Source organism: Rhizobium sp. FG96 (genome assembly GCF_057808655.1).
In genome coordinates this window covers 57,672-114,847 of the sequence record NZ_JBMDIL010000012.1, presented here as the reverse complement: position 1 = coordinate 114,847, position 57,176 = coordinate 57,672, and the positions used below count along the sequence as shown (strand labels likewise).

Sequence of the window (57,176 nt, the reverse complement as noted above, 5' to 3'; positions counted from 1 at the left end):
TTGATGACGGACGAAAACAGCAGACGCTTGAGACGCGCATGGCCTCGGACGCCATGGCTGTACAAGTCGTGAAGCAGGGCGCGAATTTCGAACCATTCATCCTCTGATGAGATCGGCAGATCCTCCTCCAGCTCGCGCAGTATCTGGAGACAGGTTTCGCTCAACGGAGATTCTGTGCTTTCTTCCACCATGTTACAGGGACGATCCGCGCTCCAAGCTGGTAAGACACTTAAATTCGGTCAGACGTTTAAACGAAAATTGCAATTACGAAAAGCCCGCCGTACTTAAGGAGGCACCCCACAATGTCGGTTCTGCTGCTCAAGCCTCGCCGGCGAGGGTCTTGATCAATTCGAACAGGCTTTGTGATCATGACGAATGCTTATTCAGCGGGCCTGCCTCTTGGGGAGGCGGCGGGTCTTTGACTGCAAGAAGTGCAGCGTCGTGATCGTCAGTGTGGATATTTCTTCACCGAAAGGCACTACCGGAGTGGTCCCGGGTATGCCCGCAACTGCTGCAATCGGCCAACCCAATCCGGTCCGACCTAGTTCGTATTGTTGCACGTCCTGAAACACAATGGCCAGCTTCTCAGGCAGAGCGGCTGAGATATTTTCAGCATTCTTCTCCGGCTTTGCAAACGCGCGCCCACATCAACGTCGACCTGCGACGGGATGGAAGGCGGACGTCGTGACATGACGGATCGTTTCCGATGTGTGGTCTCGGTAGAGGACGCGTGGGATGCGAAGAGGCAATCCGACCGATCGGCGCGAATGTTCCTGCAAGCGCCGTAAGCGAAGAATGACACGAATGAAGGTGGTGAGCATTCTGTCGGTCTAGCCCGTCAAGCAGCGCCCCGGTATGCCGTCACTCGCTGCCGGGGTGTTGCGACGCAGTCTGAAAGCGGCAGGTGGGCTAGGCACTACCGCAATGGCCGCAACTGCCCCCGGCGGTCAAAGTCCTGCAAGTTGAGGACGTCGACCATCCGGTCGGCTTCTGGTCCGTCCAAGCAGTCGAGCGTGACGCCATGAAACTCTGCCGGCCATCCCGTAAATATGTCGATGACGGAATAATTCCGATCAAACGGGTTCTTCGAGATTTGGTAGCGTAAATGATCCATTGTGAAGACAAAATAACGTCGGTGCCACCGCGATCAAGAGGCTTGAGGGTCAGCTGCCACTCCTATCAGAACGGCTTTGTAAGGCGAGCCCGATTCGCTCGCGCATCAAGTTGGAGGCAACCTAGACATAAGGACTCTGGGCCCTAACTAACTGATTGCAGTGCCGTAATGGCAAAACTATCAATGACGAAGGATGCTCATATGACAACACTCATAATCATCATTGTTCTTATACTCCTCCTCGGCGGCGGCGGCGGCTACTACGCCCATGGCAGATATGGCGGGCGCGGCTTGGGGGGCGTGCTTGGCCTTGTCGTTGTCATCCTGTTGGTACTTTGGCTGCTTGGTGCGCTGCATGGAGGCGCTGCCCCGCCAGTGTGATCTGCCAGGTTGGGTGGCGGCAGAGGTCGCCACCCGCCCCATGCCTTGGACAATTCGATCGAGCAGAGGCGGCGCGCATGGCCCTAATGAGACCCGGCCGATGGCGATCGCGTTGAACTTCGATGTCATGACGGCTACGGCGGCGAGACCTCCAGAGCACGATAGTCGATCGTTGCCAATGCCGTTTGCACCCGACGCAAGTCAGCCGCGTCGAAAGCACCTTGTGCGCCGGCGCGCCCCTTCGTCATTCCAGGTCGAGTGAGCGGCGTAGGTCCTCGATCCGCTTGGAGGCCTTTGCTTTTGTCAGGTCTTCCGAGAAGGCGTCAGAGCGGTGGGCCTGCTCCGACAAGGTCTTGAGGTAGGAGCTTTGCGCCCCGGTCATTGGCTCGTCGCCACTCACCCAGTCGTCCGGGTCCTTCTGTGTGTTCGACGAACTGTCCGGTTTTGAATTTTCACGCATGCCGATCTCCTGAAAACTGAAGTCGTTCCCCAAACGTTCCGGAAGCGCGGTGGTTCCAATCTATGTTGGTTGGCGTGGAACCAGGCCCAGGTCTGCTCCGTTTCGCCTTGATGATTGTCAGCTGCGAGGACATCGATTTGCCGACCATCGCTACGGCAGGCTGGTCCATTCCAAAGAAAAACGCCGATCGGTTCGCTGAAGAAGGAAGCGCCCTGACACGATATGCTTCCATCTTCGACGGCGTAGAGATCAATTCGACCTTCTACCGCCGACACCGGCCGTCCACCTTCGCGCGATGGGTCGACGCAGTACCGGATGCATTCCTGTTCTCGGTAAAGCTTCCGAAGGAGGTCACTCACGAGCGAGCGATGAGAGACATCGCTGCGCCGTTCCAGACGTTCCTTGGCGATATCGCACCATTGGACAAAAAGCGCGGACCTCTTCTTTGCCAGCTGCCGCCGTCGCTTGCCTTTAATGCTGAGGTGCTCGCACCGGCCTTCAGGATAATGCGCGACGCCGATGATGGACCGGTTGTTGTTGAGGCACGACACGCGAGCTTTTCGTGCAGCGAGGCATTGGATCTATTAAAGACATATGCGATGGACCGTGTTCTTGCAGATCCTGCGCCGGTCTGGCCAGCAAACGATTTTGACAGGCGACCAAGATACATTCGTCTGCATGGCACGCCAAAAATTTACTGTTCAAGCTACAGCAAGGAGGAAATCCGTTCATTCTGCGATCTGCTGGCGTCGGACAGCTGGTGCGTTTTCGACAATACAGCTTCGGGCGCTGCAATCGAAAACGCAATGACGATGCGCCAGCTCCGCGAGCCATCCTAACAGAAGCCGCTGCCTTTGAGGATTCTATAGGCATTGATCGTGGCCCTAAGGCGATCCTCCGACTGCCGATCCCCGCTATTGGCGTCCGGATGGTCGAGTTTAAGCCGCTCTTTATATCGACGTCTTATGTCGTCTGCGGTGGCATCACGCGGGAGCGCGAGCGTGTCAAAGGCCTGGGCTTCAAGTGGCCTCAGCTTTCGCAACGAAATAGTGCCGGTCGGCTGGACGGCTTTTCCGCGCGCTTTCAGTGACTTTGCCGAACCCGAGGGTATCGACGAGGGCAGTGGCGTCTCCAAAGCCTGGTGATTTGTTCTGACGCCACGCGCCGGAATTCTGCCAGCGGCGGCGTCGAGCTGATATCTCGCGACGACGGGGTCTGATTTGCCTGGCGAGTAGTCGTAGCCCTTGCTGTACTGTCTCGAGTGTCCAGCGCAAAACATCAGGTAGAGCCCATCGGCGGCGCCCCCAACCGGTGCGCGGTGAGTGCCGGCGCTTTCGCACCCTTCCCACTGACACTTAGGGCCAGTCTGCTCCTGAGTTGCGCTGCGCCGTCCACTGCGTGTTGGCCGGATGCCAACGAAGATCTTATTATCGCTCATTGGACTGCTATATGGCGAACACTTTGTGCAGGGCAAGCGTGCGATCGATCATCGTATCCTGACGGCAACCTCGCGAGCCCTCAAGGCATAGTGTGACGGCGGTTCGGCCGGCAGTTACGACCTCGTCTCCCCCTTTGACCTCCGCTCTCGCGGCCGGCGGTGACGTTCTTGAACGCAAACGAGATTGCACCGGTCTGTTCGGGTGAAGGACCAGGTTCGAGCTCTCTTCACATCCCTGGCGTCCTCTCGTCGTGGATCATTGTGCTATGGACACTGAAAGACGGCGGGCTCGGCCGGAGAATGGATAAAAGAAAAGGCTCGTCGCATTCCGGTACGACGAGCCTTTGACATGCAGGGGTCTCGATCATCTTACTCTACTACCCCAGCTGACATAAAGTAACAGCTCTAAGCTGTAGGGCAATTCATCCGAAAGACGTAGTTCACCAACCGGTAGGTTGTAGCGGACCGGCCCTCCGAAGAGATCTCGCCCTTTGAACTGTAGGCCATCCTCAGCAACGCTCGGAGCAATTCTTGTCGTTCTCGCTGAGCAGCGGGCGCAGTCTGTGCTGACCGGTGTCCCATTCCCTGCTTCCAGAGCCTCCCGGCACTCGGTCTCCAATGCTCTTTTGCCGCAGTAATCTTTGATGAGGCCATGAACCATGGAGATTTCGTCAGGTTCAATCGGCTGCTTGCCGCGCCTGCCGAATGCTTGAAACATCCCATCGCCTAACCATGCCTATCAAGCGCGCAGACCATCGGCTGAGGAGACGCAGACGCAACGACATATCAAATGCGCGCGCCAGGAGGCGCGACGGTGATGAAGGCCCAGCTCTCCTGTCGAACAAGTGCCGTCAGGATTGGCGATATGGTAACACGTCGATGCGACCGTTGGACCCACTGCTGCACCGCAGCCGAGGCTTTGCGCGGTCGACAGCTGGCCGCCACGGTTCAATTCTTGTCAGCGGACGGCCAGTCGTTTGCAGGTTCCTCGACCACCGCACTGCCATCTTCCGCAGGGTCGGGGTCACGATCAAGCGCCATCCGCAGCTCATCGACCTCTTCGACGATCGCCCGCAAGACATCCTCATGCCTCGCTCCGGCAACCACGAAGGTGTCGACAAAATCTTCCAGCCGGTCGCGCAACCGCGCTCTCCATGTCTCGGTCATGATTTCCTCCTCTTCTTTACGATCTTGTCGCTGAGCTCGATCCATACGGGCGCGTGATCGCTTGTGTGGTCCCAACCGCGCACGTCTCTATCGACTTGCGCCGCCGACAGACGGTCCGCCGCCCCAGGGCTCAGGAGGACGTGGTCGATCCGAAGACCCGCATCACGGGCAAAAGCGTTTCGGAAGTAGTCCCAGAATGTATAGATGCGCTCGCCCGGGTAGAGATGGCGCAGGGCATCTGTCCAGCCCTGATCAACAAGATCCTCATAGGCCTGCCGCACTTCGATCCTGAACAACGCGTCATTCGTCCAGCGCTCCGGCTTATAGACATCCAACTCCGTTGGCATGACGTTATAATCGCCGGCAAGCACGACTGGAACATCCAGCTCCGGCAGTTCCCTGGCATAGTCCTGCAAACGCTTGAACCAACGTAGCTTGTAGTCGAATTTCGGTCCTGGATAGGGGTTGCCGTTGGGAAGATAGAGACCGCCGATCACCATTCCGTCGACGATGGCCTCGATATACCGGCTGTGTTCGTCAGCCGGCTCCCCTGGAAGCCCTCTCCTCGTAAGATGCGGGTGCTGTCCTTTGGCAAGGATCGCCACACCGTTCCAGGACTTTTGGCCATGCCAGACGGCGCCATAGCCAGCTGCCTCGATGGCTTTGACGGGAAACTTATCCTGCGGCGCCTTGAGCTCTTGCAGGCAAACGATATCGGGATCCGCCTCCTGCAGCCACCGTAGGAGGACTTCCAGCCGGCCGTTGACGCCGTTGACATTATACGTCGCGATCTTCACGGCTCAGCGGCGACTGATGTCTGCTTCCACGTTCTTGCGACAGTTTCCAGCGCTCTTGATGGCCTTCTTAACCGCGTCTGCAGAAACGCCCTGCTTCTTTGCTTCATATCGAACCTCGTAATCCTGACCGCCCGCTACTCTTTCTCGGTCCTGAGCACGTCCCCTCGAAGTGGTTGCCATGGACAGTCTCCAGATTTATTGCCTCGGTATGCAGAAACGATCAAAGAATCAGTAAGTTCCATGGGCCGGGAGCATGATGGTTTGAAGGATGGAGCAGCCATCATCGTCGAACAACCTGGGGCGGGACAGACACAGCCATCGCGTCAGTTGTTGCTGCAGATGCGGATGCAGGATACTAAGGCTCCGGCTGCAAGCAACCCCCGGCCGTGGAACCGATTTGCCGGGTAGGCCATTTCTGACGCATGCAAACGCGAAGCCTTTTCCTCATTATTTCGCAACCCGTCGCCTGGCTGACGGGACATCGATTGGTCTTGGCGGGGGCATTAGGCGCTGTGACGGTCTGGTCAGTTGGTGGATGGATTGGCGGCCTGCCGAAGGAATGGTGCATGTTGTCCAACATGATCGGAAGCCTCGTCACCCTTTTATCCTGCTCATCATACAGCACTCGCAGAACCGCGGTATAGCGGCGCTTCAAGTGAAAGTGGGCGAGCTGGATCCGATCAAGCGATGCCGGTAACCATATGATCGGCATCGAGCGAGCCGAGGCAGACGAGCTGTCGCGGCTTGCGAGCGTTCTTCGGGCAGGCCCGTGACTGCCCCGGCGATCCTGCTCCCGTTCCACGGCCTCCTCGACGCACTCTGTCGGCTAACCGCTTGCTTATCTCGCGCAGTTTAGAGACGGACCGATCACGCGTGAATGCGGGACGTTGCGATGGGCGTATGGCAGGAACGGTGCCGGCTGCTGCGCCTTGTCGCTCGGATGGCCAAAACCTCTTCCTTAGATGGCTCACCTGCCGAGATCTTTTTCGCCACCGGATACCAACCCTCGCAAGCCCAATACGCCAAGTCCACTCGCGGCATTTCCCAGCGGGACTGTGATCAGCACGACGACACATTCTCCGAGTTTCATGTTCGAGCCGATGCCCGTCATCGATTGTTCGCCATCATGAGATTTCTCGCATCGACATCGCTGCTGCCGTACAATGGAGCGCTTGGATGGCGTGTCTGTTGGTCCGCATCGGCGTTAAGCCGCTCTCTTACGGTTGCCCGCCGCCGCCTGCTGCGCCATAAATTTGTCCGGTGGCGTAACTGGCCTCAGGATCTGCGAGCTGAACGTAGATGGACGCCAGTTCTGCCGGCTGTCCCGGGCGCCCCATCGGTGTGTCGCCTCCGAACTTTTCCAGCTTTTCCATCGTGGCGCCCCCGCTGACCTGCAGCGGAGTCCAGATTGGGCCGGGCGCGACACCATTGACGCGGATGCCTTTGGGGCCGAGCTGCTTGGCCATCGATTTGGTGAAATTCATCATCGCGGCCTTGGTCATGGCGTAGTCGACGAGGTTCTCTGAAGGATCATATGCTTGCTCCGAGGTTGTCTGGATAATCACGGAACCTGGCTGCATGTGCTTGAGCGCTGCACTTGTCAGGAGGAAGGTTGCGTAGATATTGGTTTTCATAGTCGCGTCGAACGCCTCGTAGGTGATCTCTTCGATCGACTTTGCTTGCTGTTGGCGGCCGGCATTGTTGACCAGTATCTCGAGGCCGCCGAGTGCACCCACCGCATCTTCTACCAGTTTTTCACAGAAGGCCGCATCCCGCAGGTCGCCGGGAAGCGATATGCCTCTACGGCCTTCCTTCTGGATCAGCGCGATCACCTCCCGTGCATCGGGCTCCTCATCCGGAAGATAGTTGATGGCGACATCAGCGCCTTCGCGGGCGTAAGCGATGGCTGCCGCGCGACCCATGCCGGAATCGCCCCCGGTGATCAGCGCCCTGCGTCCCGCAAGACGGCCAGAACCCTTATAGGAAGCCTCCCCGTGATCGGGCTTGGGCACCATCCTGCCGGCAAGGCCTGGAAATGGCTGACTCTGCTTCTGGAATGGCGGTTTCGGGTACTTTGTCGTAGGATCGTCCATCTGTGCATTCTCCTGCGTGTTCGAGGCCGACCAGGCGAAGCCTTGGAAAGCCGAGGCTGCGAGCGTTACGCTTGCCGCAGCAATCACCGATCGCCGGGTCATGGGGACGGAGTGTTTGGGTGTGATGACAGCTCTTTCAGCGTTCGCGGCTTCGGTCGCCCACCAACTTAGGTAACGCTGCGAGGTTCCCTGCTTCGGAACCAAGAGTGCTCTTATGGTGTTGCGTCCTTCAATCGGGAGTACCATCATGCCGCACCTTGAAACGGACAGCCTGCGAATAGTCTTCGACGAAACTGGAGTGCGTCATGGCCAGCCGGTTCTCTTTCTTCACGGATGGCCCGACGACGCTTCCACATGGTCGTCTGTCACGTCGCTGCTGGGGAACCGGGATCTTCGACTGATTGCGCCATACTTGCGGGGGTTCGGTCCGACCGTATTTCGCAACGACAGTGCATTGCGCAGCGCGAACGGTGGCGCCCTTGCGATGGACGCCATAGCCCTCATGGACGGCCTGGGCATTGAGCGGTTTTCCGTCGTTGGCCACGACTGGGGCTCAAACATCGCCGAAGCCCTCGCCATTGGCTGGCCCGAGCGCGTCGACCGGATGGCGCTGCTTTCGTCGCTGCCGCGCATGGGCGGTTTGAAGACCCCTTCATTTCGGCAGGCCGAGCGATACTGGTACCATTGGTTCATGGCGACGAAGCGCGGAGCTGAGGCGATCCATGACGATCCGCATGGCTTTGCCCGCATCCAGTGGGAAAACTGGGGGCCTGACGGCTGGTTTGACGAGGCAACTTTTGCCTCGGTATCGAAGTCCTTCGATAATCCGGACTGGGTCGCTGTCACGCTGCACAGCTATAGGGTTCGTTGGGGGGAAGCCGAGCCCGATCCGCAAAGCGCATGGCTTGAAGACCGCGTCAGGCAGACACAGTCGCTCTCGCTGCCGACGGTCTACTTCCAGGGGCTGGAAGATGGCGTCAATCCGCCTGAGCTCTCCGAACACTTGCACGAAAAGTTCTCGGGCCCCTTTGAAAGGATCATTCTTCAGAATGTCGGACATTTTCCGCAACGCGAGGATCCGCAAACCGTAGCGCGAGAACTTGCCATATTCCTTGAGCAATAGGGCCCTAGGAACAGGTAGGCTGCAGTCGACGTTTATCTTGTTGGCCGAAGGGACCATGTTCATGTTCAAAACTTCCGACGCCGATCTCGAACCGCGCAGTGGCAGCCCGAGCGCCCGGCGACCTGAGGGGAAGATCAAGCGCCGCTTCATGAGCCAGTGTAGGGACGCAGCGCATCAAAAGCTGTCGTTGGAGCTCGCAAAGGTCTTCGATGCAGCCCGGGATGCAGACAAGCACGTCGCGGCTGGATCCGCCATCATACCCGCGTGGGAGAGATGACCGGAGTGAACACCTACGTCGTTACGCTCCTGATCTTCGGCGCCGTGGTTTTGTTGACCGCCTGGCTGCCCATGGCGCTGAGGCGGGTCCCTCTTTCTTTGCCCATCTGCTGCATTGCCATCGGAATGGCACTCGCCTGGTCTCCATTCACGCCTCTGCCGCAGTTCAACCCGCTGGAGAATGTAAAATGGGCCGAGCACTTGACGGAGTTCGTGGTCGTCGTTGCCTTGATGGGGGCTGGCCTGAAGATCGACCGGCCGCTCGGTTGGGCACGATGGATGATCACCTGGAGATTGCTGGGGATCGCCATGCCTATCTCGATTGCCGCGATCGCGCTTCTTGGGTGGAGCGTCCTCGGTCTTGGAGCAGCGTCTGCTCTTTTACTCGGTGCAGCACTCGCACCCACCGATCCTGTTCTTGCAGCAGATGTTCAGGTGGGGCCGCCGCAGACAGGTGAGGAAGACGACATCCGTTTCGCGTTGACGTCGGAGGCCGGCCTGAATGACGGGCTGAGCTTTCCTTTTGTAATGGCGGCGATGGCAATCGCCGGCAGCACGGCCGGTCATTCGGACTGGGTCTTGCCCTGGCTGGCTGTCGACGTTGTCTGGAAGCTCGCCGTGGGCGCCGGAACGGGATGGATTGTCGGCCGCGCGCTTGGATACCTCACCTTTAAGGTTCCGGAACGAAGCCGGATCGCACGAACTGGCGACGGGCTTGCAGCGCTCGGTTTCACCTGCGTGGCCTATGCGATCGCCGAACTCGTCCATGGATATGGGTTCGTGGCGGTGTTTGTTGCTGCGCTGGCGTTGCGCAGTGTCGAACGACACAGCAGCTTTCATGGCGAGCTTCACGATTTCGGCGAACAAATAGAGCGAATGCTGATGATGGTGCTGCTCGTCTGCTTCGGATCAATCGTCGCTGAAGGATCGCTTCTGCAAAAGGTGGATTGGCGAGTGGCAGTGGTCGCTGTTGTGACCCTTTCGCTTGTGCGACCGCTGGCGGGTTGGATCAGCCTGATGGGCTGCCGGCATTCCGTTGCGGAGAAGGCGATTGTTTCAGTGTTCGGCATCCGTGGATTAGGATCGATCTACTATCTCGCCTACGCATCCGGGAAAGTGCAGTTCGAAGGAATAGAGACAATATGGGCAACAGTTCTCGTCATTATCCTTGCGTCAATTGTGCTGCACGGCATTGCGGTGACGCCGGTGATGCGGTGGATCGACCGGCGACGCGGCGTCCACAAGATGAAGCCGGCGCCAACGCCTGGCGCGACCGATTGATTACCTGTTTGCCGGGCTGCCAGCTGGGCGCAACCCCGATCACCGGAAATCTACGCGCCCGGCGGGCGGGATCCAAAGATCTCGTCGAGGGCTCGCAGCAAACTGAGGATCCGTTGGTCGTCGGTCCGGTAAAAGACCGTTTGAGCGCTCCGCCTCGTTTTTACCAGCTTGTCCGCGCGCAGTTTGGACAGGTGCTGTGAGAGCGCCGACTGTGAGAGGTCCACATGAAGCATCAGGTCACCGACCGATATCTCCTTGTGGGCCAGAACGAGCAGTATCTTCAAGCGATTTTCGTTAGCAATCGCGGACAGCAAGGCGGCTTTGTCCTCAAGGGCGTCGTCCGGTTCTAAGGTCATCGAGGGATCCGAGAATGCTGGTCACGATGCGTGGCGCCGCCAGTGTAGATCGGCTCTCAGGCAATGCAATTAAATATTCTAACAACGCTATGTTTTTCGTGCCGCACGATAAGCTAGAATCAAATGGCGCAGGGTGTTTGGCGAGATCTCCAAGAATACCGACATCGGCGTTTCGCCCTTAATTGGCGCGCGCGGGTGCGTTGACGTCGAGACAAACCCGTTGCGGCGACTTCACTCATGATCGAATCGATCTCTGCGAAGGCGCGCATCGAAACAATGCCTGCGGTAGGCAGAGGTCGGACCTTGGTCCGATGCGACGACGCGGACGGAACAAAACCTGACTGGTGCGGTTTGAGGGAGACCAAACGCCTCGCGTCGTGGGGCTGCGGACAACCAAGGAAACTCGTCATGTTCAAAAACCTATCACTTGTTTTGGCTTTCACCGCGACCTTGCCGATGTTGACGGCTTGCACAGCCACCGAGAAGGGGACCGCAATTGGCGCGGGAACGGGTGCCGTCATCGGCGGAGCCGTCACGAATAGCTGGGGAGGAGCCGCGGTTGGTGCAGTTGCCGGTGGCGTCGCAGGCGCTTTGATCGGCCGTTCGACCGAACATAGAGGCTATTGCATCTATCGTGATCAGTATGGCCGCAAGTACGAGGCGCGGTGCCGCTAGGCCGTCGGGTCGTTCGGTATCCGCTCCAGCTTGTACGGGGACCGTTGCTCGCTCGCGAGAAATTGGTTCCCGAACAACTGCGCAGAAAACCAGGACCGCTAGATTCGCAGGTCAAAAGCTGAAGCCACTCTGGAGCCGCCTAGCTGCTGGATCGCGAGCAGGGTGGGCAGGACTAATGTCGACGCGTCGGAAATTGCGAGAGGTGAGCAGGTGGCCGAGGCAGCGAGAGTTCGGGTCATTGACCTGGAGACCGCGGGAAACGGCCCCAACGATGTATGCGAGATCGGCTGGCAGGACGTCGTCCAGGCGCCAGACGGACGCTGGGGGCTGGATGCCGAACGCGGCTCGTTCCTGGTTGACCCAGGTCGTCCCATATCGCCGGAAACAATGGCGATCCATCACATCCTCGACCGAGACGTGATCGGCGCGCCTCTGTGGAAGCAGGCCGCAGCTTCCGTCCTTCAGCCGCGCCAACCAGTCGCGGCACTTGCTGCACATCGCGCCGCCTTCGAACGACGCTATTGCACGCCCCGGCTTTGCGCAGGGGCGCCGTGGATCTGCACATGGAAGTGCGCCCTGAGGCTATGGCCGCATCTGCCGCGGTTCTCGAACCAGATGCTGCGTTACCAGCGCATGCCGGTTGGGCTTGTGCACGAGATCGGTCTGCCCGCCCACCGCGCGATGCCAGATGCATATGTGACAGCTCATCATCTGCGTGACATGCTGAATGAAGCTTCACTCGAGCAGTTGCTGGCATGGAGCGCTCAACCGGGCCTGTTGCCCCGCGTCCCCGCAGGATCCGAACGCGGCAAGGCTTGGAGCCAAGTCGATTTGCAACTCCTTCAGGGATTCCTCAAGGATCGAGACGCCGACATCCGGTTTACTGCCGAAATGGAATTGGCCCGGAGGGAAGACAAATCCTCCACGGTAAAAGAGCCGCCCATCCAGCCACGCCTGCTTTAGCACTCGTTTCGGTCGCCACGGGCCGCATGGCGGGACCCGTCCAGACAGAGGAATTATGCGCTTGCTATGATCTCCTGGACTTCAAGTTGAGGGGAGAGGAACGGTGAGGCATCCGGTCGAACATTCGGCAACGGGTCACCGAGACGACCGGGCAAAGCACCCACGAGCGACGATATGGCACCTGGCCGCAAAAGGGATGCGTGTCATATCACAATATGCTGGAATTTTGAGGAACCGAGAGTGCTAAAAATCTATCGTGACATTGACGGAACTGTCAGGGCTGGCCAACCTCAAGACACATTGCCTGGTCGGGTAATCTGGATGGACCTGATCGATCCCGACGAAAAGGAAATAGCGTTTGTCCAACATCGGGCGAAGGTGCGTGTTCCGACAAAGGAAGCGCTGAGCGAAATCGAGGCGTCCAGCAGGCTCTCCAAACAAGGTAACCGGCTCTATCTCAGCGCGCCTGTCGTTGCCCACGCCAGCATCGAGCATGCTGAACTGTCGCCAGCTGGGTTTATCGTCGGTCCTGACTTTCTCGTGACCGTACGCTTCGAAGCCTTGCCCGCTTTCGACGCGGTGGCCGATCGCATAAAACATGATGAAAGCCTGTCCAGTGGAATGGGAGTTTTTGTCGCGCTGCTTGAGGCGATGGTCGATCGTGGTGCAGATGCCCTTGAGCATCTGGCCACTGCAGTCGACCACGTGTCCCGTTCGGTCTTCAAAGGCAACCTTAGGGGATCTACGTCCTCTCGAAACGCCAATTTCACCTTGCGCCTGGCGCTTTCGAAAGTTGGCAGGCTGGGCGACCGATCATCGAAAGCAAGAGATGTTCTCCTCGGTGTCGGGAGGATGGCGTCGTTCACACTCGATGTGTGTCATGACATGCTGTCGGACGAATTCCGTGACCAGCTCCACGCCGTTACCAAAGACGTCGCTTCTTTGAGTGACTATGAGACCCACCTTTCTGACAAGACACAGTTTCTGCTCGACGCCGTTCTTGGCTTCATCACCATCGAGCAGAACGACATATTCAAGGTATTGACCATCGCATCGGTGGTGGGCGTCCCGCCCACCCTGATGGCTGGCATATGGGGGATGAACTTCAAGTTCATGCCTGAACTTGGCTGGACTTGGGGTTACCCATTTGCCTGGGCGGTCATCGCCTTGAGTGCCATACTGCCGCTATTATGGTTCTGGCGGAGAGGGTGGTTTTGATGCCGACCGAGGGTGGTCTGTCATGGGAATGTTCTCACGGCCTGCTGTTTCGCAAAAAAGCTTTGACCAGAGGGTGAACCGCGCGAAAGAGTCACCATATCGATCTTATGGAATACCATCTGTCCCCGCGTGAGCGAGAAGTGCTGACATTGATGTGCGATGGCAAGAGCGCCCAGGAAATTGCAGACATCCTGGGGATATCGGTCTACACCGTGCGCACGCATATCGATCGACTGAAGGACACGTTCTGCGTCTACAAAGACACGGCGCTGGTGGCTGCTGCGTTCAGAACTGGCGTGATACATTGACTGGCCGGGGCTGGCTTGCGAACCCTGGCAGTGCTGGCTTGTTGCGCCCTGAACGCCGAACCTTCAGGGGGAGGCGCATAAGCCTCGATTCGACATTGCAGGGATGACATTCGAAGATAATCCGATGAGCGGTTTGAACCGGTTCGGTCTGGGGATCGCACGTCGCGGTCGGCTCATCGCACATGTTCATCGCGGAGTGACACGACTAAAGCGTTTTGAGCAGGCGGAGTAACGCGATCATCTCTATCGGGGTCGGCCTCTTGAACGCAATGTAGGTGGGAACTTCTTCCCCATGAAACCGGCGCTTGAACGCCGCCTGACCACGCAAGTTGAATATATGAGTGTTGACCTTTTCAGACAGGAAGGCCTTCTCGAACAAGGTGCGCCAGAGGCGGCTCTCGGCAAACCCGCTCGCGGCGATCGCTGCAAGCGGCGATAGGCCAAGGGTAATGCGCGCGCGTCCCTCTTCGCGGAAACGGTCAGCAGCAAATTTTGTCAGCCCGACCTCGGCATGTGGTGTCGTTCCCTCGAGCTTTCGCTTGAAAGCTGCCGTGTAGCCTGTCACCACGCCGTCTTCAAACATCGGATCGAAATCGAGGATTGCAACTGGATCGCCTTGTGGGCTCAGGATCACAAAGCGACGCATATGCGGTGATAGTTCCGGAAAGAAGGGTCGATTCAGGAAGCGCATTTCCCTCCGGCTGACGATCCGCCCAGCACGCCAGCTTTCCGAAACGGTCTTGATCTGGTCGGCCTGGGTCCTGGTGCCGTCACACTCGGCGATCGTGTAGCCTTGCTTGATCAGCCATCTCTCGGAATAGCGGACCGTTTCGTTCCGTTTGCCGCTGAAACTGTGGGTATCGAAGGTCAAATGTGTATCGATCCCCATGTGATTGACGCGATATCCCATCGTTGACAGAACCCCCGCCGTTTGCGGCCCGATTTGGACGAAACAAGGATTTCCGGCCGCTTGAACAAAGTCTCGTACATATCGTTCGTGCTCACTCTTTGGTGCAACGGGATCGCCCAGGGCGAACGTGTGGCCCATCTTGGTCGCATAGGCGACATATCCCTCGTCGTCCCCGAAGTGTTTCAGGTCCCGCTGAACGGCGGTCGAGTAGGCGAGGGCGAAGTCACCGTGCCTACGACAGAGCTCCAGCTTCTGGCTCGCGGAAAATCGAACGTCCGGGATATGAGATACGCGTCGGTCGAGTAGATCATCGAAGACCCTGCGGATGTTCGGCATTGCGTTCCCCTGGTGGTCACGCACCTTGCGCACAGTTTAGAGTCGTTACCAAACGCGAAAGCATCCTTCGTCCGATACCGTACAATCGTCAGCGGGCGGCGTTGCGCCCGTATTCTGTTTTAGTCATGGTTGTCGGATGGAAGCGCAAGCGAATGTAGAACGAGTCGTTATCGTCGGTGCCGGCTTGGCAGGACTGACGGTTGCCTATCACCTTAAAAGGTTGGGAATTAAAAGTCTTATCTTGGACAAAGGCGGCAAGATCGGCGCCTCCTGGTCTGCGCGCCACCAGCAGTTGACCCTCAATACTCACCGGAGCGTGTCACACTTGCCGGGTCTGCAATATCAAAGTGGAACGCCAGCGTTTCCGAGGCGAGATGACGTTGTGCGCCATCTCGAGAGTTTCGCGCAGCGCCATGCGTTCCCAATACGCTTTAACGTAGATGTCACTGGGATCAGCAAGGCCGGCTCTTGCTTCGTGATCACATCCAGCACCGGTCCTGTCTTTGCCGAGCATGTAGTTATTGCAACAGGGAGGGACCACGATCCACGATGGCCACAAATTCGTGGTGTTGAAACCTTCACCGGCCAACGCATCCACGCGAGCGACTTTGGCGACGTGAAGCAATATGCGGGAAAACGCGTCCTCGTTGTGGGAGGGGGAAACTCAGGATTTGACATCCTGAACCATCTTTGCCGGGTTGATACTGAAGAAGTTTGGCTCTCCGTTAGATCGGGGTCAGCGGTTCTTCCCAAGCGCTTGAGGGGTATCGCTGTGCATCGACTGTCCCCGCTCATGGACATGTTGCCATCAGCGTTTGCCGACCTTGCGATCGGTTTCACTCAGCGGCTCGCTTTCGGAAACATTCAAAGTTTCGGCTTTCCGAAGCCCGGTCGGGGAGCAGCGACCCGGCTCAGATGCGATCACATTGCCATCCCTGTCGACGACGGAGCAATGGGCGCGATAAAGGCGGGCCGGATTGCGGTCGTCCGCGAGGTCGACCGCGTAGTTGGCGGCACGGTTTATCTGGCCGGCGGCGACATTGTCGAGCCAGACATTCTCATCGCAGCGACCGGCTACGGCCCACGACTGGGATGTACTCTTGGCGATCTTTCCGTACTGGATGCCAAAGGTAATCCAATCCTCGGTTCCGACAATGTGTCATCAAGTGTTCCGGGTTTGTGGTTTTCGGGGATGACGCCAGGCCTTGTCAGCTACTTCAGAAGTGTCGATCGAGAGGCTGGGAAGATTGCGGCAGCCGTGGCTGCAGAGCCGCAAAGGCCAAGGACAGCGGTCAGCCGGTTGGATGAATGGGCCGAGGACTGAATTTTGCATAGGTCCGAGCAGGCATTCTGGAGGCGGTCGAGCCAACGACAGGGCGCAACTGCGCTGCCCCTATCAGACCACGCATCAACAGGCAGCCCGTGTGGAAGGTGCAGGACGCCAGCCGACGTCACGCACTCCTGACCTACCGAGCGGAAACGTCGTCACTGATCTCCTCCAGGGCAACGCCGGCAAGTTCTTCGTTGATGCCCGCAACGTCGCCCAGAGACAAAATGCCGACGATTTTCCCGTCATCATCGAAGACCAGAAGCCGGCGCATTTGCAATTCGGACATCCGATCCGCCGCCTCTCGCAGATTGTCTCCTTCGAGGCAGCTTTCCACGCCTTCGGTCATGATCGACGATACCGCCTCATCATATCCGATCCCCTCGGCAACGCCTCGAATGACGATGTCGCGGTCCGTCACGACACCGAACACTTCTCCGTCGACGACCGGAATAACCCCGGAATCGATCTCCGACATAAGCCTCGCGACCTCCCTGATGCTCGAAGCGGGAGCGGCCGTTACCACCTGCCGTGTCATCACGTCTTTTACCTGCATCGCCTTCTCCTTTTGTCGAGGACGTCCCATGCCAAGCCAAAGTTCCTTTCCGAAACCCAACGATTATACGCATCCCAGCGGACTGCTGGATGCACGATCCAGGCTTACGGAGCAACGCGCGGCGCACTAGGCGCGTGGCGACAACACCACCAGACTGCGCGGTGCGAGAACGTAGGTTTGCGCATCCCCAATGTCTTCGTCGCTCCGATCGGGCTCGTCAGTCGCCAGTTCGACAGCCCAGCCGCCGCCAGGGCTATCTGGGAGAGAAAACTCTATGTCACCATCATGGGGATTGAACAGAATGATGACGTCCGTCAAGCCCTCGCACGCTTGGCTGTCGCACGCCAATCGCAAGCCGATTGTCGTGCTTCTGGCATCGGCCCATTGCTCTTCGGTCTGTTCACCCCCGCCTGGATTCAGCCAGGCGACTGTCATGCCGTCACGCCAGCTTTCTCGCCGCAAGATCGGGTTGTCGTTGCGGAGTTTGATCAGCCTGGTAACGAACTCGCGAAGCTGATTGGCGGTATCGGGCAAATCATCCCAGTGAATCCAGCTGAGCTCGCTGTCCTGGCAGTAGCCGTTGTTGTTTCCCATCTGGCTGCGGCCAAACTCGTCTCCGGCAAGAAGCATTGGAGTGCCGTGGGAAAGGAAGAGTGTGGCGAGGAAGTTGCGCTTTTGGCGCTCACGTATGACATTGATGTTTTCATCGTCGGTCGGACCTTCGACACCGTAGTTGTCGCTGCGATTGTCGCTGTGGCCGTCATTATTGTCTTCGCCGTTGTCCTCGTTGTGCTTCTGCGCGTACGATACAAGGTCGTTCAAGGTAAAGCCGTCGTGCGCTGTCAGGAAGTTGACGCCAGCCCATGGCCTGCGACCACGAAGATCGTAGACGTCCCCGGAGCCGAGCATGCGTGCGGCGAAGTCGCTCGTCGTGCCGTCTGTATCCTTCCAGTAGTCGCGTACTGTGTCACGATACTTGTCGTTCCACTCGGCCCAGCCCGGTGGGAAGCCGCCGACCTGATATCCGCCTGGGCCGATATCCCATGGCTCACCAATGAGCTTCGCCTTAGACAGTACCGGGTCCTGGCCTACCGCGTCGAAAAAGCCGCCGCGCTGGTCGAAGCCTTCCGGTTCGCGACCGAGAATTGTGCCTAAATCAAAGCGGAAGCCATCAACGTGCATTTCGTCCGACCAGTACCGTAGGCTGTCGGTGATCAACTGGAGGACGCGAGGGTGCGACGTATTGACCGTATTTCCCGTGCCTGTGTCGTTGATATAATAGCGAGGCTCTCCGGGCATCGTCCGATAGTAGGAGAAATTATCGATGCCTTTGAACGACAGCGTTGGCCCAAGTTCATTGCCTTCAGCGGTGTGGTTGTAGACGACATCCAGAATAACCTCGATGCCGTTATCATGAAACGCACGGATCATGTCCCTAAAGCCGGCCATGCCGCGGGGGCCGTAATAGCGTGAGGCGAGGGCGAAAAACCCGAGTGAGTTGTAGCCCCAGTAATTTCTTAGCCCCTTGTCGAGAAGATGCGCATCGTCTGGAAACCAGTGGACCGGAAGAAGCTCGACGGACGTGACGCCCAGACTGCGGATATACTCGACGATCTTCTTGTGTCCGAGGCCCTCGTAAGTCCCACGCAGCTCTTCGGGAACCGCGGGGTGGAGCTTGGTGAAGCCTTTCACATGAGTTTCATAAAATATCGTTTTCGACCAGGGGATCTGGGGCTGTTTCGCATGCTTCCACTCTGCGGCGGAAGTGTCGATGACGCGGCACTTCGGCATCGCTGCTGCGCTGTCGCTCTCGTCATACGACAGATCTTTGTCCTCGCTGTCCATCTGGTAGGCAAATTGCTCCTGCCCCCACCGGATGTCCCCGACGAGTTCGCGAGCGTAGGGATCGACCAGCAACTTGTTTGGATTGAAGCGATGCCCGTTTTCGGGATCATATGGTCCGTAAACCCGGTACCCGTAGAGCGACCCGGCTTTGAGGCCAGGAACATAGCCATGCCAGATTTCGTTGGTAAACTCCGGAAGCGTGATCCGGTCGGTCTCGACCTTGCCGCTCTCGTCAAACAGGCAAAGCTCGACGCGCTCTGCATGAGCGCTGAAAATCGAAAAATTCACGCCGTCCTTGTCAACGGTTGCACCAAGACGCGTCCAGTCGCCGGCAAGCACGTCTTTACTGTTATGAGAAGCTGTCATGTCAAACCCCAAAGCAATGGCGCGATGAAAACTTGGAGGCACGTGAATGGTTCCAGTTCCGTCCGGCAATTATCGCGACGCTGCATCACGAACAGGCCATCAGCGGATTGGGTCGGAGGAGCGAGGATCCAACTGCGCCTGTTCTGATCTTCGTCCAAGGTGGACCGGTGGTTGGGCGATGGCCTATGTCGGGGAGGATAAAAGGATGACCGGGCTCAGACAGCGTCGATAAGCGCTGTTTACAAGGCTCCGTGCCATGGCGGCCGAAACGTGTCTCGACTGATAGCCGTCGCAACGCTCGTCGTTCCGGCGAGCGGTCGGAAGATATTGCAATTGCAGACAGCACCTTTGGATGTCGCACCACGGTGACGCGCCAGCTTGTATCAGATTGCAGACTTGGAGATTTGGTCCCTGACGGGCGGCGCCAGTCTTCACAAGAAGGAGCGCTGCGCTTCCAGTTCTAAGGGGCTTCTCCCGACAGCGCCAGCGCCTCAAGGATTTGACTGAACTCTGCTCAGCAGGACAGCGTCGAGCCGCGAGCGCTTAGCCTGGTCACAACAGATGAAATCGAAGAGCGCCCACATGAAAACCCCCGGTCCGGGAGGGAGGAGACCGGGGGTTTGCATGCTGTCGCAGCCTCCGCGGAGAGCGGTTGCCCGATGGGAGAATCGAGTGCTGCCTGCGAGTTAGAACCTCCTGATCCAAAGATTGTTCCCTCCACGCTCTCGAGAACATTGACCATTGCTACTGCGTTGCTCATTCCTAGCTGAAAACAGACTGTCATGATGCCGGCGGACCAGATAATCGCCTGGACCGGACATCTGCGGTGAACGGAAGGGCCGGAACCGAACCGCCATTGGAGGCTGACGTGGAAGCTCAGTTGTGGTTCCATGGCATTGGAGATCAAGCTCCGCCCAGCGGCTTCTAAGCTGAATTTCTCGCTTTGCGGACCCGGTCCAGGACCGACGATGCCGCAAGCAGGATCGCGGTGAGCAAAGTTAGACAGACCATCGCCGCAATACCGGCCATCATCACAGGCATTCGATGGTGAGCGATGAAAATCATCGGTGAGGCCGCTAGGCTTAAGGCGGCAAACAAAACGACGAAAGCGGCCAGAACGGCCAATTGCGCGAGCTGAAGCATGTTGAATTCCTCAAAGGTGATCGCGGCGACAGATCGCACGCTGGTGTATCGCCTTTGTGTCCGTCTGGATCTGGTGTGTATCTTCTTGTAGGAATGTTCGGGCCCGGGGCAGGTTGGCAAGGCCAATCAAAACCCGAGGGAAATTCTTGAGAGCCATAAAAGTTGGCAGGCGCTGATCTTCAGCGAATGCCACGCCGCCGGAAGTGACGGGCTTACTGCCCCAAGATGCTCGCGAGTGTCACGGGACGCAGGCCGCGCGCATCGACGCCGACGTCGAATTGGCGGGGATAGGGTTTCAGCCTGCCGTGCGAATGGCCATGTAGATTGATCGACTTCCTGCCCATGTGGTTCCATGTCCTGAAAGCGTAGTGGCATAGGACCAGGTGATGCCCATCATGCCTGATTTCAGCGTAGTGTTGCACACTTTCCCATGCGGAAGAACTGGTCGTCGTCGGCGGGTCATTGTTGCCGATGATCAGGTGCTTGCGCCCATGCAGCTTTGACAGAAGCACTGTGCAATCACCCGCGTTTGCCGACATGACGTCTCCCAGGTGCCAGACCTCGTCGCTGGGGCCAACGGTTTCATTCCAGCTGCGAACAAGCGCCGCGTCATGCTCGGCTGTACTTGAAAACGGTCGCCGATCGAGGCGCAAAACGCGCGGGTCGCCGAAATGCGTGTCAGCGGTAAAATGGATCATCAGCGTTATCTGCAGGCTCTTGCCGGAATTTCTAGGGGCGGCGTATCCGCAGTGCACGAAATCTTACACAGCCTCGAGCCCAAAAAGTGGAGGTTGGGGGAGTTCGACCACGACAGGATCACCGGGAACGACAACGCCACCCGCCAAAACAACGGCCATCACACCAGTCTTCCTGACGACTTCGCCGCTCGGCGCTTTTAGCAGAACCGCCTTGAGAAGACCGGAGCGAAACTTTTCGATCTGGGAGCATGGATTGCGAAGGCCGGTTACATGCAATACCGCGTCTGCGCCGAGCTTGAGGATCGTCCCGCGAGGAAGTGCAAGGAGGTCGACCCCGCGGGTGGTGACATTTTCGCCGAGGTCGCCCGGAGCGACGGCAAAGCCACTACTGGCCAGTTCGTCCAGAAGTTCCGCTTGGATCAAATGCACCTGACGAAGGTTCGGCTGGCTTGGATCGGTCCTCACGCGGTAGCGATGTTTGATAGTGACGCCAAGATGGGCGTCGCCTTCAACGCCCAAGCCTTGCAACATAGTTATCCTTGGTACAAGCATCTTTGAAAATCGATGTTGGTGGTCGCAGGCGACCGCAATAACCACGCCGCCCATAGGGCCAACCTTCGCATTCGTTCGTGGCGTGTTCATAACGTTGTTTGCCCGGATGTAAAGCACGACCTAAGATGGCTGCGTCGATTGCCGCTCTCGTTGGTGGCTGGAACGTTGCTCCCTTAGCGTTCCCCTGTTTCAACTCAAGCAACCAGCGAGAAAGCCTCGCCGTTTCTTGGCGAGGCCTTTCCTTAGAATGTGGACCCGACCGTCGAGCTGGTTCACGACGCGGAGCTAGCGCCGGTCATTATGGACGTGAGCGATTGTCTGCCGACTAAACGGCCGAAGCCCTCGTTGTTTCCCAGGCGTGGAAATGCGAGCTGCGCCGCCAGGCCCGGAGGACCAACAACGTCCACGGCTGGGTTCATCGGGCCGGCATAATATGCCTTCATGCTGCCGGTCGCACAGAAAGTGGAAGGGCCATTCCCGCGCCTGTCGTCACGGCTTGCCCGATATGCGGTTCCAGCGACTAGACGCACGAGATTCCGTCGGAAGCTTTGACCTATGGTTTGATCAGTGAGAACTTTTCTGCCTGGGCGGAGTATAGCGGCGGTCACTCAACGACTGCTGTGTTCACACCATGACCATCGGACCTGTGATCGGGTGACCCTGCAAGGAAATTCGTCGCGGCGCATCTTTCCACATCGAGAACGCCGAATAGACGATTGGTCGTTGATAGCGCAAATTCAGCAGCCGAGACTCGGGGGTAAGAACGGGCTTCATAGCTGGCGACTTGCGCAACCGTCAGGTGGAAGGAATGGCGCAAAAGGCGAGCATAAAAAAGAAAGAGGCCGCCGTGGCGGCCTCCTCGTCGTAGAACAAGCTGTTATCAGTGGCTGTTCTTATGGCTCTGCTGGCCAGCCTTGACGTGCTGCTCGTGCGAGCCGCCCTGCTTGCCAGAGGAGGCGCTTTTGGCAGAAGAAGAAGCCTCGGAAGTCTTGCTCGAAGAAGCCTGCTTCGAGCCAGAATTCTTGTGGCTCTGCTGGCCTGCCTTTACGTGCTGCTCGTGCGAGCCGCCCTGATTTGCCATGACATAGTCTCCATTGTTTGAAGAGGCCCAGATGCCTCGCAAACTTAACCTGCGTGCGGCGATGTTGTTCCGCTTTTTTCGCCGCTTGCTCAGACTATTGGACAGGTGTCGCCCAACACGACCAGGAGACAGAAGGCTTTGCAAGTAAGGACGTGCCGGGCGACCGGGCCCGAACATTCCCAGAGTGCAAGAGTTCCCGCGTCCCGGGGATTTAGAGATGAAATGTGGGCGGCCCTATCGATGTGGCAATGCTGAAAGGGGGAACTGGCGTACGAGTGATGAACGAAGCTAATCTCCAATCGTCAGCGGGCTTTCTTCAAGGCGATGTCTTCGATGTCGAGAAGAAGAGCGATCTTTTCTTTAGGACGGGAGATAGCCAAGGCGGCTCCGAGTGCGACGAGTGCAGAGGTTGCGCCAGCTCTCGAAGCTGCAGGCTGGCCACGGCGGCTAAAATAGAAGGCGTTTGCCCCGGCGACAGAAGCGACGTTCACATTATCGTTTCCGCAGAAGATTGGCATAGCCATCCTATTGCGAGCGATTTTGGCAGCGGCGTGGGCGGCAGGCTGTCGGCTATTTGTTAGAAATGCCCTGGACACGGGTCAGGTGCATGTGGAGGTCGGGTAACATCGTCACACCCGCGTTTTTCAATGGGCCATCAGGACCCTCTTTCGCTTAGGCCACAAACAGCTCGTATGCCTGCTGATGCGCGGTTACCTGTGTCGACAGGTAAGCTTGGTCGAGATTTGCGGGATCGCTGTTTTTAAGAGCGTCGATCTTTTGCTGATGTTGGGCATCGAGCGACTGTGAAACGGTGACGCCATCGTTTCTGGCGGCCGCTGATAGCAACCCTGCGGCGCGGCCATGGTCCCGCAGCATATCCTGAGCGAATTGCTTAGCGGCGACCGCTCGCCCTTGGGAGATTTCGATTTTCGCGGCCTCGATCTCGAATATGTTCGACACCGCGGCTTTTTGCGCGAAATCCTGCTTCGCGCCCTCCCCGTCGCCGGCGCGTACTGGAAGCGTGATCAGGCAGACAACTAGGCTGAGAGCCAGTCTTTTCATCGTGAAGCCTCCGGGCGAGGGTGGTTGCAGCCCACCGAAAATGTTGAAGTTGCCCTTCCAGGGCAGAGCGGGTCACAACCACAGCCTCGGCTAGAAGTTCCAGACGCCCAGCGAAGGTTCGCTAGCGCACACAGCCAAGGCCAGTGGAACCCTGCGATACGCTTATTGTTATGGGAAGCAGGAGGCCCTCAATGGAAAATGTTATCGATGTCGACTTTCACGTTATCTGGCCGTCACCGGTCTTTATAAGAATAGGCAGCGGGATGCGCGAACGGATCGGTGGGCCTGATGCAGCGCTTTCTGCACTGCTCCACCGATGGCCTACCGGGAATAACTCTGAATATCTCGCTGCCAAGCGCCACTGCATGAATGCAGTGTCTCGGCACGGTAGCCCCGCGCTCGCGCGAAGCGCGTTTGTAGAGGCTGCAGCCGCAGCGAAAGTTCTCGCATGACAATAATCAGACGCAACGTCAGAAGTGGCGTCCCGCTATCTGCGGGCTTGCTGCTTGGAATTGGGCTCGGGGGCTTTTTCGACGGAATCGTGCTGCATCAATTGCTTCAGTGGCATCACATGATAAGCTCTTGGTATCCGATCAACACTATCGCAAATCTCGAGCTCAACACGCTGTGGGATGGGGTTTTTCATTCGGCAACCTATGTCCTGGTCCTTGCCGGGCTATTCATTCTCTGGAGGTCGAGCAGGCTTAGTCACTTCCGCTGGTCGACGGCGGAGCTCGCGGCTCTAATGCTTATCGGCTTTGGGGGCTTCAATCTTGTCGAGGGGATCGTCGACCATCAGATTCTGGGGCTCCACCACGTCAACGAAACGGTCGCTCGCGGTTATTGGCTGCTCTGGGATCTCGGCTTTCTCGCAGCGGGCGGAACGATGGTCGCTGCGGGAGCCTTTATCTGGATCCGGCGGCATGGCTGAGGTATTTCGTGAGCTCCGAGCGGCAGTGATCTGGGTCGCTTTTGGCGCTGCGCTCGTCTTCGCCACTCGACCGGTCTGGTCTTATCTGATGTTTGGATCCAGTGTCACGCTGGACGATATTTTGGCGCTACGGTGCTTTGGACTGCCAACCTGACCCTCCGTCTGCATCGCCCCTGCTGGCCGCCCTCGATTGCGACCAGCCGTAACCATCTGGTTGCCGCAATGGCGCAACACTATTCACAAGCTCCGCACAGACGGTCACTGGCGACTGAGCGATGCCTGCTTCAGGTGGACTTGAGAACCACGAAAGGCTTCGTGAACGCTTCGAGTTGAAGCGCATCGTGCACATGAACAAGTCGCCCCGTCAACAGATCGATGAATGAACGATCTTGAAAGGCCGCCGGAAGGGCTATGCGCGTTCCGGCCCATGGAATGGGAGCGCTCAGGTCGTCAACGCCGAGCCACAAGCGGGGCGTAACGACTACAACGACATCTGTCTGATCAGCGCGAGCATAAGCGAGAACATTAGTTGCTCGAGGACCGGAAGCTATGAGTGGCAGGTAATCTCCCCGGCGAAAGAGCGTCGGAACTTGCTGACGCACATGCAGAAGAGTGGTGATGACATGCTGCTTCAGTCGCCCATTGTCCTCGGCCCAGACCTCATCTCCAGCTCCCAGTAGGTGCCTCTGGAGGGTCTCGAAGTCCGGCTCCCTCCGGTTGTCGGGATCGACGAGACTGAAGTCGAGGCCTTCGCTTCCCTGATAGATATCCGGTACGCCGGGAGCAGTCAGCTTGATGATCGCCTGGGTAATACTATTCACAAGGCCCGAACGAACGAAGGGACGAAGGGTCTTGGTGAAGTCGTCAAGGAAAGCACGGTTGTCTGGTGACAGTAGGCGGCGCACATAGGCGATGACGGCGCTCTCATAGGCCTCGTCAATCTCACTCCACGTCGTACGAAGTTTTGCTTCGCGCAAGGCTTTTTCCGTGTAGGCAACGAAGCGATCTTCGATGGCACCCAAAGAAGCGGCGTCTTCGTGCTCCAGATCTGCTGGCCACACGCCGGCAAGTGCCTGGTAAAGCATCCACTCGACGGAAGGCTCGGGGGCAAGACCGTCGTCGAGCTTCTGAACGAACGTTCTATTCATCTCCCGCCAACGATCAACGCCGCGGCTCCAGGCCTCCGGCGCCTCGGTGAGCGCGTAGAGTCGTGCGCGAGCGTCTTCTCCGCGCTTGGTATCATGTGTGGACGATGCGGAAAGTGCATCGGGCTGGCGCAAAAGGCGAGACTTCATCTCCTCGTGAAATCGATCCAGCCGATAGGTGCGGGGAAGGGGGTCTGCTCCAACCTCGTTCAGCGCGAGTAGCGCGCCCTGGCGAAAGAAGAGGGTGTCCTCGACAGACTTTGCCATCAGCGGACCAGTCAGCTGCTGGAAGCGCGTTCGAAATGTCGAAGCGAGCTCACCAACAGTGTGATCGACGTCACCGAGAAGTATGCGCTCGAGGGTAGCGAGCGCCCGGGCATCGGGGCGATTGGTGGCGTTTTGGACCGTCGCCATGACTGACGCTAGCCTGAGTCTGTCTTCCCCCGGCAACCCTGCGCCCGTGCCATAGGTGCGGTACACCGGGAAGCAGATCAGCAATTCGCGCAGGGCTTCCGCAAGCGCTTCTTCCGGCAAGGCGAGGCTATCATCCGTCTCCCCGATCCGGCGAGCGAGTTGTATCAGTACAGCAAACTCCCCCGCGAAGTTGTTGTCTACCATCAGCGTTTTAGCCGAACGCAGTTCTTCTTTCATGTCGAGGGGGCCGACAAGCTTCTGGTAGGCGCCCCTTAGAACCTCCATCTTGTCGTTGTCCACGAAAACATCGCTCAGAGCTGCGATGAACTCGTAGCCCGTCGTTCCGGAGACCGGCCAGTCTGGAGGAAGCATCTCGCCTTCACCGAGGATTTTTTCGACAGTAATGTAACACGCTGGCCCGGTTTGTTCACGCAGTCGCTCAAGATAGCTTTTTGGGTCGGCAAGGCCGTCGACATGGTCGATACGCAGACCATCCACGGCGCCAGAATGGACGAGGTCAAGGATAAGACGATGGGTGTCTGCAAAAACTGTAGCGTCCTCAACGCGAACACCGGCCAGGCCAGTGATCTCGAAAAACCGGCGATAGGACAAATCTCGTGGAGCATCACGCCACGACATCAATCGGTAAGGCTGAAGATCGTGCAGTCTCTTGATCTCGGTCTTGTCGGAGAGGCTCAGGATCTCGTCCTTGCGACCGGAATAGGTCTCGGGCGCCAGGGGATAGAACGCTTCGTAAAAAGCGAACGCAGGGTTTCCAGTTTTCGGATCTCGCTCAATCGTGATCTCGCCTGCATGCAGCGCCTCATCGAATGAGCCTCCCAGAAAGGGAAGCGTGAGTTTGCGCGACCAGTCGATATCGAAGTGCCCGGCGTAGCGGCTGGCTGCGCCGTGTTCGACGACGTCGCGCCACCACGCATTCTCAAGCGATGCCGCCATATGGTTCGGTACGATATCGAGGATGAGACCGAGGCCGGCTCCCTTTAAGCTTCTCACCATTCGGTCGAACCCGATCCGACCACCGATCGCCGGATCGATTTCAGTGGCATCCGTGACATCGTAGCCATGGCTGGAGCCGGATGTCGCGGTGAAGATGGGTGAGGCGTAGAGATGGCTGATCCCAAGACGCTTCAAATAGGGCACCTGTTCGGCAGCACGATCGAACGTCATGCCGTTGCGGAACTGAATGCGATAGGTTGCTGTTGGTACGCTCATAGATCTTTCCGGCTGTTGTATAGGCTCTGGATCGCCCGCCTGGCATGACGACTCGAGAGCGCCGTCGTTTGAAAGGCGCCCTTTAAACTCCGAAGACCACCGCCGGTTCCAGTCACCGACCCCGTTCTCACCCTGGCCGACCTGGCTTCGGCAGATTTTGTACGCGACGTCCCAATATCTCTTGAGTTGAACGGCTTGGAACGGGTCGCGGTGCCGTTATGCGTCTGAAGTGGAGTTTTCCGTCCACGGGTATGGCTTGAGGCAACCCGCCCTGACGAAAAGAGCATGCGGTTTGTCCCTCGCTTCCGCGGACGCTTGCGCAACATGATTGAGCTTGAGTTGTCCAAGCCCTCAAAGCCCGTTTAACTGGAGCATCTTTCCGACGGACGATTAATGCAAGCGCCACTCAGGCCGCCCTTTTTGGCGTTAAGCGGACGCCTCGCTTTTCAGGGAAACGTATCCGATTGCGATACCAGTGAGGGGAAATGCTGTCTCGGGATCCGGCCAGGCCCTTCCCCGAGCCGACATCGTCTGCATCATCCATTCGCTCAAAGCCCACAAAGATGAAACGCGTCGAAGAGCGGTGGATCGTGTCTGGGCACGTGCTAACTTCGTGGTCGATCTGGACACTCACGAATTCGGGGGCGCGAATGAAACCTCTGGAAAGATCCCCTGCAATCTGCGTGGCAAGGCGCTTCTTCCCCATATAAGCCGAAATAAGCTGATTGTGCGTAAAATCCAGAAGCCGGAACGTCATCATAATAGCTTCGTCATCGATCATTGCGCCGCTGATCGTGTCAAGCGCTCGTCCTCTGGCAAAAAGCATACCCGCACGGCTGGTGCCGGAAAAGCTGAACCACGTCTTGCGCCTGGTGAGGTAATCAACGCTCCAAGCGGCCCGGCCATCCACGGGATCGTCGCCCGCAAGGTCAGAGAGCTCCTGAAGCGTCTCAAGAAAAGCCATTCGAAAGTCAGCCGGCTGCATGTCCCACTCCTCAAGCAACTGGATCGAACGCTGATTTCTGAGACAAGTTCCCTGACAAACACACAATCGGCAACGACGTGACTTAGGCTGTCGCGCCTGCGTCCTCGACGCCGAGAAGCGCATTTGCCTAGCCTGCCAAGCCAGATCACACGAGGGCTCAAGAGGACGGCTTTCCGGCTGAGACGGCCTGGAGGCCTACAACGCAATGGTCTCTCATTTCGTCCTCCAATCCCGCGCCTCCCTTCGGCTAAAATGGCGCTCAGTCTAAAGGGAGTGATCGGGAACAATAAAGGTGCCATCCAGGTTGTCGATGTTCTGGCAATTCAGTACCCGGCAGCTCCTGTTGTCTCTGGTCGGTATGCTCTTCCACTCAGCGTATTCGTTGGCCTCGCAGAACCGACTATTGCGCACAAAGCGGTCATAGAGCGGCAGACCCCGCGGCGACTTCCATCGGAAGATGACTGCTCCCTGTGAGTGGACTGCCTCTCGGGCCTGCTCACAGGTCATGGACAATGGGCTTAGTCTCGAAATTGCGTAGCACGGCGAGCCGGCGAGGAGGGCGGCCAAAGTCAATAAAACTGCGCGCATGAAAGTTTGATCCTGTTGGTGACGCCGTCTAACATCAGAATATGGAAATGGTTCCACGGCTCGTTCACCCGGTTCGCCAAGGAGCGATGCGCGCCGCTGAACGCCTCTGAACCTCCGCCTCTTTTCGCGTGAAGCCCGGCGATCGCATATGCAAACGTCGCTCCAGGAGTGTGCAAAAAATTTTGTTCGGCTGCCTTGAAAACAAAAATCAAAAAAACCAGATTTGCGCACGCCGGTAGCCCAGATGGGGGCCGGAGAACAGGGAACGCCCTTTCTCAGCGTTCCGCTTCCAACTCGCTTTAAAGAGGTTTTGGTCATGAGAACAGAATTCGACTTCGGGCCACTCTATCGGTCCAGCATCGGCTTCGATCGGGTATTTTCGCTGCTCAATAATTCACAGCGTCTCCAGCCAGTCGACGCGTGGCCGCCTTACGACATCATCAAGAACGGCGACAATGAGTATAAGATCGTGATGGCTGTCGCCGGGTTCGAGGATGGCGATCTCGACATTACGCAGGAGCGCAACCTTCTCGTCGTCAAGGGTGGAAAGGCCGATGACAGCAAGGCTGAGTACCTGCATCGGGGCATTGCGGCGCGCAGCTTCGAGCGTCGGTTCGAACTTGCAGATCATGTTAGCGTCGAGAACGCTTGCCTGAAAAACGGGCTGCTTTCCATCGATCTCAAACGGGAAATCCCCGAAGCTATGAAGCCGCGCAAGATCTCGATCGGCGGTGACAGCGAGGCTTCGGCTCCGCTCCAGATCGAAGGCGACAAGCAGGTCGCTTGATTTCAACACAGGGGAGCGGGCGGCGTAGCATGCGCCGTCTGCAATGGCTATGGAAGCGTTTCAAATTGATAAGCACGACGGCTTTTACGTCGGCGACTTGGAGGCCTGTCAACGTGTCTTCGATGCCGTCGCGTCCAAGGCCGGCGTTGACCGTCGATCGGAAGAAGGCGAGCGGATCGCTTCGATCCTGGTGCAGCTTTATCGGCAAGGCGTGCACGATCCTCAACACCTTGACGCGATGGTGAGTGCTGCCCGCGGTATATTTGCAAAGCGCGAGCCCTCCAAGCAATAGGCTAGACCGGGTCTGTTGCAGGTCCGATCCTGTTTGGACGGTGGCGATGAACGTACGCGAGTGACAACGGGTGTGGTTGCCAATCGTGTACGTTTCCGGACGGTAGTGTTGCCTTGAGCGCTTCACGACGCAATTAGCAGGCATGAGCAAAAACGAAGAACGACCGATATCACGCCGCCGTAAATCGATGACTATGACCGAGCGCCGGTCTCGTGCGGAAGAGACCCATGTCATAGCAATATCAACGATCGAAGCCGAAGCGGAGGCGCGCCGGCGAAAGACCGAGCGGCTGAAGGCAGCACGCGAAGCTTTAAAGTCCTGACCCATGGCATTGCAAGGCGCGACGCGGCTTGCCACGTCTTGATGCTTGGCGGGACCGGGTGCCGGGGCGGCAAACCCTGACTAACGTCGTATGCAGCGCGCTGATCTAGGAAGCGGCGGGAGCGCGTGACCTCGCCGGCGCGCTATGCGCCGTCCGCCGAACCGCCTCGGCGAAGGGCGGGCTGAAACTTGGCCGATAACGATCGCAATCCCGAGGACTCGGCAACCGGCCGCCGAGCAAGTTGCTCGATCGATTTCCGGGGTTAGCCGCGGGGCCTGCTGCCGCGTTTGCTCGTCAATCACAAACCGCAGATTGTCGGGAACAACGGCCAGGTCCGAAAGTTTCTATCGCTCCTGCGTAAAGAACCTGCGGCTCGACCTGCCCGTGCGTGGAGAAATACAGATGATGCCTGCGCGTCGCTCGAAGATCTCAAGGCCCCGCATCTATTATGTCAATCCTCTCGATTTGCCAACGGAAAGACGTTGGCTGGAGATCTTCGATCACGCCGCATCTTTGAATTTCGACACGGTCATGTCCGCGCCGATCTTTCGGCGCCACTTCCAGGACGCCAGCATTTTCAAAGCATTCGATGCCAGTTCCATAGATCCCGCCTTCGGGCTCCAGCGTCCATTGGAAGAGGGTGTCGCATTCCTGTGCGAAAGAGCGAAATCGCAAGGGATGGACTTCATGATCGACGTCGTGCTTCCGGCAGGGCAGGCAGAAACCACTGGTGAAAGTGATGCGCTCGATCCCCGTCCTTCACCATCCGCGCCCGCGCGAAACGGCGCAGCCGGCGGCGACATCGACCGTTTCGGTGAACTGTTGCGCAAATTAACCACCCTTGGAGTCTCAGGATTCCGTTATCTGGGGCTTGACGCCCTGGGCGAGGCTGATCTGAGGCGATTGGCAGTGGCTGAGACGGGCGGTGCGGATCCTTTACGGCTGGTCTACACCCCGGGGACCGACTTCTCATTTCGCCGACGGCTCGCCGGCCTGGGCTTTGATGGCACATTTTCATCGCTTGCCTGGTGGGACTTGCAGGAAGCGTGGCTTTTCGAGGAGCTGCGTCTGCAGCGAGCACTTGGGCTGCAGGTCGCCTTTCCCGAAGCTCCGTTCGCAAGGCGGCTCGCCCATGGGACCGAGAGCCGGGAGATCCGCGAGCGGAAGTCGATCCGGGCGCTGCGACTTTCGGCCGAGCTTGGCGATGGAATGCTCATTCCTATGGGCTTCGAGTTTGGCGCGGTCCTGCCACTGGATGCCACCCGCGGTTCAGGTCAAGACCTGCGCATGATTCGGTCGAATGGTGCTTTCGATCTTTCGGCAGCGGTCCGTGAAGCCAACGCGGCTATTGCTGCTAAAGATGCGCTGACGCCGACGGCATATGAGGCCGCGGCGCAGGTGATCGTCATGACCCTAACTGACGCACCAGACCCACGTGTTGCGGAGCGAAAGCGTCTGCTTGTGGTTAACCGGGACCTGCGCCGGCCGTGTGCTTTTCCAGACGACATCATTTCGCGTGCTGCCGCACCCTTCCTTGTTTCCGAGTCGCATCTCCGGTCGAACCGACTTGCTCCCGGAGAGGTTAGAACGGTCGCTGTCGCGGCGGGCGCCGTGATCGCAACACAAAGCCTGACGTCACCAGGGACGGCAACCGACCCGTCCGGACGTATCGCGATTGAAAATATCGAGCCGTCGGTCGACCTTGGGCGTTTCCCTGTCAAACGCGTCGTCGGGGACAGGGTTGCCGTAACGGCCGATATATTTGCCGACGGGCACGACCGCTTGGAGGCGGCGATATTGTACCGGGCAATAGATGAAGCGGAGTGGCATGAGGTGCCGCTGAGTTCCGACAGCAATGATCGTTGGGCCGGTGCCTTTTCCCTCGAAAGGATCGGCCGCTATCACTACTGCATCGAGGCTTGGAAGAACCCGTTTGCTATATTCCGCTACGAGCTGTCGAAAAAAGCCGAAGCCCGGCTTGACCTCAGCCTGGAACTGACCGAGGGGGCAGCGCTGGTACGACGCGCGGCCGAGAGAACCGCGGGGAATGCCGACCCCGGCCTTCATGATAAACTTGTGGAACTGCTGGAAGCGATAGAGCGCAGCGACGCGGCCGAAAAGACCCGGCTGCTCTTGTCACCTCATCTCTCGGTACTGATGTCGCAGGCTGACGAGCGACCGTTCCGAACTCGGTCGGGCACCTATAGCGTCGATTCAGAGCGCGCGGAGGCCGCGTTCTCAAGCTGGTATCAAGTCTTTCCTCGGTCACAAAGTGGAGATCCTCATCGTCACGGAACCTTCGACGACGTTGTTGCCCGACTGCCGGCGATCCGCGAGATGGGCTTCGACGTTTTGTATTTCCCACCGATCCATCCAATTGGCACCACCAATCGTAAAGGCCGAAACAACAGCTTGGTAGCGGGCCCTGGTGATCCAGGCAGTCCCTATGCGATCGGTTCGCCGGATGGCGGTCACGATGCAATCCATCCGGAACTGGGCGGGATTGACGCGTTTCGGCGTCTTGTTGAAGCAATGCGTAACGAAGGGCTGGAACTGGCACTCGATCTCGCAATCCAGGCTTCTCCTGATCACCCTTGGCTGACCGAGCACCCTGGCTGGTTCGAGTGGAGACCGGACGGAACGATCCGCTACGCGGAAAATCCGCCTAAGAAATACGAGGACATTGTCAATGTCGACTTTTACTCTCAGGATGCCGTGCCAGCGCTTTGGGAAGAATTGCGCGATATCGTCCAGCTTTGGGTGGACGAGGGCGTCAAGCTCTTCCGGGTGGATAATCCCCACACCAAACCTTTTCCGTTCTGGGAATGGCTGATCGGCGATATACGCGCCCGCCACCCGGAGGTCGTCTTTCTGTCCGAAGCGTTCACGCGGCCGAAGGTGATGTACCGTCTCGCCAAAGTCGGATTTTCTCAGTCCTACACCTACTTCACTTGGCGCAACAGCAAGTGGGAGCTTGAGCAGTACATGCTCGAGATAACGCAGAGCCAAGCCAAGGAATTCTTTCGGCCCCACTTCTTTGTCAACACGCACGACATCAATCCAGACTTTCTCCAGAATGCGCCGCGGCCGGCATTCGTGATCCGTGCCGCACTGGCTGCCACACTGTCTGGCCTGTGGGGGGTCTATAACGGGTTCGAACTTTGCGAGGGCCGTCCCGATGTCAAGCGCAAGGAATATGCCGACAGCGAGAAATACGAAATTCGCGCCTGGGACTACGACCGGCCTGGGAACATCAAGCCGGAAATAACGATGCTGAACAGGCTTCGCCGTGATAACCCCGCGCTCCATTCCCATCTCGGCCTGACGCTTTTGAATTCGTCCAACCCGAATGTGATGTTCTTCGAAAAGGCCGCGCCTGGGCGCCACAACGTCCTGCTGATCGGCATATGCCTCAATCCGCATGGCATCGAAGAGAGCACCGTCGAAATCCCGCTCTGGAACTTTGGAAAGGATGACGCTGGCACGCTCGATTTGGAAGACCTGGTCAACCCCCGACGGTTCTCGCTAACAGGCAAGCGGCAGACGCTCAGGCTTGATCCCATTCATTTGCCCTTCGCCATTTGGCGCGTCAGAACAGGAGAGATTTGACATGGAAGACGTGTCGAGCAGCGAAGGCCGGGCAGAGACAGCCGACGCCACGTTGTGGTATAAAGATGCAATCATCTACCAGTTGCACATCAAATCGTTCTATGACGCCAACGGTGACGGAATTGGGGATTTTGAAGGTCTATTCGAGAAGCTTGATCATATCGCTTCGCTTGGCGTGAACGCGATCTGGCTCCTGCCTTTCTTTCCTTCGTCACGGCGCGACGATGGTTATGACATCGCCGACTATGGGAGCGTCAGTCCCGACTACGGCACGATCGAAGACTTTCGCAAATTCGTAGCCGCCGCCCACGAACGCAATATTCGGGTTATCATCGAGCTGGTCATCAACCACACGTCCGATCAGCACCCGTGGTTTCAACGTGCGCGCCAGTCACCCGCGGGAAGCCCGGAGCGCGACTTCTACGTCTGGTCCGATACAGACCAGAAATTTCTTGAGACCCGTATCATCTTCATCGACACCGAGAAGTCCAACTGGACGTGGGATCCGACGGCTGGAGCGTACTATTGGCATCGCTTTTATTCGCATCAGCCTGATCTGAATTTCGACAACCCCTTGGTGATGAAGGAACTTCTGTCGGTGATGCGCTTCTGGCTGGAAACTGGCATTGACGGCTTCCGACTGGACGCGATCCCCTATTTGGTAGAACGCGAGGGAACAAACAACGAGAACTTGCCGGAAACGCATGCGATCCTGAAGCGCATTCGCGCCGCGCTCGATGAGACACATCCCGGCGTGATGCTGCTTGCGGAAGCCAACCAGTGGCCGGAAGATACCCGGGAATATTTTGGAGACGGGGACGAGTGCCACATGGCATTTCATTTTCCGCTGATGCCCCGGATGTACATGGCGATCGCCAAGGAGGACAGGTTTCCGATTACCGACATCATGCGTCAGACGCCGGATATTCCCGACAGCTGTCAGTGGGCGATTTTCCTGAGAAACCACGATGAGCTGACGCTTGAAATGGTGACGGATGCCGAGCGCGATTATCTTTGGGAAACATATGCGTCCGACAGGCGAGCACGCATAAATCTCGGTATCCGCCGTCGCCTGGCTCCGTTGATGGAGCGCGATCGCCGGCGTATTGAGCTGATGAACGCGCTTCTGCTGTCGATGCAGGGCACGCCGGTTCTTTACTACGGTGATGAGATCGGGATGGGCGACAACATCTACCTTGGCGATCGCGACGGCGTTCGAACCCCGATGCAGTGGTCGCCCGACCGCAATGGCGGCTTCTCAAGGGCCAATCCCGCCCGCCTGGTCCTTCCGCCCGTTTCGGACGCGCAGTATGGCTATGAAGCGCTCAACGTCGAGTCCCAAACATCAGACGCGCACTCGCTGTTAAACTGGACCCGGCGCATGCTTTCGCTGCGCGGCCGGCACCCCGCATTTGGCAGAGGGTCGCTTCGGTTTCTTTCTCCTGACAACCGGCGTATTCTGGCCTATCTCCGAGAGCACGGAGACGAGGTTATCCTGTGCGTGGCAAACCTATCGCGGGTACCTCAAGCCGTTGAATTGGACCTCTCCGCCTACGAAGGCCGCGTGCCTGTCGAGCTGACCGGCATGTCACCGTTCCCGCCAATCGGCCAGCTTACCTATCTTCTGACGTTGCCGCCCTATGGGTTTTTCTGGTTCCAGCTCAATGCTGAATCGGATGGTCCGGCGTGGCGCACGGCTCCGCCGGAACAGTTGCCCGATTTTCACACGGTCGTCATTCGCCGAAGCCTCACGGAGCTGGTTGATGAACCTCAGCATCAGAGGGCGCTCGGCAACGACATCCTTCCAGCATATCTTTCAAGACGGCGGTGGTTTGGTGCCAAGGATCAGTCTCTTCAATCGGCAAGGCTTGTTTCGGCGACGCCGATCCCATTCGCTGATGGGATAGTGCTGGGCGAGCTCGAGGCCATCCTGCCTGATCACGTTGAGACTTATCAGCTCCCGCTCGCCATCGAATGGGATGACACCACGACGAACATCCTAGGCCAGCAACTTGCCTTGGCTCGCATTCGTCAAGGACGACGTGTTGGATTTCTCACCGACGGCTTTACGGTGGAGCCAATGGCGCGGGGTTTGATCGAGAGCCTGAAGAACCGCTCGACCGTGACCGGTCGTTCCGGCACGATAGACTTCATCGGGACCGATTACTTGGACCAGCTGGATATCACCGCCGAAATGGAGATCCGATGGCTATCTGCGGAGCAGTCAAACAGTTCTCTGATCGTCGGCGAGATCGCCATGATCAAGCTTATAAGGCACGTCTTCGAGGGCGTTCATCCCGAAGTTGAAATGACGCGCTATCTTACCGAGCAGGGATATGAACACACCGCTCCACTTCTCGGCGAAGTCGCGCGTAATGACGCGGACGGGCGGCGGTGGACACTTGCCGTCGTACAAGGCGCAATCCGTAACCAGGGCGATGCGTGGAACTGGATGCTCGCCAATCTGCGTCGGGTTGCAGATGAGGTTGCAACCACCGAAGCGGAGCCTGACGCCGCTGACGACGAGCTACAGCCGCTTTTGAACTTCGTTGCTATGATCGGCCAGCGCCTGGGTGAACTTCACGTCCTGCTTGCGCGACCGAGTGAAGATCCATCTTTCGCGCCGCGGAGAGCGGATGAGGCTGACGTTGCTGGCATCGAAAGATCAGTGACCGGCGAGATCGCCTACGCCTTCTCCAAGTTGGAGGAGCTCGCGGACACGCCCGACAGCGCGGTCGAGAAGGATATTCGCAGTCTCTTGGCGCAAAGGGAGCAGATATCTAAATTGGCTGCAAGATTGTGTGGACGGGCGGCAGACGCCGTGCTGACACGCACTCATGGGGATTTTCATCTAGGTCAAATACTCGTGACGGAAGGTGACGCCGTCATCATCGACTTCGAAGGCGAACCGGCGCGCAATCTCGCGGAGCGGCGTGCAAAGACCAGCCCCTTGCGGGACGCCGCCGGTCTTTTGCGATCTCTTGACTATCTCGTTGCCACGGCGACTCTTGAAAATGATGCCGTGTCCGACCATCACGACGAGCGCAGGCGCTTGTTTGTCAACCGCTTTGGCAAAGCAGCCGAGGAACTTTTTCTTCAGAAATATATCCACGCGTTGTCTGCATCACCAGATCTGCCGAGCGATCCGAAGACCATACGTGCGCTTCTCGACATCTTCCTTTTGGAGAAGGCAGCGTACGAGATCGCCTACGAGGCACGCAATCGCCCGAAGTGGCTGCCAATTCCCCTGGCCGGCTTCAGCGCAATCGTGTCACGCCTTGACGGAGAACGGGCATGATGGAGCCATCGACGGTCGACACATCTAGTTTGGCTCCCGGCGAACTTCTCGCAATCGTCGAGGGCCGTCATGGCGATCCCTTCGCGTTTCTGGGACCCCACCGGTCGCAAGATGGGCGAATTACAGTTCGCACGTTCGTTCCTGGCGCTCTAGGCGTCGAATTGGTCGACCGCGCAACGGGTGCTGTGCTTGCAGTGTCGTCGCTGGTGCATGCAGGCGGCGTGTTCCTCGGCCCGGTCCAAAGTGACGCAGGATATAAGCTGAGAATCCTCTGGCCAAACGGCGCCCAGGAGACGGAAGATCCCTATCGGTTCGGCCCCCTGCTTGGTGATCTCGACCTGCATTTGATTTCGCAAGGAACGCACTACCAACTTTCGTCGGCTCTCGGTGCAAATCCGGTCACCGTCGACGGCATCCAGGGTGTGCGTTTTGCGGTCTGGGCGCCAAATGCGCGCCGGGTCTCGGTGGTTGGAGATTTCAATAGCTGGGATGGTCGGCGCCACCCAATGCGCTTGCGGCGTGAGGCAGGTGTCTGGGAAATCTTCATCCCAGATCTGACGGTTGGCGACCGCTACAAATTCGAAATTTTGGACGGGCAGGGCAATCTGCTTGCTCAGAAGGCTGATCCAGTGGCCCGGGCTTCGGAAGCCGCGCCTTCCACTGCATCCATCGTTGCCTCAACCGAACCGGTGAAATGGCGGGATGCTGAATGGCTCGAACGGCGGGCTCAGAGGGACATTCTGGACGGTCCGATATCGATCTATGAAGTTCATGCCGGATCCTGGCTTCGGGACATGAAGGATGGCGGGCGTTCGCTCGATTGGTTCGAACTGTCCCAGCGGCTGATCCCCTATGTCAAGGAAATGGGGTTTACGCATGTGGAGCTTATGCCGATCATGGAATATCCTTTCGGGGGTTCATGGGGATATCAGCCACTAGGCCTTTTTGCCCCGACGGGACGGTATGGAACGCCGGAAGACTTCGGATATTTCGTCGACCGCTGCCACGAAAGCGGGATCGGCGTCATCCTTGACTGGGTGCCGGCCCATTTCCCAAGTGATGTCTGGGGTCTGGCGCGCTTCGACGGAACTGCGCTCTACGAGCATGAGGATCCAAGAGAGGGCTATCACAAGGACTGGAACACGCTGATCTACAACCTCGGGCGATCCGAAGTGAAAGGGTTCCTGATTGCAAGCGCCCTTGAATGGCTTGACAGGTACCATGTCGATGGTCTGCGGGTCGACGCCGTTGCCTCGATGCTTTACCGCGATTACAGCCGTGCCGAGGGTGAATGGATCCCGAACCGGTACGGAGGGCGAGAGAACCTAGAAGCCATAGAGTTTTTCAAGCACCTCAACAGCGTCGTTCGCGACCGCCACCCGAATATCTTAATGATCGCCGAAGAATCGACGGCCTTTCCGAAGGTCACAGCCTCGCCGGCTGACGGCGGCCTGGGGTTCGACATGAAATGGAACATGGGGTGGATGCATGACACCCTTCACTACATTTCGGACAATCCGGTCTATCGCAAGTATCACCATGGCTCGATGACCTTCGGGATGGTCTACGCTTACACTGAGCGGTTTGTCCTGCCGTTTTCCCACGATGAGGTGGTTCACGGCAAGGGATCGATGCTGGGTAAGATGCCAGGTGACGACTGGCAAAAACATGCCAATCTCAGAGCCCTGTACGGCTTCATGTGGGGCCATCCAGGGAAGAAGCTGATATTTATGGGTTGTGAGATCGGCCAGAAGAACGAATGGAATCACGACGCCTCGCTCGACTGGGATCTTCTCGACGACCCTCGTCATCGCGGTCTTCAGAGGTTGGTGAGAGACCTTAATCGCGTTTATGCTCACTTTCCATGCCTGCAATATGGCGATCTGCACCCGGACGGGTTCGAGTGGGCCGTCGCCGACGACGCTGAGAATTCCGTCCTGGCGATGATCCGCTACGATCAGACCCGCGACACCGCCTGCGTGATTGTATCCAATTTCACGCCCGTCCCGCGCCAAGGCTATCGAATTGGCGTGCCTCTCGATGGCCTTTGGCGCAAGATACTCAATACGGACGACACCGTATATGGAGGCGCGGGAACCGATATAGGCGACGTTGCTGTACAGTTCGTTGCCGCTCACGGCCGGCCAATGTCGATCGAGGCTGATCTGCCACCTTTGTCGACTGTCATGTACATTAGAGATCGAAATCGATGAAACCCTCGCAGCCGAAAGCGGGTGCGCGACTGGCCGGCAAGAGGATGTATTTGGCACTGTACCGCGGGTATGAACGGCCTTCATATATCAACTTTGCCAGCTGAACGCTCCATCGATGATGCAGCGCCCCAGGTGTGACGTCGACCTGGGGCGGTTGAGCTGGAGAGAGTCGCAAGTAGGCTCTGAGAGATATAGCGGACGATCTCCCACGTTCTTGGCGGCGGCCGAAAGAGTTACCGCGGTTCCACCGGTTGCATGGCTTTCCACTCTCAGATGCGGCTATTAGCCGATTGGTGTCGATACCCTTTCCAGCCGAGAGGCGCGATTGTCGCCTTCCGGCGCTTTTGCACGGCCTGTCCGTTGTCACACGACGCTAGGGGTCGGCACCAAAGTGTGATGGCCTTGTCACACAAGAAGGAAAGCCCATTTTCCGGGCGATCCTTGCGTCTCGAACCCGCACTCCTGGATGAGCTCAATAGAACCGCAATGGGCGCGGTGCAACCGCAGGTGCCGTCAATCCGGATCCTAGCTGCGGAACTAGTACGCCACATGTTGGTTATGCGCAAAGGAAGAACGGGAGGACGGTTCCATGAACGACAAAGACCAGAAGCGACGCGAGCGGGCTTACAAGATTTGGGAAGACGAAGGAAGACCGGAAGGTGCTGATCTTGATCATTGGCAACGAGCCGAAGATCAACATGAAGCGACAGAGGCGGAAGTAGCGGCGGAGGTGACCGGTGAAAATCCAGCTGCTTCAGCCCCTGAGTTGGGCAAGGATAAGCCTTCGCCGGTCCCGCCGCCGATTTCAAAGCCGGCCAGAAAACGGCGTTGAGCTATACGCGGTAGACGTAATGGCGCCCTTCATCGACGCGGAGTTGCCTTCTCCGAAGATCGTGGACCGCACAGGCACGTTGCCGCCGACAACAGCATGAGCATTATGCCAATGACGTTCGCGACTGTAATCGTTTCCTGCGCAAAGAGGGCGCCAACAACGACGGCGATGACGGGAGAAACAAAGGCGAACATACCGGCTCGGCTCGGTCCGGCGTCCCTCAGGAGCTGCATGTACAGTCTGTAACCGACCAGCGAACCAAAAATCACCAGGAAAAGCCATCCTGCGAACGCTCCCATAGTCCAGTTGCTTAATGCTAATGCGCTTGGGTTTTCGCCGCAGATCACGGCCCCGGCGGAAAGCAGCAGCCCGCCGAGGAATGTTGTCGAGCCCGCAACAACTGCGCTTCCGTGTCTTGCAATGAGCGGTTTTGCGAGCACCGAGCCCAATGCGGACGAAGCCGCAGCCCAGCAAACGGCAAGGATGCCAAGCCAGGCGCCCCTATCGTAGCTCACCTGTGCTTCACCGACGAAGAGCAGATATAGTCCGAGGGATCCGACGGCGAGACCGATCGCTGGTGCCCAGCTCCAGGTTTCCTGACGCAAAGCCACCCCGAAAACGAACAGGCAAACCGGTGTCAAAGACATTTCCAGCACCGCGGCAGTGCCTGAAGGTATCTTTGTCATTCCCCAGAAGAGTGGGCCATAGCACAGCGTGATCATCAGCAGACTGGCTATAATTAGCCCGCACCAATCAACAGCCAGCGCTCGTATCGACTGACCCTGCCACATCGCAATCCCCAAGAAGACAGTTCCTGCAGCGACGAAACGCAAAGCTGCAAAAAGCATTGGTGGCAAGCTCGTGACGCCGAACTTGACGGCGATCCAGGTTAAACCCCAGACAGCGCAGAGGACTGCAAATTTCCCGTAGTTTGAACCTGACATGGCTTGGACCCCGATTGTGTAACGCGTAAAATCAATTTATACCGTTACAACTTCGGCAGCATCATCGGGTTCCCTATGGCGAAATCAGTAAGCACCATGCGCTTGAGCGGCGGGCACCCCGCCCTGGATTTTGTCAATACAGTTGACAGCCGCCGAGGTCGGTTGGGCCCGGATCTCCTGACAAAGTTCGTCGACCTTGTCACTTTCAGTCAAAGGGTGGATCTCATTTCTGGGGCTGCGGCTGCAACTCTAAGGCAGGCGGCAGAGGCTAGCCCTGGGGCGGCTGCCAAGGCGCTGGCGACGGGAATTGATCTCCGTGAGAGCCTTTATCGTGTCTTTCTCGAAGAAGACGGGGGCGCAATTGCCCCGGAAGGTGATGCAAATGTCGTCAAAGCGGCTGCGATCGTTGCTCGAAGCCATCAAGTCTTCGAGCAACTTGCCGGCGGGTGGGCTTGGACAACGAAGGTCGAGACGCCCGCCGACCTCGTGCATGTGCTTTCGAGCTCCGCTGCCGACCTGCTAGTGTCGCGACCGAACCGACGATCGGTGAAGGAGTGCAAAGGCGACAATTGCGGTTGGTTGTTTCTCGATACATCAAAAGGCGGACGGCGGATCTGGTGCTCGGAAGCAAGCTGCGGCGTCCACAATCGCGTCAGGAAATTTAGGCAAAGTTGATGACCCTCGTCGGTCGCGCTTGGGGCGCGGGGGTCATCTAAATCACGTGGGTCGCCGTTTCATCACAGCCAAGGCCAGAACCATTGTCATGGCTGAGCCGGAAACCGGTTGCGAAATGGATAACGCTGGAAGGATGTATCCATCCGTTCAGGGCCTAAGCCAGGACCCCTCATCACGGTGTGGCGCGTTAACCGGATCTTAACCATCCGCTGCCATCTTCGGGCTGCATTCCCCCATGAGTGCACCTCATTTTTAGGCGCGTGTCCGTTCAAGCGGCACGCGCCGTTTTTCTTCCCGGTTCATCGATAAGGAGCTCGTCATCCGCCATGCGGGGCCGCGGCGCGTCGCGATCCGCATCGGCGTGACACGCTCGGCTTCGTCGACCATCCGCGATGAACGGAACCGACGCCCTGTTCGCGGGTTACTCCCGCGAAAAACGAGGGATGCCCTGCATGAGCAATGAAGAAGACGCACCGTTGGTCACGTACAACAGAATTGATGGGAAGGCCTTCTTCGTTTTTCAGCGGCGCCGTTATGATCTTCCAGGTCAGTACAGAAGCCTCTCAGACGCCCAATACGTGGCTGAGAAGCAGTGTCGGTCTATGGGGTGGCAGCGCGATGAGCCGTGAGCATGTCGGCGGACCCGCTTGATGACCGAACCGAATGCGCGAACAGCAACTGAGGAAGGTGTTCTTGAGCGTTGCGCGAGACGACTAGCGCCTCGACCAAGCACGGGCAAGGTGCCTATCCGGTGGGCCGCCAGCCACCGTTTGGCGTCCGGGACGTGCTAAGCTGACACATGGATAAACGGGTCATTCAGCTTGAATTCATGCCGCGCGTCGTAATTCTTATCCAAACCGGCGACGCCCGCGGTAGGAGCGGGGCACCAAAATCGGAGTAACCTAATGTTCAAAAAGATTGTTTTAGCTGCGGTGGTCGCTGCATTTGCCGCTCCGGTCGCCCTGGCTCCCGCGGCCGCGGACGCGCAGGACTACTACAATCGCGGGTGGCGGGATCACCGCGGTTGGGATGGCTGGGACGGACCGCGGCGGGATTGGCGCAGGCATAGACATCACAATGACTATGGCGGCGCAATTGCAGGCGGGCTTGCAGGTGGTCTGATCGGGGGCATCATAGCTGGCTCGATAGAAAACAGCGCACCGCGATATTATGCGGCTCCGGCTCGGGAGTGCTGGTACGAACGCAGGACGGTGCAGGACCGATACGATTACGGTTATCATACTGAACGGGTTCAGGTCTGCAACTAGATTGCCAGGTTGAGCCTCGGGCGATAAGCGCCGACAATCTGAGGAACTACAGCTTGATGGACAAAACCTCCTTCCCCATTGCGCTTGGCACCCTTAGGATGCGCGGGCAGGAGGACCTCTATGAGCAATACCGTTTCACACCTTCCACGCACGCGCAGTGGATCGTGGCCCCACAAGCGTCGAGCGGTCCTCGACTGGTTGATGAATGACACGAGCGCGCAGCGGTTCCTTGACAACTTGCTGGTGGACATGTGCGAGAGGCTCGTGGCTGACGGTATATCAGTCGCCAGATCGTCTCTTCACCTAAGAATTCAGCATCCGCAATGGCAGGGTGCCCGGATACTGTGGCAAACCGGTGCAGTCGAAGCCGAGATCGATACATTCGACTACAACGTCGACACCACTGAGATTTTCCTCCGCAAACCAGCCACTGAAATTTACAACGGAGCTTCGGAAGTACGGCAACATCTCTTTGCGCGTACCGGCGAGATATCCAAATACCCACTTTTTGAAGAGCTCCACCGCGAGGGATATACCGACTATGTTGCGTGGCCGATCAAACATACACTCGGAAAGTGCCACGTCGTCACCTTTGCCACCAAGAAACCGCATGGGTTCCTCCAGCACGACATGGATTACCTGAAGGACTTGTTGCCTGCGCTGGCACTGGCAAGCGAGATCCGGATGAAGAATGCCATGGCCCGCACGCTTCTCGAAACATACGTAGGCGCTCACGCAGGCGCTGAAATTCTAGCCGGTGCTACGACACGAGGCAGTGGAAAGACCTTCAAAGCCGCAATCATGATCTGCGACCTGCGAGACTTCACGGCCTTGTCAGATCTGTGGCCCCGTGACGATATAATCGAAATTCTAAACGGCTACTTCGACGCGATTTGTGACCCAATCGAGACCCGCGGTGGCGAGATATTGAAGTTTATGGGAGATGGCCTTCTGGCTATTTTCCCGCTCAGCAACCCGGACGCCTGCGACGATCTCCTCTACGCGATCAAAGAGGGGCAATCGCGAATGGAAACCCTGAACGGTCAACTTCTGGAAACCGGTAAGGACGCTCTGCGCTACGGCATTGGGGTACATGTCGGCGATGTCATGTATGGCAACATAGGGTCGCGGAAACGTCTGGATTTCACTGCGATCGGACCTGCGGTCAACATCGCATCGAGGCTGGAGGAATTCACCAAGAAGACCAAACAATCAGTGTTGCTTTCTGCGGAGTTCATATCACTAGCAAATTGCTCTTCAGAGGTTGTAGCACTGGGATCCCATCGGTTGCGCGGTCTTGAAACGCCCGTCAGCATATTCGGTTTAATTGACGAAGGGTATCGTGCCGATGACACTTGACTACTCGGCGACCGGCTCGAAAAAATCCGATCGGTTCGATGCTCGTCTATTGTAAGGGACACGTTCTACCTTGGCCCGAGCCGATGAGCATGAGCGTGGTCGGCGTTTCCCCCTTCATGTGCTGGTGACGCTGGCCTGCAACGCTACTGCGGATTAACGCTCCGGGACCGGCAGTGCCCCAAATTGAGGCGCAAGCTTGAAGGTGGCGCTGAAAACCAGAACCCCGGCTCCGCCGTTTCCTTAAGGCCCTAGGTGGCCGGCCCACCGCTCCTGCCAGTGGCTGCTTACGACCGAAGTCCTCGGCCCTCCCAGCAAGGCGCCGAGTTCCTTGTCTTCCATGTCTTCGGCGATAGCTTGGACGCTGTCGCCGATCTGCCTGGCGTAGCGGCCCACCTTGGCTGTTCACCTTTTTCGAGCTCGGCGCCAACCTTCTGCAGGGCAGTGGCTATTCGAGTGATTTGGGAGGCGGTGTGACCGGCGTCGGCATGCTACGGCAGAGACGGCTTTGATTGTTCCGTCCTGGACAAGTGTCATTAGATGATGCTGGAGCAGGTCGCGTTGATGGGCAGGCTGTCGAAACTTGCGCAGCTCCATTTACATCAGATAGCGATTTGAATAGTTGATGCGGATGGCAGAATTGGCCTCTTCGACAGCGAGGGCGAAACCGATGAAAAGAGCGCACAAAAATTTCATAGTGGAGTACAAGGGGGGGAACCGTCGGAGTGCTGATAAGCCGACGTCCATCTGGGGAAACCTGGACCTAAAGTCGATTTCAGAAGACGTGGAGAATGAACTACACTCCAATATGCGGCGACCAGCAGCTGAGATTGGGGCGAGAAGCGAGACGCAGCAGGCACCGGCCGTTGAGCGGCAGCACAGCGACTTGCCGCTGCAAGTCAAAGCTGTGGAACAGGGCGCTGAGCCGAGAACCGAACTCGGGATGAGAAGCGACATCTCTCCTGCCATCGCAGAGACGAAGGACGAAAGTGTCCCAAAATCAACTGACGCGCATACAGTCCCCGCTGCCGCAGTTGCGGAGGCGGCGACCAGCAACCTGTCAAAAAGCGCGGAAAAGAAGCGGCCTCGTGCGCAAAAGCCGAAGTCGCCCACGTCTGATCCAGTAACGACTAAATATAAACCCCGGAAGTCAGCGGCACGGTCTGAAGTTTCTCTCCTGCCCCCCTTCCTCGCCATTGAGGAAGAGCGGGCCGAGCTGCAGCAGCTCGAAGATGAAAACAGGAGGCTGCGAACGCTTCTTGTCGAAAAACTGCGAGCTGAAAACGCATTTCTTCGCCGCCGCCTTGCCTGATTATCAGGAGTGATTTGTTTATGCTCGACACTCTGGTCCTCAATGCCGCGTTGAAGACCCTCTGCAGAGAGTTCAAGGTCGAGCGCGATCGACAGTGTGTGCTTCGTCTCACAACCTTGCTCATCCAACTGTCGAAGACTGGAATTACCGACACCGGTGAGCTTGTCGCAAACGCGAGACGAGATTTTGCAGCTGGCTTGAACTCGGAGGACCTGGATTAACTAACGAGGAGAGCACCCCCAGGTTAGCAATCTGGCCTGCCAGCCGTTGATTGATACTCCGCGGCTCGTGACGCGTGCCACTTCCACGAGAGCTAGCCTCATGCCAAGCTCGCTAAAATCGCGACCGCGAACAACGAGCTCGAGACCGCGGGAGTCATCGAATTTTGAAAAGCATGGGGGCATCCACGTGGAGAGGTCGGGGCCTTTACCGCTTCGCAGCATCGTTCCATCGCTCGTCAAAAACGATTGCCAACGTGCACAGGCTTTCCCCAAGGCTTGCGATCCAGACTGTGCCCATCCATCCGCAGCGCAGACGTGCTCGGACAGTATACTGGCATGCAACCTATCCGATGGCACTGGTACTTCTTTTATTAGCAGGCGCTTGAAATCCCGTCTAATCAATTTGGTACGGCAACGCACAGACAGGTGGCGCTTCAACGCTGGTGCTCCAGATATGGAAGAAGGAGCAGCCGACATCATGGACGACGAAATCCGATTGAAAGTCTCTCTACTGGATGCATTGGCGAACCCGGTTCGCTTCCGTGTTGTGTCTCACCTCATCGGGCACGAAATGAGCATCAGCGAACTAACAGGGAAATGCCGTACGACCCGACGCAATGTTACCTATGCGATCACGCAACTGCATCGAGATGGCTTCGTGTCTCGACGGTTCGAAAAACAGACTGCCCTTTATTCTTGCTGTCACCCCGGCATCATCAGGCTTTTTGATGTCACCAGCGGTATCATCCAGGCTGACCGGAAGGAAATAGACCTGGAGCGAAGACGCTCCCGTAGCTCGAGACATCGATGCGCTGGAGAGGTTGAGCAATAGCGTGAAAAACTTTTTGAAGATAGCCTGCGCATCGAAGCCGGTTCACCACGATGGTCACCGCTTTTCCTTATCGCCTAGTTTCCACCGTCGCGGAACGGTGCGAGCGCTACCCGCACGGGGCTCCATGATCGTTTGCCACGCAATCAATCAGGGTATGGCGCCCCTTCCGCGACAGCTTGGCGGCGGTTAGTCTGCATCAGTTCAGCGGCCCGGGCGCGCTGCCAAACCATCCGAGCGGCACGCCGCGTCCTTTAGAGAAAGATGGATACTCGCACACCCCTCCCTCAGCAAGTTCTTCTCCGACCTCTGCCTCAGCCGCGCTTGCCTGCATTGGAACAATAGGATCTGTCCGATGTTTCGCGAACGGAGGAAATCGAAATGCGCAGAATGACGAAGTTTATTCTCATGGGGCTCTCTGCCATGAGCAGCCCGACGGTGACCCCCGTCATTGCCGCAGCCCAGGATCTCGAACTCCGGGTGCGAACCGGGGGGAGTGGTGTTTACCCTGCCGATGACGAGGGAGATCGCCAGGATTGGTGTCACGTCAGAACATGTGAGCGAGATGAACGCGCTTAGATGCTTGCGGTGAAGAACGTCGCCCGGCAGAGACAGTCAAGAACTCAGAGCAGGACCGCAGGCGAAAAGCTGGTCGTCCGGCAAGCAAGGTCGTCATTGGGATTTCGGTTCCCCCGGCAGCTCTTCTGTGTGCGCCGGTCCAGCCGGAAGGTTTTCCTCGGTATGACTTCTGTCCGGGGGCTGGATCGGCGCTGTAGATGCTTGGGATACGTAGATCCCAGCTCCGAGCGCGAGGATAGCCACTATAAAAGAGCCGGCAATCGCTCCAATCGATCTCTTAGGATCCTGCGATGTCATTCCGAACGCCAGAGCGAACCCCAAGAGGGCCGCCCCGCCGGAGACGACAAAAAGCCAAATATAGTTCACGGCATCCTCCAATTTTTGCTGCAGATATTGCGGCTCAATGATTGATAAGCGACCAAACTCATGGGGATGGATCGCATGCATCAACTCATGTTTATGATGCTCGTCTAACATCGAGATATGAACATGGTTCCACGACAGCAAGGCTCAGGCAGCTGCATTAACGGCCGGCAAAGGATTCGAACTCGATAAAGTTCACCTTCTCCAATTCGTGGCGGAAGAGACGGGCTGACCATCTGGTGATCAGACAAACATGCACTCGCGCATTATGCTGTCGCCTTATCAACCACCCGGCGTTGCGAGCTGATTATCGTGCTGCGATAATCGCGGCGCGTGGGCCGGAGCGCTGCCTCCTCTATCGCCAACCCCCAAAAAGAGCGCGCTGCGTATTTTGTAACCGCGCCAACTGCTGGAGGGATGGAACTTTTTTCACTCTATTCCATTTCGTGACTGGCCTTACTGCTGCAGGGGGCTTTCTCGTTTGTATTGCTGGTGAGAACGCCGGCGTGACCTTTGGTGAATTGTGCCACAGATAAAGCTGATTTTGATCGCCGGTTGCCTGCATCCGGCAAAGTCCGCGCAGTTGGAGACGCGATTATTGACAAACCGGCGTGGCACAATTCTTTAGAACGGATGCTGAGTGCCCGGGCTTTCTTTGAGTGAGAAGACCAGTCCGCTTGTTCTTACAAAAAAAGCCCCCTTTGCGGGCCGATGAATTCGAAATTCGGTTGCGCACGATGCCGGTTTCGCCGCAGTCTACCGCACCCTGCTCAACCACAATCTGAGATGTTATGACTGATAACGAACAAAGAAGGAATGCTGCACAAACCGCCGGCGACCGCCTTGTCGCCAGGCACGTTCGTGAAGACCCCTTCGCCGCGGCCTTCAAGGCGACCAGGATGCCGATGATCGTTACCGATCCCAATCAGGACGACAATCCGATTATATTTTGCAATGCGGCGTTCGAGAAGTTGACCGGCTACTCTGCTGAAGAAGTCGTCGGCCGGAATTGTCGGTTCTTGCAGGGGCCCAACACCAGTCGTGAGGCCGTCGCTAGGATCCGTGCTTCTGTGGAAGCCGGCTCTGATATCGCCGTCGATATCCTGAACTATAAGAAGGATGGCAGCGAGTTCTGGAACGCTCTTTTCTTGTCTCCCGTCAGGGATGACGACAACCGAATTGTCTACTTCTTCGCATCTCAGCTGGACTTCACCAACGTCAAGAGCCGCGAGGCCGACCTCGCTGCGGCACACCACAAAGCCGAAGAGGAGGTCGCGAAGAACACTGAACGGCTTCAATCAGCGCTGGGCGCAAAAACCTTACTCGTGCATGAGGTCGATCATCGGGTGAAGAACAACCTGCTTACGATGGCATCAATCGTAAAATTGCAGGCTCGCATAACGAAGATCCAAGACCATCGACAGATCCTCATGTCAGTGCTCAACCGCGTTGAAGCTCTCAGTACGGTCCAGCGCAAACTGTTTACGCTGGACGACGTTTCCCGCTTCGATATCGCGGACGTTGCCCGCGAAATGGTCTCGGATCTGGTCGGTGCTATCAAGCGGCCGGATATTCGCCTGACGCATGAGCTTCATCCAGTTTATGTCCCAGCGGTGAAAGCCACCCCGCTGGCGCTTATCGTTAACGAACTTGTTGGGGACGCCGTACGCCGGGGGCTGAGTGATGGCGGCGGCCAGATCCACGTGGTCGTCAAGCGACTGAACGGTCATTTTCTGATCCGCGTAGAGGACACTTCAATTCCAGTGGAAGTAGATATCGAGACCGCTGAAATCGGCCGTATCCTTTTGGAGACCTCTGCAAGGCAAGTTGGGGCAAAGATCGAAAGACGGACCGCGGGTCATCGAACCACTGTTGACGTAACGATGCTCGTGGAATCGCCGCAGGAGAGTGAAAATTGAAAGTACTTATTGTTGAGGACGAAATGCTGTTGGCGATGGAGCTTGAGAACGAGGTGGAGATGGCCGGCCATCAAGTGATCGGTACTGCCGCTACCCGAGACCAGGCACGGGAAGCAATCGCGGCGCAGCGGCCGGAATTCGCCTTCGTGGATATCCATCTACAAGATGGTCCCACAGGCATCGAGGTGGGGCGGGACTTAGCCGCCAAGAACATTCCCTATGTGTTTGTCAGCGGCAACATCAAGAAGATACCGAGAGATTTCGCTGGAGCACTCGGCGCGATTGAGAAGCCGTACACGATCAACGGTATGAAGAACGCGCTCGCCTACATTTCCGGGCTGATTGAAGGATGCGTTGAACTCAACCCTCCGGCGTCTCTCGTCCTGGCTGAGGACGTCGAACTTATTGAGGCAGGCCCGCGGATCTAGGAAAGCGTGATGGCAGAAGCAAAGAACCCTCAGATGGCGTTGGCAGAGATCAAGCCGCGGATTGCCGACCTTGTCGACGAGCTTGTGGCCAAGGGCGCGGACAAGCTCTCGATCATCTACGTGATCGAGAAGGAAGCCGATGCGCTGCGCGACAGACCGCAGTTGGGAGAGCGAGACGTACCGCCCGCCCGGCCGACCAACAAGTGGCAGATCGAGGACGTGTAGGCCTTGCAAGCCGGATCAAAGAACATGCCCGCTATCTTCTCAGAACCCCTGGGCCAGCCCGAACTGGTTTATTCTACTGCGTATCCAGCGAACCTGCTGGCACGTATCAGTGTCGCCGGAAAGTGTTGCGCACCGCCTCTAATTAATCCTCTTGGCGTTACGAAAAGGCGAGAGCGATAAGCATAAGCTAACCGCCCTGCACACTATAGAATTTCGCGGGTTGAATGTCACTCATGCTCTCATGCTTCATCGGTTTTGTTAGTGGGGAATGGAATTTGCTTCAGCAGCTGTCGGGCCCGCTAAAATCACACGGAAAATCGCACCGAGCTGCCAGATCGTTGATAGGCCTACCAGAACGTAGACAACGATGGAAAGGTGCTATCGTGACCACCGACTCCCACCAAGCAGGTGTCCGCGTGACGGCCGCCCGAGGCAAACGCGCGGCCGTCTCCAGGCAGTTGGAGAAAGCGGACGACCCCGTCCCGCGCCATTCAACTGGGTAATTAATTTCCCGGAAATGTCGATTGTGTCGACCGTACAAAACAAAACGGGCTTGGCCTAAATCTGGATTTCGATCCAAGCAAAACGCCATTCGTCTGGTTTTCCCATTGAATGAGTATAGTGCGCCGCGCCAGCCAGATCTTGTCGTTTCCGGAGTTCCTGAACAAGCCAACTGGCAGATGGAATTCCCTTCAGCTGGCATCGATGGATTGCGCTTTCGACTTCACTAATTGTTCCAAGACCAACAGTGGGCACGGCACCAGGCTTCATCAAGGTCCAACTATATTGCCGCATCCTTCCTCCACTGGCATCACAACAGAGCCTTAATGATGGCACACAGCGCGTGTTTGATTGTCGACTTCTCACTGGCCTGGCAAGGGCCAAACAGACGTCACCTTAATGCGGAACTCAAGTTGAGGTTCCGCAAGCAAACGTTCGAAGATGGCACCGATCGCCGGTGAAATAGTGTTAAGCCGGAATGAGGACGGTATTGTCTCGAGCTGCGCTAACGCCACAGTCTGAGGCAAGACCGGCTCGCCGCGACGCTTAATCGCTGAGGGCCTCAGACCAGTCTTCGGCCGGGTCGCATTTTTGCCTTGGAAACGCGCGCGGGTAACTCTGGCATCTTTATTGAACGCCGCCCGCGTGTCTCCTGGATCGACACGCCCCCCAAGTCGCGCGGTGGGGGCGCTGACAGAAAAAACAGTAGATATCTCATCAACTGGCTCTCGAACTTTCGTGAGAGCACTGGGATGCGGCTAAGAGCGGTGCCAAAAGCTTAGAGCTCGGCGATTTCCGCTGCGAGTTCTCGTCGCTCGATGTCGGCGATTTCAAGGCTTATACGACCAGTGAGGACCAACGTTTGCAGGCACAGCTCGAAGATACTCCGAAATCCTTCTCCTTCAGGGTTCAATTTGCCCGGCGACAATGTGAACTCTCCGCTAGTCATTGAGGCAAGACTACATTGCATGACCATCATTGCAGCGAGATCGTCCGGCGTCCAGCCGAGTTCGAGGCAATAGCGCCTAGCAATCATAGGATTGTGCTCCGTGCTCCATTTCGCGGTATCAATGCTGCGACGTAAAGCGCTGGCGGCACTGTCGCCCTCAATGGGACACCACTCAAAAAACGCATTCAGGGAATCCAATAGCTGCTGTGCAGGATCGGGGGCGGCGAAAAGCGACATGTGACTATTCCGTGTACCGTTGTCGACCGCAAGTCTGGCGTGCGGAGCGAACCGAAGTGTATGTGCCGAAGGTTGAGCCATCCTGCTGCCCAGTCCTGAGGAGAACAGACTTCCAAGTTCTTCACAACAACCTCATTGAGCTGCGCCGTGCGCGAGGACGACGCGAAGGGTGTGTGATCAACAAAGGGTGCGGGAGCTTGGTCATGTCAAGATAGCTCGGGCCGGGATGCCTCGGGAAGACCGAGCCAAAGATACATCCATCGCGCCGCCGCGTATCAAAAGATCCGCCGGTTGCCTCATACCGTCCGTCCCGAGAGCTGGCGGGCTATGCATCGGCATTCATCTGCACCACGCGGCAGTCAATCAGTTTATCTGATTTACTCGCAGCGACGCTTCTTCTCCCACTCGAGGTATCGCACTTTCAGCTGCCCTCAAAACGCGAAAGCATATTCCTTAATTGGCCGTTCTGGGTCTCGAGCTTTTGAGCGAGCGCTGCCCTCAGTTGCTTGATGTCATCGTCCAAGCCGTAGACCGCGTCCAAATAGCCATCCTGCTCCGAGATCTGCATATGGGTCGCCGGTAGCACTTTTGCCCCTGATTCTTTGTCCTTTAAAGTGATGCGGGGTCCCTTTCGAGCCTTTTTGGTCGCACGGATATCGTAGGTCGGCCGCTTAGACTCGTGCGGGTTGGAGATTTCGCTAGCCGGAGCAGTTGCCGGAAATTCTTTCGCTTCGGCCTCCGCTACAGCCACCTCTTCCGCAGCCGGGCTGCCGACGGGTTTTACTGCATGATCGTCGGGACTGGTCATGACGGGGACAGGATTGGCGTCAGGATTTGGCGGGGCTGTCGTACCGTTTACCTGAGCAACCGCTATAACATCGAAATCCTCTTCCATAGAGCTGGCCTTGGAGCCGATGGTCAAAACTGTCGAAACGACGTTCGCCTTTGATACGTCCTTTTTGGACCTGAATCTTGAGATGATGTTCCACGGCGACATCGAGGTTCCCTCTCGCTTGACACGCCTAATGTACGCGGCGCAGAAACCGGATCAGGTACCGATCCGGCGAACGATTCTCTAGAATCCAGTTTACCCGATGGCGGACAAGGAGCAAACCGTCCGCCATCGCGCGATGATTACTTTAGGCCAAGACGCTTACGCAGATCGGAGTTCTCAGTGCGAAGCTTCTCGGCGAGCGACTTGCGTAGGCGCTGGTTTTCCTCTTCAAGCTTAAGAAGATCTGCCAAATCGTCCGCCAGCGGAGATGCAGTCGCGGACGTGGAAGCGCGATTTGGACCGCGCTTGCCTGCTGCGGATGGCGACGATGTGCGCTTAGCTCGGGTCGTAGGGGTGCTGACGACTTCAGGTACTGCAGGAGCCTCGGCACGCTTCGGGCGACCGCCGCGATTTTTCTTCGCCGGCTCCGCGATAGTTGGGGCGGCTTTCGCCTCCACCTTTTTAACGCGCGGTGCGCGCTTCTTTTTTACCGGGGCTTCCGGTGACACTACCGCGTCTGCTGGTGCGGAGCTGGGATTGCTTTCGTCGGCCATTGGCGTTCTCCCCTGTTTGGCAATTTCGTTGTCATGTGTAGATGATCGGATGTCAATATCGCATGTGTTGTTGAGTGCCTTACGCTCCGATCTTAATTGAGCTTTACGGGACTTGGGCAGGTTACGGACTGAGATCCCCGACATTTCACTCTGTGGCTACTGCACCAGCAACGCGCGCTCACCGTCGCTAACACGATCCGAGCTGCGAACATATTCGGAAACACCTTCAGTCAAAAGGACTAGGAGGCACGCTGTGACCGTAGATATCAAAGTGGGGAAGCAGCGCCGCGGCAGGAATGACAGCGCAGGAAATCGCGGTCGTTTCCGCAACGGCGAACATTACCGGCTTCTAATGCGCAGTTGCCAAAGGGCGCTCAAAGCATGGCGAGGTTTACAGTAGTGCCCTTTGGATGGCCTTAGAGATCGTGGCGCCTGCACGAGCTTGTTAAGAACGGGCACCAAGCCGGTCAAAAAAGCGCTCACTGAATGATGCAGCGTCCCAAGTATCACCTAGCGCCATCGAAACCGCAATTTCCAAAGCGCCTTTTCCTGTGTCGCTATGGATGTCGTAGCCTTGAAGTCGGCACCACGCGCAAACAGTATTCATGACCACGTCGATCTTGGCATCATCCAGGGAAAGGAGAGTGACGATTGACATAACGCTGCCTAGCGGCTGGAATTGAGCAAGCTCAAGATTGGGCTGCAAGCCGCAGTTAGGCAGTAGGACTCAAGAGAAACGGGGCAAAGGGCTTCAAGGGAAAGGAAGGTGCGTCGTCTCTCAGCTGTGCGCAAGACGCACCGGGGCACCACTGGCCGTCAGACGCTCTACAGGCGACAAATGAAATGGACGCTGTAGCAGCCTGGTGGCCCGAATATTAGGGCATTGCCTTGAAGCGTTCGATTGCGCACACGGCTGTTAGGGCGGCAACTGGTCAAACCCACGTGGCGCGAGCCATCAGCACTGGCTTTCAGAAGAGCGGTGGCAAGAATAAATCGCCATGTTCGAACTCTGGCAATTTCGCTCGGTGGCTGCGCCCGTGGAGGTGGAAGCTCAGACGGCCAGCAATTACGTGTCGGCCCCGACGAACCTCAGCACAGGTCGCCCGGCAATAGTTTCTTCGGGAATGAGCTTTAGACGCTCCAGATCCGACACGACGCGAGATGAAGACGATGGTCGCCTCCCAGCCATGCGCTTCCGAGCTTTCGCTGCATCCGAAACTGCCTGATCGATGACATAGCGCTACGCTAAGCGCTCGTCAGTGGAACACGGCGGGTCTGGTCATGCGAACGGTTCATCTAAGTCCTCGCCTTTCAGGCCGCGATACGCCTTGCCGCCTTGTCGGCAAGCTTCCGGTTGTCGCCATGTTCATCGAGGATTATTTTGGCGTCCTCCAAAGATATCCGATGCTTCTTGGCGAGCGTGACTGCATCGTAAGGTTTCTCCGACGCAGATTTGACATTGGCGTTAGCCATGGACGTTCTCCAGTCTGTGGGGTGTTGCAGTGCCGCTGCGACTTCGTTCGAAGACGAAGATGCCTGATCCCAGATAAGTACTCGAAGCCATCATTTCCAGAGCCTGCGTGTTGACTAACAACGGGCTGCAATGGGTAGCGAAGCGGCACAGAGTCCATGACCGGCTAGCCTTTATCGGTCCGCTTTCACCCTTAGTTCTTTCTGCACGGACTTCTTCAGCGCATCCATGATGTCAACGACGTTGCTGGACTTCTGATCGTTGTCTTTTTTGCTCTCGGTCCCGGATCCGTGTGGGGGTTTCGTAGCCTTCTTTTGTCGGCAATGAGCTTCAGCTTCGGCCTGCGCAGGCTTGTAGGTACCGTCAAAATAGTCACCTTCGGCCCGGACTTCGTCACCGAACCGCAGTGTCCAGACGATAATGCCATCTCCACGGGCTTCAAGGATTACGGCTCGCTCTCGACGACCGAGCACCACGCGCGAAACGCCCACAACGTCTCGTGCCTTCATAGCCTCGCGAATGACGGCAAATGCCTCATCACCAATTTTCTCGTTTGCGGTTAAATAGTAGGGCGTGTCGAGATAGATTCATTCGATCTTGTCCCTAGACACGAATGTCTCGATATCAATTGTTCGAACGGTCTCCAGCTCGACAGCTTGCAAATCGTCGTCGGTCAGAATGATGTAGTCTTCCTCGCCACGCTCGTATGCTCTCGCCTCATCTGCGTCCTTGACCCGCTTGCCGGTAACGCTGTCGACAAATTGGGACACGACGCGGTTCCCGGTTCCTTGATTGATTGTGTGGATCGCACCTTCCCGCTCTCGGAGGTCGCTGGCACCATCGCTACGGGGCAAGTCACGAGCGACAGTTTTAGATAGCCCCTCCAGTATGGACGACGTGGTGCCATGATCAGCTCTCCTTCTTCCGAGTGGATTTGCCTTCGGATTTAGCCGAGCTTGCTGCGGGCTTCCTTTTGCCAGAATTGGCATTTGCAGCCTTGGGCTTGCCGCCACTATCTTTTTGCATTCCAAGGCTCTCTCTCAATGCCTTCAGGAGATCGTTGGGTCTGGAGACTTTCAAGGGTCTCGACTTGGGAAGAGATCTTCCCTCGGCACCGGCCGTCAATCCGCAGATGGCGATCGGGCGGTCTGAAACCTGCCTGCCGTCGAGAAGTTCTAATGCCAGAGACGGGAAAGTTCCTTGCCTTCAGAAGGCGCTTCCGCGTCGCCAGGTGTTGGTGGCAGCCGCGGTCGCGGAGGCGCGGTTGTGAGCGTCAATCCATGTCGCGGAACAAAGTGTCTCCGCTGATGTTAAGTGCCTGCTTCCGGCGTTTGGAAGCTCATATCAATCTCATCGAAGGGGAAGTCTCCATGGAAGACGCAGGCATTGGCTGGATCGCGGCAATCATCATCGGCGGCATTGCCGGATGGCTCGCAGAGATGTTCATGAAGAGCAACATGGGCGTCATCATGAACATCATTCTGGGTATCGTCGGAGCTATTGTCGCCAACTTCATTCTCTCGCTTTTCGGCGTCGTCCTCGGCGGCTGGCTGGGCTACCTGATCGCTGGCTTTATCGGTGCCTGTATTTTGATCGCTCTGGCGCGAATGGTCAGGCGGACCGCTTGATCGGCCTCACGCAGATTTTCACTGAGGTTCCAGACTGTACCTGACTACGATCATCGAACCGAACGAGGGCGCTTCCCATTGTTGGTCAAGCGCCCTCTTGCGCGAGCTCGAGTGCGAGCAAAGAGCTTCCATGGCAACCTCATCCGAGGCTGATCGCGGCGCATCGAAGACCGGGTTGCATGCGCGACCGGTGCTCGTTAAAGCCCTTTTTTGCTGAGACGGCGCCAGGAGGCCCGCGCGGCGTCCTTCCAGGACCGCGCGGCAGCAGCGATTACTCGCTTCGCCGGGTCCATGATCTTCGTCTACCCCCACGCGGTCCTGTTCGGCGGGTGGACCCTGATCAATGTACAGGTGTTTCCGCTTCTTCCCGCTTTTGACCCTTCTCTGGTCATTCTGGCAATGGTGGCGTCGGTGGAGGCGATCTTCATCTCGACCTTTGTCATGATCAGCCAGAATCGCATGGCAGAGGCAGACGACAAAAGGGCGGACCTCAATTTGCAAATTTCGCTGCTTGCCGAACATGAGACGACACAGCTTCTGACAATGGT

At 57.4% G+C, this 57,176-nt stretch carries 52 protein-coding genes and 2 pseudogenes (2 of these 54 cut by a window edge); 26 read left to right on the top strand and 28 right to left on the bottom strand.

Features of this window, described 5'->3' with window-relative positions; translation table 11 throughout:
• On the bottom strand, window positions 1-191 hold the 5' portion of the coding sequence (locus ACODR6_RS22775) for a hypothetical protein (protein WP_130279572.1). The gene continues 100 nt to the left of window position 1, outside the view; the window shows 191 of its 291 coding nt (coding positions 1-191); its start codon is at window positions 189-191; the stop codon falls past the left edge of the window.
• A gap of 1,124 nt (window positions 192-1,315) precedes the next feature.
• On the opposite strand from ACODR6_RS22775, the gene ACODR6_RS22770 reads away from it, so the two are divergent.
• Complete coding sequence (locus ACODR6_RS22770) at window positions 1,316-1,495, top strand: DUF3309 family protein (protein ID WP_112719047.1); 180 nt, start codon at window positions 1,316-1,318, stop codon at window positions 1,493-1,495.
• 244 nt (window positions 1,496-1,739) lie between these two features.
• On the opposite strand, the gene ACODR6_RS22765 is transcribed toward ACODR6_RS22770, so the two are convergent.
• The gene (locus ACODR6_RS22765; RefSeq protein WP_203431253.1) at window positions 1,740-1,955 is read right to left on the bottom strand and encodes a DUF3072 domain-containing protein; all 216 of its coding nucleotides are present in this window, start codon (window positions 1,953-1,955) and stop codon (window positions 1,740-1,742) included.
• 137 nt (window positions 1,956-2,092) lie between these two features.
• Between ACODR6_RS22765 and ACODR6_RS22760 the strand changes: the two genes are divergently transcribed.
• Complete coding sequence (locus ACODR6_RS22760; protein ID WP_203431252.1) at window positions 2,093-2,794, top strand: DUF72 domain-containing protein; 702 nt, start codon at window positions 2,093-2,095, stop codon at window positions 2,792-2,794.
• Here the strand turns inward: ACODR6_RS22760 and ACODR6_RS22755 are convergent.
• The 5 genes from ACODR6_RS22755 to ACODR6_RS22735 all read right to left on the bottom strand — a co-directional run bounded on the left by ACODR6_RS22755 (window position 2,791) and on the right by ACODR6_RS22735 (window position 7,450).
• Entirely contained in the window at window positions 2,791-3,393 is a 603-nt protein-coding gene (locus ACODR6_RS22755; RefSeq protein WP_148194602.1) for a J domain-containing protein, read from the bottom strand. The genes ACODR6_RS22760 and ACODR6_RS22755 overlap by 4 nt on opposite strands.
• Before the next feature lie 948 nt (window positions 3,394-4,341).
• On the bottom strand, window positions 4,342-4,560 hold the full coding sequence (locus ACODR6_RS22750; RefSeq protein WP_148194603.1) for a hypothetical protein: 219 nt from the start codon (window positions 4,558-4,560) through the stop codon (window positions 4,342-4,344).
• The gene (xth, locus tag ACODR6_RS22745; protein ID WP_203431251.1) at window positions 4,557-5,357 is read right to left on the bottom strand and encodes an exodeoxyribonuclease III; all 801 of its coding nucleotides are present in this window, start codon (window positions 5,355-5,357) and stop codon (window positions 4,557-4,559) included. The genes ACODR6_RS22750 and xth overlap by 4 nt, the downstream gene beginning before the upstream one ends.
• A gap of 3 nt (window positions 5,358-5,360) precedes the next feature.
• Window positions 5,361-5,537 carry a DUF3606 domain-containing protein gene (locus ACODR6_RS22740; RefSeq protein WP_203431250.1) on the bottom strand — a complete coding sequence of 59 codons (177 nt, stop codon included), beginning with the start codon at window positions 5,535-5,537 and terminating at the stop codon, window positions 5,361-5,363.
• Between the two features lie 1,037 nt (window positions 5,538-6,574).
• On the bottom strand, window positions 6,575-7,450 hold the full coding sequence (locus tag ACODR6_RS22735) for an SDR family oxidoreductase (protein WP_246777766.1): 876 nt from the start codon (window positions 7,448-7,450) through the stop codon (window positions 6,575-6,577).
• Between the two features lie 247 nt (window positions 7,451-7,697).
• On the opposite strand from ACODR6_RS22735, the gene ACODR6_RS22730 reads away from it, so the two are divergent.
• Entirely contained in the window at window positions 7,698-8,573 is an 876-nt protein-coding gene (locus tag ACODR6_RS22730) for an alpha/beta fold hydrolase (RefSeq protein ID WP_489024620.1), read from the top strand.
• A gap of 282 nt (window positions 8,574-8,855) precedes the next feature.
• Window positions 8,856-10,130: a cation:proton antiporter gene (locus ACODR6_RS22725; protein WP_203431247.1), complete on the top strand. Its 1,275-nt coding sequence runs from the start codon at window positions 8,856-8,858 to the stop codon at window positions 10,128-10,130.
• Window positions 10,131-10,180: 50 nt separating this feature from the next.
• Here ACODR6_RS22725 and ACODR6_RS22720 read toward each other — a convergent pair whose 3' ends face one another.
• A complete protein-coding gene (locus ACODR6_RS22720) occupies window positions 10,181-10,486 on the bottom strand; it encodes an ArsR/SmtB family transcription factor (protein ID WP_203431246.1) in 306 nt (101 codons plus the stop codon).
• Between the two features lie 408 nt (window positions 10,487-10,894).
• Between ACODR6_RS22720 and ACODR6_RS22715 the strand changes: the two genes are divergently transcribed.
• From ACODR6_RS22715 to ACODR6_RS22700, 4 genes are all read left to right on the top strand, one after another.
• Entirely contained in the window at window positions 10,895-11,161 is a 267-nt protein-coding gene (locus ACODR6_RS22715; protein ID WP_246777681.1) for a YMGG-like glycine zipper-containing protein, read from the top strand.
• A gap of 210 nt (window positions 11,162-11,371) precedes the next feature.
• Window positions 11,372-12,124 carry an exonuclease domain-containing protein gene (locus ACODR6_RS22710; RefSeq protein WP_203431245.1) on the top strand — a complete coding sequence of 251 codons (753 nt, stop codon included), beginning with the start codon at window positions 11,372-11,374 and terminating at the stop codon, window positions 12,122-12,124.
• A gap of 240 nt (window positions 12,125-12,364) precedes the next feature.
• Entirely contained in the window at window positions 12,365-13,342 is a 978-nt protein-coding gene (locus tag ACODR6_RS22705) for a magnesium transporter CorA family protein (protein ID WP_199629725.1), read from the top strand.
• A 107-nt stretch (window positions 13,343-13,449) separates the two neighbouring features.
• Window positions 13,450-13,650, top strand: a complete 201-nt coding sequence (locus tag ACODR6_RS22700) for a response regulator transcription factor (protein ID WP_112718976.1) — start codon at window positions 13,450-13,452, stop codon at window positions 13,648-13,650.
• A gap of 205 nt (window positions 13,651-13,855) precedes the next feature.
• On the opposite strand, the gene ACODR6_RS22695 is transcribed toward ACODR6_RS22700, so the two are convergent.
• Complete coding sequence (locus tag ACODR6_RS22695) at window positions 13,856-14,896, bottom strand: phosphatidylglycerol lysyltransferase domain-containing protein (protein ID WP_112718975.1); 1,041 nt, start codon at window positions 14,894-14,896, stop codon at window positions 13,856-13,858.
• A 136-nt stretch (window positions 14,897-15,032) separates the two neighbouring features.
• Between ACODR6_RS22695 and ACODR6_RS22690 the strand changes: the two genes are divergently transcribed.
• On the top strand, window positions 15,033-16,220 hold the full coding sequence (locus ACODR6_RS22690; protein ID WP_112718974.1) for a flavin-containing monooxygenase: 1,188 nt from the start codon (window positions 15,033-15,035) through the stop codon (window positions 16,218-16,220).
• Between the two features lie 142 nt (window positions 16,221-16,362).
• On the opposite strand, the gene ACODR6_RS22685 is transcribed toward ACODR6_RS22690, so the two are convergent.
• The 8 genes from ACODR6_RS22685 to ACODR6_RS22650 all read right to left on the bottom strand — a co-directional run bounded on the left by ACODR6_RS22685 (window position 16,363) and on the right by ACODR6_RS22650 (window position 23,526).
• Entirely contained in the window at window positions 16,363-16,779 is a 417-nt protein-coding gene (locus ACODR6_RS22685; RefSeq protein ID WP_203431244.1) for a CBS domain-containing protein, read from the bottom strand.
• Window positions 16,780-16,905: 126 nt separating this feature from the next.
• Window positions 16,906-18,990, bottom strand: coding sequence for a glycogen debranching protein GlgX (glgX, locus tag ACODR6_RS22680; protein ID WP_489024615.1), 2,085 nt, complete (start codon window positions 18,988-18,990; stop codon window positions 16,906-16,908).
• A gap of 924 nt (window positions 18,991-19,914) precedes the next feature.
• Entirely contained in the window at window positions 19,915-20,133 is a 219-nt protein-coding gene (locus ACODR6_RS22675; protein ID WP_130279569.1) for a hypothetical protein, read from the bottom strand.
• 212 nt (window positions 20,134-20,345) lie between these two features.
• Complete coding sequence (locus tag ACODR6_RS22670) at window positions 20,346-20,831, bottom strand: metallophosphoesterase family protein (protein WP_112715766.1); 486 nt, start codon at window positions 20,829-20,831, stop codon at window positions 20,346-20,348.
• Between the two features lie 63 nt (window positions 20,832-20,894).
• Window positions 20,895-21,437 carry an MOSC domain-containing protein gene (locus tag ACODR6_RS22665; protein WP_199629720.1) on the bottom strand — a complete coding sequence of 181 codons (543 nt, stop codon included), beginning with the start codon at window positions 21,435-21,437 and terminating at the stop codon, window positions 20,895-20,897.
• 826 nt (window positions 21,438-22,263) lie between these two features.
• Window positions 22,264-22,464 carry a hypothetical protein gene (locus ACODR6_RS22660; protein WP_130279568.1) on the bottom strand — a complete coding sequence of 67 codons (201 nt, stop codon included), beginning with the start codon at window positions 22,462-22,464 and terminating at the stop codon, window positions 22,264-22,266.
• Window positions 22,465-22,766: 302 nt separating this feature from the next.
• A complete protein-coding gene (locus ACODR6_RS22655; protein ID WP_203431242.1) occupies window positions 22,767-22,955 on the bottom strand; it encodes a hypothetical protein in 189 nt (62 codons plus the stop codon).
• A gap of 181 nt (window positions 22,956-23,136) precedes the next feature.
• Complete coding sequence (locus ACODR6_RS22650) at window positions 23,137-23,526, bottom strand: DUF4142 domain-containing protein (protein ID WP_489024611.1); 390 nt, start codon at window positions 23,524-23,526, stop codon at window positions 23,137-23,139.
• 191 nt (window positions 23,527-23,717) lie between these two features.
• Here ACODR6_RS22650 and ACODR6_RS22645 point away from each other — a divergent pair, with 191 nt between their 5' ends.
• Window positions 23,718-23,978 (top strand): DUF982 domain-containing protein, encoded by a 261-nt coding sequence (locus tag ACODR6_RS22645; RefSeq protein ID WP_112715772.1) that lies wholly within the window; start codon window positions 23,718-23,720, stop codon window positions 23,976-23,978.
• Window positions 23,975-24,457, top strand: coding sequence for a DUF2243 domain-containing protein (locus tag ACODR6_RS22640; protein ID WP_112715773.1), 483 nt, complete (start codon window positions 23,975-23,977; stop codon window positions 24,455-24,457). The genes ACODR6_RS22645 and ACODR6_RS22640 overlap by 4 nt, the downstream gene beginning before the upstream one ends.
• Window positions 24,458-24,741: 284 nt before the next feature.
• Here the strand turns inward: ACODR6_RS22640 and treY are convergent, their stop codons facing one another.
• From treY to ACODR6_RS22625, 3 genes are all read right to left on the bottom strand, one after another.
• Window positions 24,742-27,249, bottom strand: coding sequence for a malto-oligosyltrehalose synthase (treY, locus tag ACODR6_RS22635; RefSeq protein WP_203431241.1), 2,508 nt, complete (start codon window positions 27,247-27,249; stop codon window positions 24,742-24,744).
• Window positions 27,250-27,655: 406 nt separating this feature from the next.
• Window positions 27,656-28,234, bottom strand: coding sequence for a hypothetical protein (locus ACODR6_RS22630; RefSeq protein ID WP_203431240.1), 579 nt, complete (start codon window positions 28,232-28,234; stop codon window positions 27,656-27,658).
• A gap of 264 nt (window positions 28,235-28,498) precedes the next feature.
• On the bottom strand, window positions 28,499-28,822 hold the full coding sequence (locus ACODR6_RS22625) for a hypothetical protein (RefSeq protein WP_112715777.1): 324 nt from the start codon (window positions 28,820-28,822) through the stop codon (window positions 28,499-28,501).
• A gap of 316 nt (window positions 28,823-29,138) precedes the next feature.
• Here ACODR6_RS22625 and ACODR6_RS22620 point away from each other — a divergent pair, with 316 nt between their 5' ends.
• The 6 genes from ACODR6_RS22620 to ACODR6_RS22595 all read left to right on the top strand — a co-directional run bounded on the left by ACODR6_RS22620 (window position 29,139) and on the right by ACODR6_RS22595 (window position 40,175).
• Entirely contained in the window at window positions 29,139-29,609 is a 471-nt protein-coding gene (locus ACODR6_RS22620) for an Hsp20 family protein (RefSeq protein WP_203431632.1), read from the top strand.
• Window positions 29,610-29,652: 43 nt separating this feature from the next.
• A complete protein-coding gene (locus tag ACODR6_RS22615; protein ID WP_449099009.1) occupies window positions 29,653-29,901 on the top strand; it encodes a hypothetical protein in 249 nt (82 codons plus the stop codon).
• A gap of 724 nt (window positions 29,902-30,625) precedes the next feature.
• Entirely contained in the window at window positions 30,626-33,832 is a 3,207-nt protein-coding gene (locus tag ACODR6_RS22610; RefSeq protein WP_203431239.1) for an alpha-1,4-glucan--maltose-1-phosphate maltosyltransferase, read from the top strand.
• A gap of 1 nt (window position 33,833) precedes the next feature.
• Entirely contained in the window at window positions 33,834-37,130 is a 3,297-nt protein-coding gene (gene treS / locus ACODR6_RS22605; protein WP_203431238.1) for a maltose alpha-D-glucosyltransferase, read from the top strand.
• Complete coding sequence (gene glgB / locus ACODR6_RS22600; protein WP_489024606.1) at window positions 37,127-39,343, top strand: 1,4-alpha-glucan branching protein GlgB; 2,217 nt, start codon at window positions 37,127-37,129, stop codon at window positions 39,341-39,343. The genes treS and glgB overlap by 4 nt, the downstream gene beginning before the upstream one ends.
• 589 nt (window positions 39,344-39,932) lie before the next feature.
• Entirely contained in the window at window positions 39,933-40,175 is a 243-nt protein-coding gene (locus ACODR6_RS22595) for a DUF2934 domain-containing protein (RefSeq protein WP_203431236.1), read from the top strand.
• Window positions 40,176-40,204: 29 nt separating this feature from the next.
• Here the strand turns inward: ACODR6_RS22595 and ACODR6_RS22590 are convergent, their stop codons facing one another.
• Window positions 40,205-41,119, bottom strand: a complete 915-nt coding sequence (locus tag ACODR6_RS22590; protein ID WP_203431235.1) for a DMT family transporter — start codon at window positions 41,117-41,119, stop codon at window positions 40,205-40,207.
• A 75-nt stretch (window positions 41,120-41,194) separates the two neighbouring features.
• On the opposite strand from ACODR6_RS22590, the gene ACODR6_RS22585 reads away from it, so the two are divergent.
• From ACODR6_RS22585 to ACODR6_RS22570, 4 genes are all read left to right on the top strand, one after another.
• Entirely contained in the window at window positions 41,195-41,794 is a 600-nt protein-coding gene (locus ACODR6_RS22585; protein ID WP_203431234.1) for a CGNR zinc finger domain-containing protein, read from the top strand.
• A gap of 1,388 nt (window positions 41,795-43,182) precedes the next feature.
• A complete protein-coding gene (locus ACODR6_RS22580; protein ID WP_203431233.1) occupies window positions 43,183-44,421 on the top strand; it encodes an adenylate/guanylate cyclase domain-containing protein in 1,239 nt (412 codons plus the stop codon).
• Between the two features lie 667 nt (window positions 44,422-45,088).
• A complete protein-coding gene (locus ACODR6_RS22575; RefSeq protein WP_489024602.1) occupies window positions 45,089-45,730 on the top strand; it encodes a hypothetical protein in 642 nt (213 codons plus the stop codon).
• A 699-nt stretch (window positions 45,731-46,429) separates the two neighbouring features.
• Entirely contained in the window at window positions 46,430-46,783 is a 354-nt protein-coding gene (locus tag ACODR6_RS22570; protein ID WP_203431231.1) for an ArsR/SmtB family transcription factor, read from the top strand.
• Between the two features lie 669 nt (window positions 46,784-47,452).
• Here ACODR6_RS22570 and ACODR6_RS22565 read toward each other — a convergent pair.
• Complete coding sequence (locus ACODR6_RS22565) at window positions 47,453-47,836, bottom strand: hypothetical protein (protein WP_489024600.1); 384 nt, start codon at window positions 47,834-47,836, stop codon at window positions 47,453-47,455.
• A gap of 677 nt (window positions 47,837-48,513) precedes the next feature.
• Here ACODR6_RS22565 and ACODR6_RS22560 point away from each other — a divergent pair.
• From ACODR6_RS22560 to ACODR6_RS22550, 3 genes are read left to right on the top strand one after another with little or no spacing between them, the layout of a single operon-like run.
• Window positions 48,514-49,641 (top strand): PAS domain-containing protein, encoded by a 1,128-nt coding sequence (locus tag ACODR6_RS22560; protein WP_489024598.1) that lies wholly within the window; start codon window positions 48,514-48,516, stop codon window positions 49,639-49,641.
• Window positions 49,638-50,069 (top strand): response regulator, encoded by a 432-nt coding sequence (locus ACODR6_RS22555; RefSeq protein WP_112715815.1) that lies wholly within the window; start codon window positions 49,638-49,640, stop codon window positions 50,067-50,069. Before ACODR6_RS22560 ends, ACODR6_RS22555 begins: the two co-directional genes overlap by 4 nt.
• 9 nt (window positions 50,070-50,078) lie before the next feature.
• Window positions 50,079-50,294 (top strand): hypothetical protein, encoded by a 216-nt coding sequence (locus ACODR6_RS22550; RefSeq protein ID WP_203431229.1) that lies wholly within the window; start codon window positions 50,079-50,081, stop codon window positions 50,292-50,294.
• Between the two features lie 1,279 nt (window positions 50,295-51,573).
• Here ACODR6_RS22550 and ACODR6_RS22545 read toward each other — a convergent pair.
• From ACODR6_RS22545 to ku, 6 genes and pseudogenes are all read right to left on the bottom strand, one after another.
• Window positions 51,574-51,981 carry a hypothetical protein gene (locus tag ACODR6_RS22545; RefSeq protein WP_203431228.1) on the bottom strand — a complete coding sequence of 136 codons (408 nt, stop codon included), beginning with the start codon at window positions 51,979-51,981 and terminating at the stop codon, window positions 51,574-51,576.
• Window positions 51,982-52,402: 421 nt separating this feature from the next.
• Window positions 52,403-52,978, bottom strand: a complete 576-nt coding sequence (locus ACODR6_RS22540) for a hypothetical protein (RefSeq protein ID WP_203431227.1) — start codon at window positions 52,976-52,978, stop codon at window positions 52,403-52,405.
• 137 nt (window positions 52,979-53,115) lie between these two features.
• Window positions 53,116-53,529 (bottom strand): hypothetical protein, encoded by a 414-nt coding sequence (locus tag ACODR6_RS22535; RefSeq protein ID WP_489024594.1) that lies wholly within the window; start codon window positions 53,527-53,529, stop codon window positions 53,116-53,118.
• Window positions 53,530-53,974: 445 nt separating this feature from the next.
• Window positions 53,975-54,187 carry a hypothetical protein gene (locus tag ACODR6_RS22530; protein ID WP_203431225.1) on the bottom strand — a complete coding sequence of 71 codons (213 nt, stop codon included), beginning with the start codon at window positions 54,185-54,187 and terminating at the stop codon, window positions 53,975-53,977.
• 653 nt (window positions 54,188-54,840) lie between these two features.
• Window positions 54,841-55,002, bottom strand: a complete 162-nt coding sequence (locus ACODR6_RS22525; RefSeq protein ID WP_203431224.1) for a hypothetical protein — start codon at window positions 55,000-55,002, stop codon at window positions 54,841-54,843.
• 171 nt (window positions 55,003-55,173) lie between these two features.
• A pseudogene (gene ku, locus ACODR6_RS22520) lies at window positions 55,174-55,907 on the bottom strand (non-homologous end joining protein Ku).
• Between the two features lie 463 nt (window positions 55,908-56,370).
• Here ku and ACODR6_RS22515 point away from each other — a divergent pair.
• The gene (locus ACODR6_RS22515; RefSeq protein ID WP_203431223.1) at window positions 56,371-56,628 is read left to right on the top strand and encodes a GlsB/YeaQ/YmgE family stress response membrane protein; all 258 of its coding nucleotides are present in this window, start codon (window positions 56,371-56,373) and stop codon (window positions 56,626-56,628) included.
• Window positions 56,629-56,838: 210 nt separating this feature from the next.
• Window positions 56,839-57,176, top strand: a pseudogene (locus ACODR6_RS22510) (DUF1003 domain-containing protein) (it continues 134 nt past the right edge of the window).

Excerpts from the sequence above, each read along its gene's own strand:
- ACODR6_RS22670 (WP_112715766.1), bottom strand. The coding sequence starts at position 20,831 with ATGATCCATTTTACCGCTGACACGCATTTCGGCGACCCGCGCGTTTTG.
- ACODR6_RS22575 (WP_489024602.1), top strand. The coding sequence starts at position 45,089 with ATGAAAAGAGCGCACAAAAATTTCATAGTGGAGTACAAGGGGGGGAAC.
- ACODR6_RS22560 (WP_489024598.1), top strand. The coding sequence starts at position 48,514 with ATGACTGATAACGAACAAAGAAGGAATGCTGCACAAACCGCCGGCGAC.
- ACODR6_RS22620 (WP_203431632.1), top strand. The coding sequence starts at position 29,139 with ATGAGAACAGAATTCGACTTCGGGCCACTCTATCGGTCCAGCATCGGC.
- ACODR6_RS22690 (WP_112718974.1), top strand. The coding sequence starts at position 15,033 with ATGGAAGCGCAAGCGAATGTAGAACGAGTCGTTATCGTCGGTGCCGGC.
- ACODR6_RS22580 (WP_203431233.1), top strand. The coding sequence starts at position 43,183 with ATGAGCAATACCGTTTCACACCTTCCACGCACGCGCAGTGGATCGTGG.
- ACODR6_RS22540 (WP_203431227.1), bottom strand. The coding sequence starts at position 52,978 with ATGTCGCCGTGGAACATCATCTCAAGATTCAGGTCCAAAAAGGACGTA.
- glgB (WP_489024606.1), top strand. The coding sequence starts at position 37,127 with ATGATGGAGCCATCGACGGTCGACACATCTAGTTTGGCTCCCGGCGAA.
- ACODR6_RS22650 (WP_489024611.1), bottom strand. The coding sequence starts at position 23,526 with ATGAAAAGACTGGCTCTCAGCCTAGTTGTCTGCCTGATCACGCTTCCA.
- ACODR6_RS22755 (WP_148194602.1), bottom strand. The coding sequence starts at position 3,393 with ATGAGCGATAATAAGATCTTCGTTGGCATCCGGCCAACACGCAGTGGA.
- ACODR6_RS22640 (WP_112715773.1), top strand. The coding sequence starts at position 23,975 with ATGACAATAATCAGACGCAACGTCAGAAGTGGCGTCCCGCTATCTGCG.
- ACODR6_RS22720 (WP_203431246.1), bottom strand. The coding sequence starts at position 10,486 with ATGACCTTAGAACCGGACGACGCCCTTGAGGACAAAGCCGCCTTGCTG.
- ACODR6_RS22585 (WP_203431234.1), top strand. The coding sequence starts at position 41,195 with ATGGCGAAATCAGTAAGCACCATGCGCTTGAGCGGCGGGCACCCCGCC.
- ACODR6_RS22535 (WP_489024594.1), bottom strand. The coding sequence starts at position 53,529 with ATGGCCGACGAAAGCAATCCCAGCTCCGCACCAGCAGACGCGGTAGTG.
- ACODR6_RS22770 (WP_112719047.1), top strand. The coding sequence starts at position 1,316 with ATGACAACACTCATAATCATCATTGTTCTTATACTCCTCCTCGGCGGC.
- ACODR6_RS22610 (WP_203431239.1), top strand. The coding sequence starts at position 30,626 with ATGATGCCTGCGCGTCGCTCGAAGATCTCAAGGCCCCGCATCTATTAT.
- ACODR6_RS22675 (WP_130279569.1), bottom strand. The coding sequence starts at position 20,133 with ATGCTTCAGCTCGCGCAATTGGCCGTTCTGGCCGCTTTCGTCGTTTTG.
- ACODR6_RS22625 (WP_112715777.1), bottom strand. The coding sequence starts at position 28,822 with ATGCGCGCAGTTTTATTGACTTTGGCCGCCCTCCTCGCCGGCTCGCCG.
- ACODR6_RS22715 (WP_246777681.1), top strand. The coding sequence starts at position 10,895 with ATGTTCAAAAACCTATCACTTGTTTTGGCTTTCACCGCGACCTTGCCG.
- ACODR6_RS22550 (WP_203431229.1), top strand. The coding sequence starts at position 50,079 with ATGGCAGAAGCAAAGAACCCTCAGATGGCGTTGGCAGAGATCAAGCCG.
- treY (WP_203431241.1), bottom strand. The coding sequence starts at position 27,249 with ATGAGCGTACCAACAGCAACCTATCGCATTCAGTTCCGCAACGGCATG.
- ACODR6_RS22645 (WP_112715772.1), top strand. The coding sequence starts at position 23,718 with ATGGAAAATGTTATCGATGTCGACTTTCACGTTATCTGGCCGTCACCG.
- ACODR6_RS22615 (WP_449099009.1), top strand. The coding sequence starts at position 29,653 with ATGGCTATGGAAGCGTTTCAAATTGATAAGCACGACGGCTTTTACGTC.
- ACODR6_RS22685 (WP_203431244.1), bottom strand. The coding sequence starts at position 16,779 with ATGCAGGTAAAAGACGTGATGACACGGCAGGTGGTAACGGCCGCTCCC.
- ACODR6_RS22570 (WP_203431231.1), top strand. The coding sequence starts at position 46,430 with ATGGACGACGAAATCCGATTGAAAGTCTCTCTACTGGATGCATTGGCG.
- treS (WP_203431238.1), top strand. The coding sequence starts at position 33,834 with ATGGAAGACGTGTCGAGCAGCGAAGGCCGGGCAGAGACAGCCGACGCC.
- ACODR6_RS22700 (WP_112718976.1), top strand. The coding sequence starts at position 13,450 with ATGGAATACCATCTGTCCCCGCGTGAGCGAGAAGTGCTGACATTGATG.
- ACODR6_RS22660 (WP_130279568.1), bottom strand. The coding sequence starts at position 22,464 with ATGGCAAATCAGGGCGGCTCGCACGAGCAGCACGTAAAGGCAGGCCAG.
- ACODR6_RS22530 (WP_203431225.1), bottom strand. The coding sequence starts at position 54,187 with ATGTCAATCGTCACTCTCCTTTCCCTGGATGATGCCAAGATCGACGTG.
- ACODR6_RS22525 (WP_203431224.1), bottom strand. The coding sequence starts at position 55,002 with ATGGCTAACGCCAATGTCAAATCTGCGTCGGAGAAACCTTACGATGCA.
- ACODR6_RS22730 (WP_489024620.1), top strand. The coding sequence starts at position 7,698 with ATGCCGCACCTTGAAACGGACAGCCTGCGAATAGTCTTCGACGAAACT.
- ACODR6_RS22565 (WP_489024600.1), bottom strand. The coding sequence starts at position 47,836 with ATGTTAGACGAGCATCATAAACATGAGTTGATGCATGCGATCCATCCC.
- ACODR6_RS22750 (WP_148194603.1), bottom strand. The coding sequence starts at position 4,560 with ATGACCGAGACATGGAGAGCGCGGTTGCGCGACCGGCTGGAAGATTTT.
- ACODR6_RS22740 (WP_203431250.1), bottom strand. The coding sequence starts at position 5,537 with ATGGCAACCACTTCGAGGGGACGTGCTCAGGACCGAGAAAGAGTAGCG.
- ACODR6_RS22765 (WP_203431253.1), bottom strand. The coding sequence starts at position 1,955 with ATGCGTGAAAATTCAAAACCGGACAGTTCGTCGAACACACAGAAGGAC.
- ACODR6_RS22545 (WP_203431228.1), bottom strand. The coding sequence starts at position 51,981 with ATGTCGCTTTTCGCCGCCCCCGATCCTGCACAGCAGCTATTGGATTCC.
- ACODR6_RS22695 (WP_112718975.1), bottom strand. The coding sequence starts at position 14,896 with ATGCCGAACATCCGCAGGGTCTTCGATGATCTACTCGACCGACGCGTA.
- ACODR6_RS22630 (WP_203431240.1), bottom strand. The coding sequence starts at position 28,234 with ATGCAGCCGGCTGACTTTCGAATGGCTTTTCTTGAGACGCTTCAGGAG.
- ACODR6_RS22515 (WP_203431223.1), top strand. The coding sequence starts at position 56,371 with ATGGAAGACGCAGGCATTGGCTGGATCGCGGCAATCATCATCGGCGGC.
- ACODR6_RS22735 (WP_246777766.1), bottom strand. The coding sequence starts at position 7,450 with ATGGACGATCCTACGACAAAGTACCCGAAACCGCCATTCCAGAAGCAG.
- ACODR6_RS22590 (WP_203431235.1), bottom strand. The coding sequence starts at position 41,119 with ATGTCAGGTTCAAACTACGGGAAATTTGCAGTCCTCTGCGCTGTCTGG.
- glgX (WP_489024615.1), bottom strand. The coding sequence starts at position 18,990 with ATGACAGCTTCTCATAACAGTAAAGACGTGCTTGCCGGCGACTGGACG.
- ACODR6_RS22595 (WP_203431236.1), top strand. The coding sequence starts at position 39,933 with ATGAACGACAAAGACCAGAAGCGACGCGAGCGGGCTTACAAGATTTGG.
- ACODR6_RS22665 (WP_199629720.1), bottom strand. The coding sequence starts at position 21,437 with ATGGGCGGCGTGGTTATTGCGGTCGCCTGCGACCACCAACATCGATTT.